Source organism: Streptomyces sp. NPDC050263 (assembly GCF_040655955.1).
In the GTDB taxonomy this organism is placed as follows: Bacteria; Actinomycetota; Actinomycetes; order Streptomycetales; family Streptomycetaceae; genus Streptomyces.
Map to the genome: position 1 here is coordinate 1 of NZ_JBFAKW010000069.1, position 50,093 is coordinate 50,093.

43 protein-coding genes are annotated in these 50,093 nt (G+C 72.4%); 21 read left to right on the plus strand and 22 right to left on the minus strand.

All coding sequences use genetic code 11. The features are described from left to right. Positions 1–90 precede the first annotated feature (90 nt). The 5 genes from AB0J04_RS27325 to AB0J04_RS27345 all read right to left on the minus strand — a co-directional run bounded on the left by AB0J04_RS27325 (position 91) and on the right by AB0J04_RS27345 (position 4,574). Complete coding sequence (locus tag AB0J04_RS27325; protein WP_363171200.1) at positions 91–1,080, minus strand: malate dehydrogenase; 990 nt, start codon at positions 1,078–1,080, stop codon at positions 91–93. A gap of 374 nt (positions 1,081–1,454) precedes the next feature. Then, complete coding sequence (locus tag AB0J04_RS27330; RefSeq protein WP_363171201.1) at positions 1,455–2,417, minus strand: DUF2690 domain-containing protein; 963 nt, start codon at positions 2,415–2,417, stop codon at positions 1,455–1,457. Positions 2,418–2,556: 139 nt separating this feature from the next. Then, entirely contained in the window at positions 2,557–3,015 is a 459-nt protein-coding gene (locus AB0J04_RS27335; protein ID WP_363171202.1) for a helix-turn-helix transcriptional regulator, read from the minus strand. Positions 3,016–3,241: 226 nt separating this feature from the next. Further along, a complete protein-coding gene (locus AB0J04_RS27340) occupies positions 3,242–3,730 on the minus strand; it encodes a DUF3017 domain-containing protein (RefSeq protein WP_363171203.1) in 489 nt (162 codons plus the stop codon). Next, on the minus strand, positions 3,720–4,574 hold the full coding sequence (locus AB0J04_RS27345; protein ID WP_363171204.1) for a bifunctional methylenetetrahydrofolate dehydrogenase/methenyltetrahydrofolate cyclohydrolase: 855 nt from the start codon (positions 4,572–4,574) through the stop codon (positions 3,720–3,722). The genes AB0J04_RS27340 and AB0J04_RS27345 overlap by 11 nt, the downstream gene beginning before the upstream one ends. A gap of 307 nt (positions 4,575–4,881) precedes the next feature. Here AB0J04_RS27345 and AB0J04_RS27350 point away from each other — a divergent pair, with 307 nt between their 5' ends. From AB0J04_RS27350 to AB0J04_RS27390, 9 genes are all read left to right on the plus strand, one after another. After that, entirely contained in the window at positions 4,882–5,508 is a 627-nt protein-coding gene (locus AB0J04_RS27350; RefSeq protein WP_363171205.1) for a hypothetical protein, read from the plus strand. A gap of 200 nt (positions 5,509–5,708) precedes the next feature. Further along, a complete protein-coding gene (locus tag AB0J04_RS27355; RefSeq protein ID WP_363171206.1) occupies positions 5,709–6,440 on the plus strand; it encodes an FHA domain-containing protein in 732 nt (243 codons plus the stop codon). After that, entirely contained in the window at positions 6,437–8,005 is a 1,569-nt protein-coding gene (locus tag AB0J04_RS27360; RefSeq protein WP_363171207.1) for a protein kinase, read from the plus strand. Before AB0J04_RS27355 ends, AB0J04_RS27360 begins: the two co-directional genes overlap by 4 nt. 109 nt (positions 8,006–8,114) lie before the next feature. Next, on the plus strand, positions 8,115–9,023 hold the full coding sequence (locus tag AB0J04_RS27365; RefSeq protein WP_363171208.1) for a hypothetical protein: 909 nt from the start codon (positions 8,115–8,117) through the stop codon (positions 9,021–9,023). A 70-nt stretch (positions 9,024–9,093) separates the two neighbouring features. Then, a complete protein-coding gene (locus AB0J04_RS27370) occupies positions 9,094–9,543 on the plus strand; it encodes a peptidase inhibitor family I36 protein (protein ID WP_363171209.1) in 450 nt (149 codons plus the stop codon). A gap of 197 nt (positions 9,544–9,740) precedes the next feature. Further along, the gene (locus AB0J04_RS27375; protein WP_363171210.1) at positions 9,741–10,502 is read left to right on the plus strand and encodes an FHA domain-containing protein; all 762 of its coding nucleotides are present in this window, start codon (positions 9,741–9,743) and stop codon (positions 10,500–10,502) included. Beyond that, positions 10,499–11,920, plus strand: a complete 1,422-nt coding sequence (locus tag AB0J04_RS27380) for a protein kinase (protein WP_363171211.1) — start codon at positions 10,499–10,501, stop codon at positions 11,918–11,920. The genes AB0J04_RS27375 and AB0J04_RS27380 overlap by 4 nt, the downstream gene beginning before the upstream one ends. A 162-nt stretch (positions 11,921–12,082) precedes the next feature. Further along, positions 12,083–12,484, plus strand: a complete 402-nt coding sequence (locus AB0J04_RS27385) for a hypothetical protein (protein ID WP_363171212.1) — start codon at positions 12,083–12,085, stop codon at positions 12,482–12,484. Between the two features lie 45 nt (positions 12,485–12,529). Next, the gene (locus tag AB0J04_RS27390) at positions 12,530–12,952 is read left to right on the plus strand and encodes a hypothetical protein (RefSeq protein ID WP_363171213.1); all 423 of its coding nucleotides are present in this window, start codon (positions 12,530–12,532) and stop codon (positions 12,950–12,952) included. Between the two features lie 51 nt (positions 12,953–13,003). Here AB0J04_RS27390 and purH read toward each other — a convergent pair whose 3' ends face one another. Further along, positions 13,004–14,587 (minus strand): bifunctional phosphoribosylaminoimidazolecarboxamide formyltransferase/IMP cyclohydrolase, encoded by a 1,584-nt coding sequence (gene purH / locus AB0J04_RS27395; RefSeq protein WP_363171214.1) that lies wholly within the window; start codon positions 14,585–14,587, stop codon positions 13,004–13,006. Then, positions 14,584–15,213, minus strand: coding sequence for a phosphoribosylglycinamide formyltransferase (purN, locus tag AB0J04_RS27400; RefSeq protein ID WP_363171215.1), 630 nt, complete (start codon positions 15,211–15,213; stop codon positions 14,584–14,586). Before purN ends, purH begins: the two co-directional genes overlap by 4 nt. A gap of 335 nt (positions 15,214–15,548) precedes the next feature. Here purN and AB0J04_RS27405 point away from each other — a divergent pair, with 335 nt between their 5' ends. Continuing rightward, a complete protein-coding gene (locus tag AB0J04_RS27405; RefSeq protein WP_363171216.1) occupies positions 15,549–16,322 on the plus strand; it encodes a hypothetical protein in 774 nt (257 codons plus the stop codon). 52 nt (positions 16,323–16,374) lie between these two features. On the opposite strand, the gene AB0J04_RS27410 is transcribed toward AB0J04_RS27405, so the two are convergent. Next, entirely contained in the window at positions 16,375–18,057 is a 1,683-nt protein-coding gene (locus AB0J04_RS27410) for a DUF6350 family protein (protein ID WP_363171242.1), read from the minus strand. Between the two features lie 113 nt (positions 18,058–18,170). Between AB0J04_RS27410 and AB0J04_RS27415 the strand changes: the two genes are divergently transcribed. Next, a complete protein-coding gene (locus AB0J04_RS27415; RefSeq protein ID WP_363171217.1) occupies positions 18,171–19,343 on the plus strand; it encodes a helix-turn-helix domain-containing protein in 1,173 nt (390 codons plus the stop codon). Positions 19,344–19,470: 127 nt separating this feature from the next. Here the strand turns inward: AB0J04_RS27415 and sucD are convergent, their stop codons facing one another. The 5 genes from sucD to AB0J04_RS27440 all read right to left on the minus strand — a co-directional run bounded on the left by sucD (position 19,471) and on the right by AB0J04_RS27440 (position 26,547). Further along, entirely contained in the window at positions 19,471–20,358 is an 888-nt protein-coding gene (gene sucD, locus AB0J04_RS27420; RefSeq protein WP_363171218.1) for a succinate--CoA ligase subunit alpha, read from the minus strand. A 21-nt stretch (positions 20,359–20,379) separates the two neighbouring features. Beyond that, positions 20,380–21,558, minus strand: coding sequence for an ADP-forming succinate--CoA ligase subunit beta (sucC, locus tag AB0J04_RS27425; protein ID WP_363171219.1), 1,179 nt, complete (start codon positions 21,556–21,558; stop codon positions 20,380–20,382). Positions 21,559–21,795: 237 nt separating this feature from the next. Then, positions 21,796–23,004: a VWA domain-containing protein gene (locus tag AB0J04_RS27430; protein ID WP_363171220.1), complete on the minus strand. Its 1,209-nt coding sequence runs from the start codon at positions 23,002–23,004 to the stop codon at positions 21,796–21,798. After that, complete coding sequence (locus AB0J04_RS27435) at positions 23,001–25,295, minus strand: DUF5682 family protein (RefSeq protein ID WP_363171221.1); 2,295 nt, start codon at positions 25,293–25,295, stop codon at positions 23,001–23,003. The genes AB0J04_RS27430 and AB0J04_RS27435 overlap by 4 nt, the downstream gene beginning before the upstream one ends. A 121-nt stretch (positions 25,296–25,416) precedes the next feature. Then, positions 25,417–26,547, minus strand: a complete 1,131-nt coding sequence (locus AB0J04_RS27440) for an AAA family ATPase (RefSeq protein WP_363171222.1) — start codon at positions 26,545–26,547, stop codon at positions 25,417–25,419. Positions 26,548–26,714: 167 nt separating this feature from the next. Here AB0J04_RS27440 and AB0J04_RS27445 point away from each other — a divergent pair, with 167 nt between their 5' ends. Then, positions 26,715–28,109 carry an SWIM zinc finger family protein gene (locus AB0J04_RS27445; protein WP_363171223.1) on the plus strand — a complete coding sequence of 465 codons (1,395 nt, stop codon included), beginning with the start codon at positions 26,715–26,717 and terminating at the stop codon, positions 28,107–28,109. Positions 28,110–28,189: 80 nt separating this feature from the next. Next, entirely contained in the window at positions 28,190–29,800 is a 1,611-nt protein-coding gene (locus tag AB0J04_RS27450; protein ID WP_363171224.1) for a DUF5691 domain-containing protein, read from the plus strand. A gap of 67 nt (positions 29,801–29,867) precedes the next feature. Here the strand turns inward: AB0J04_RS27450 and AB0J04_RS27455 are convergent, their stop codons facing one another. Continuing rightward, positions 29,868–30,284: a cobalamin B12-binding domain-containing protein gene (locus AB0J04_RS27455; protein ID WP_363171225.1), complete on the minus strand. Its 417-nt coding sequence runs from the start codon at positions 30,282–30,284 to the stop codon at positions 29,868–29,870. 459 nt (positions 30,285–30,743) lie between these two features. Between AB0J04_RS27455 and AB0J04_RS27460 the strand changes: the two genes are divergently transcribed. After that, positions 30,744–31,733 carry an alpha/beta fold hydrolase gene (locus tag AB0J04_RS27460; RefSeq protein WP_363171226.1) on the plus strand — a complete coding sequence of 330 codons (990 nt, stop codon included), beginning with the start codon at positions 30,744–30,746 and terminating at the stop codon, positions 31,731–31,733. A 218-nt stretch (positions 31,734–31,951) separates the two neighbouring features. Continuing rightward, positions 31,952–33,496, plus strand: a complete 1,545-nt coding sequence (locus AB0J04_RS27465) for a M23 family metallopeptidase (protein ID WP_363171227.1) — start codon at positions 31,952–31,954, stop codon at positions 33,494–33,496. Between the two features lie 78 nt (positions 33,497–33,574). On the opposite strand, the gene pcrA is transcribed toward AB0J04_RS27465, so the two are convergent. Then, positions 33,575–36,082, minus strand: coding sequence for a DNA helicase PcrA (gene pcrA / locus AB0J04_RS27470; RefSeq protein WP_363171228.1), 2,508 nt, complete (start codon positions 36,080–36,082; stop codon positions 33,575–33,577). 325 nt (positions 36,083–36,407) lie between these two features. On the opposite strand from pcrA, the gene AB0J04_RS27475 reads away from it, so the two are divergent. Next, positions 36,408–37,652 carry an NlpC/P60 family protein gene (locus AB0J04_RS27475; protein WP_363171229.1) on the plus strand — a complete coding sequence of 415 codons (1,245 nt, stop codon included), beginning with the start codon at positions 36,408–36,410 and terminating at the stop codon, positions 37,650–37,652. A 416-nt stretch (positions 37,653–38,068) separates the two neighbouring features. Then, a complete protein-coding gene (locus AB0J04_RS27480; protein ID WP_363171230.1) occupies positions 38,069–39,031 on the plus strand; it encodes a tellurite resistance/C4-dicarboxylate transporter family protein in 963 nt (320 codons plus the stop codon). On the opposite strand, the gene AB0J04_RS27485 is transcribed toward AB0J04_RS27480, so the two are convergent. Then, positions 39,009–39,362, minus strand: coding sequence for a hypothetical protein (locus tag AB0J04_RS27485; RefSeq protein ID WP_363171231.1), 354 nt, complete (start codon positions 39,360–39,362; stop codon positions 39,009–39,011). The genes AB0J04_RS27480 and AB0J04_RS27485 overlap by 23 nt on opposite strands. A 474-nt stretch (positions 39,363–39,836) precedes the next feature. Here AB0J04_RS27485 and AB0J04_RS27490 point away from each other — a divergent pair, with 474 nt between their 5' ends. Then, positions 39,837–40,922, plus strand: a complete 1,086-nt coding sequence (locus tag AB0J04_RS27490; RefSeq protein WP_363171232.1) for an NlpC/P60 family protein — start codon at positions 39,837–39,839, stop codon at positions 40,920–40,922. Between the two features lie 13 nt (positions 40,923–40,935). Here the strand turns inward: AB0J04_RS27490 and AB0J04_RS27495 are convergent, their stop codons facing one another. From AB0J04_RS27495 to AB0J04_RS27510, 4 genes are all read right to left on the minus strand, one after another. Continuing rightward, positions 40,936–41,985 carry a hypothetical protein gene (locus tag AB0J04_RS27495; protein ID WP_363171233.1) on the minus strand — a complete coding sequence of 350 codons (1,050 nt, stop codon included), beginning with the start codon at positions 41,983–41,985 and terminating at the stop codon, positions 40,936–40,938. Positions 41,986–42,122: 137 nt separating this feature from the next. Next, positions 42,123–42,647, minus strand: a complete 525-nt coding sequence (locus AB0J04_RS27500; protein ID WP_363171234.1) for a SigE family RNA polymerase sigma factor — start codon at positions 42,645–42,647, stop codon at positions 42,123–42,125. A gap of 100 nt (positions 42,648–42,747) precedes the next feature. After that, positions 42,748–43,494 carry a response regulator transcription factor gene (locus AB0J04_RS27505; RefSeq protein ID WP_363171235.1) on the minus strand — a complete coding sequence of 249 codons (747 nt, stop codon included), beginning with the start codon at positions 43,492–43,494 and terminating at the stop codon, positions 42,748–42,750. Then, positions 43,491–44,783 (minus strand): PspC domain-containing protein, encoded by a 1,293-nt coding sequence (locus tag AB0J04_RS27510; protein ID WP_363171236.1) that lies wholly within the window; start codon positions 44,781–44,783, stop codon positions 43,491–43,493. Before AB0J04_RS27510 ends, AB0J04_RS27505 begins: the two co-directional genes overlap by 4 nt. Before the next feature lie 179 nt (positions 44,784–44,962). Between AB0J04_RS27510 and AB0J04_RS27515 the strand changes: the two genes are divergently transcribed. Further along, positions 44,963–46,573 carry a PspC domain-containing protein gene (locus AB0J04_RS27515; RefSeq protein ID WP_363171237.1) on the plus strand — a complete coding sequence of 537 codons (1,611 nt, stop codon included), beginning with the start codon at positions 44,963–44,965 and terminating at the stop codon, positions 46,571–46,573. Beyond that, positions 46,560–46,808: a hypothetical protein gene (locus AB0J04_RS27520; protein ID WP_363171238.1), complete on the plus strand. Its 249-nt coding sequence runs from the start codon at positions 46,560–46,562 to the stop codon at positions 46,806–46,808. The genes AB0J04_RS27515 and AB0J04_RS27520 overlap by 14 nt, the downstream gene beginning before the upstream one ends. 96 nt (positions 46,809–46,904) lie before the next feature. On the opposite strand, the gene AB0J04_RS27525 is transcribed toward AB0J04_RS27520, so the two are convergent. Further along, positions 46,905–47,438, minus strand: a complete 534-nt coding sequence (locus AB0J04_RS27525; RefSeq protein WP_363171239.1) for a DoxX family protein — start codon at positions 47,436–47,438, stop codon at positions 46,905–46,907. A 150-nt stretch (positions 47,439–47,588) separates the two neighbouring features. Next, positions 47,589–48,878 carry a hypothetical protein gene (locus AB0J04_RS27530; RefSeq protein ID WP_363171240.1) on the minus strand — a complete coding sequence of 430 codons (1,290 nt, stop codon included), beginning with the start codon at positions 48,876–48,878 and terminating at the stop codon, positions 47,589–47,591. A gap of 200 nt (positions 48,879–49,078) precedes the next feature. Here AB0J04_RS27530 and AB0J04_RS27535 point away from each other — a divergent pair, with 200 nt between their 5' ends. Further along, positions 49,079–50,002: a DUF4429 domain-containing protein gene (locus AB0J04_RS27535; protein WP_363171241.1), complete on the plus strand. Its 924-nt coding sequence runs from the start codon at positions 49,079–49,081 to the stop codon at positions 50,000–50,002. Positions 50,003–50,093: the final 91 nt, after the last annotated feature.

Consider the following 50,093-nt stretch of genomic DNA (forward strand, 5'->3'; position numbering starts at 1 on the left):
TCCTCGTACTGGACGTACTTGGGCTTTCGGCCGGTGCGGCGAGAGTGCGTGCCGGGCGTCGCGACGGGGCGAACGTTGCCTGCCGCGGCACTAGATGAGGCCGAGCGCGCGGACCGCCTCGCGCTCCTCCGCCAGTTCGGCGACGGAGGCGTCGATGCGGGCGCGGGAGAACTCGTTGACGTCCAGGCCCTGGACGATCTCGTACTTGCCGTCCTTGGCGGTGACCGGGAAGGAGGAGATCAGGCCCTCCGGGACGCCGTAGGAGCCGTCCGACGGGATGCCCATGGAGGCCCAGTCGCCGTCCGCGGTGCCGTTGACCCACGTGTACACGTGGTCGATGGCCGCGTTGGCGGCGGAGGCGGCGGAGGACGCGCCACGCGCCTCGATGATGGCCGCACCGCGCTTGGCGACGGTCGGGATGAAGTCCTCGGCCAGCCACTTCTCGTCGCTCACGACCTCGGCGGCGTTCTTGCCGGCGATCGTCGCGTGGAAGATGTCCGGGTACTGCGTCGCGGAGTGGTTGCCCCAGATGGTCAGCCGCTTGATGTCGGCGACCGTCGAGCCCGTCTTCTTCGCGAGCTGGGTCAGCGCGCGGTTGTGGTCGAGGCGGGTCATCGCGGTGAAGCGCTCGGCCGGTACGTCCGGCGCGGCGGCCTGGGCGATCAGCGCGTTGGTGTTGGCCGGGTTGCCGACGACGAGGACCTTGATGTCGTCCGCGGCGTTGTCGTTGATGGCCTTGCCCTGCGGCTTGAAGATGCCGCCGTTGGCCTCCAGGAGGTCACCGCGCTCCATGCCCTTGGTGCGCGGGCGGGCGCCCACGAGGAGGGCGACGTTGGCGCCGTCGAAGGCGACGTTCGGGTCGTCGCTGATGTCGATGCCCTGGAGCAGCGGGAACGCGCAGTCGTCGAGCTCCATGGCGGTGCCCTCGGCCGCCTTGAGCGCCGGGGTGATCTCCAGCAGGCGCAGCTTGACCGGCACGTCCGCGCCGAGCAGCTGGCCGGAGGCGATGCGGAAGAGCAGGGCGTAACCGATCTGGCCGGCCGCGCCGGTGACGGTGACGTTCACGGGAGTGCGGGTCATGGCGTTCTCCGTATGACAGCTGTCGGTGGGGCGTCCCTGCCCCGGGTGGGACGTACAAATGATCGATCTCTTGGTATCAAGAGATCCATCCAGCGGTCAGGCTATCGCGCATCCGGGATCTCGGATGCGCGGGGTTGTGTGGCCCGGCCCACAGACCGACGGCACCGGCCGGTGGCACAGACCGGTGGCACAGACCGGCGGCCGCCGGTCCGGGAGAGGAGTGACCGACGGCCGCCGTGGTGGGGGCACCGGGTCGTGACCGGACTCCCGTGGGGGTACGGTTCGCGTTCCCGGAGCGGAGGGGGGTATTCCTGCGGACGCCGGTTTTCTCCGAGCCGCTTCCCCAGCCTCCTTCCGGGCCACCGGTCAGCGGGTCACCCCGTGCAGCCCTGCTGCCCCGACGCCAGCACCGCACACGCCCTCGCCTCCGCCGCGTCCCGCACCGCCACCATCGGGGTGTACGCGATCGTGTCGCCGGCGACGGTGATGCTGCCGGTCTGCCGGACCGAGCCGACGGTCACCCCGACCTCGTCCCCCTGCGCGGCCTGCGTGATCCTGCCCCAGGCCGCCCCGCAGGTCCTGCTGTAGCGGACCTCGACCAGGGTCGTCCCGACCGTCGCGGTCTTCGCCGTCGCCACGAGTTCGCCGCTGCACCCCATCTCCTCCGCGTCCCGCCCCGTGCAGCCGGAGCCGACGCACAGCACCCCGGAGGGCAGCACGGCCGGTGAACCGGCGGACGGCGACGGCGACCTGGCGGTGCCCACCGCCTGCTTCGGGTCCCCGCCCTCGGTCAGGAAGAACGCGCCCACCACGACGATCACGACCCCCACGACCCCGACGAGGAACAGCGCGGCCCGCGAACCGGCAGCAGCGGCGGGCGCGGACGGCGTCGTCGGGGACCCGCCCGCCGGACCCGCTGTGCCCGAAGTCGCCGCGACGCGCCCCGTAGCACCCTCCCGCGTCTCGGGCGTCTCCCGTGTCGCGAGCGGCGGTGGTCCGAACTCCCCCAGCGCGGCCCGCGCCTGGGCGATCTGGACGGCCTCCATGGTCCGGTCGTGCCGCGTCTGCGAGCGGCTCCAGGCCCGTTCGGCCAGTTCCCACATGGTGGTCAGATGGATGGGAGGCGTGCCCGTGACCTCAGCCAGCGCGACGATCGCCCCCTTGGGCGCGAGCAGCCGGCCGCTGAGATACCGCTCCCAGGACGTCTTGCTGTAGCCCGTACGGTCGGCCACCGCCGCGACGCTCAGTCCCGTGCGGTCCACGACCCTCCGCAACTGCTCGACGAACTCCCGTACCTGCGGGTCGAGTTCGTCCGGCAGGGCCCTCCAGCGAGGCATCGAACCCCCTCCCTCCGCCAAGTCCCCCATTGGCCACGTTAGACCCGATGCACAGACGATTCGGGACAGATCCCCGAACTGTCAACGTATCGACATGAACGTATCGACGTGAACGTATCCAGATGTATGCCGGCCTGCGTCAGCCGAAGGCGAGCGCTCCGCCGACGGCCGTGAGCAGCAGGGCGAGCAGAAGCAGGACCGCGTAGAGGAGGAGGCGTCCGGCCGGCCGGGACGTCGGCTGCGGCGCGGGCTCCTCCAGGCGGTCCCACCAGGGGACCGTCGGATCGTCCTCGTACGCGTCGGCCGGACTCGCCGCCGCCGGTCGCGGCCAGGCCTCGACCGCCAGCTCCCAGCGCACGACGTGCCGTTCGGCCTCCGTGCCGGCCAGCCCCGCGACCCTGCACAGCGCGGCGACGGCCTGCCGGGGCGGCGGCTGGACGCCGTTGAGGTACCGCTGCCAGGAGGACTTGCTGTACGCGGTACGCGCGCCGAGCGCGGCCAGGCTGAGGCCCGTACCGTCCTTGAGCTGCCGCAACTGTTCCACGAAGTGCCGTACCTCCGACGGCAGCCCGTCCGGCAGCGGCTGCCAGGCGCCCATCCCGCCCACCTCTCCTTCGATCCGTTGAGGGGACGATCCGGGGCGGCCGGACGGTTCCCGTGGCACGGACGGCTGTGGCGGGGAGCGCACACCGTAGCGGAACGGTCACTTCCGTGCCACAGCGTCCGGACAGCTGTTGAACAGGGCGTTCACCATGCAGGAGCGTGGAGCGCGTCGGCGGCCCGTCCTTCTCGGGGGATGAGGACGGGCCGCCGCACGCGTGCGTTCAGCTGCTCACCGTGTAGTGCAGGGTGTCCTTCAGGAACGGGATCTGCAGCCACGGGTCGGGCTGTGCCATCAGCGCCAGCAGGACGATCGCCGTGCCCAGCACACCGTAGGTCACGATGTCGGTGAAGCGGGAGCGCACGGCGAGCATGCCGACGCCCGGCAGCAGCCAGCGCAGCACCGCGCCGAGCAGCAGCCCGACGCCGATCAGGATGGTGCCGATCCGGAACACGTCGAGCGCGGTCACCAGCAGACCGACGGCGACGACGCCCAGGACCGCGATGATCGGCCACTGCCGGGCGGCCAGCGCGTCACCGGGCGCGGCCCGGCCGGCGCCCTCGGGGCGCGCGGTGTCGCGGGTGAACTTGGGGAAGCGCCGGGTGGTGCGACGCGGCACGCCGTCGGCGTCCGGGACGCTGACGGGGTCCCGGACCTCGATCTCGTCGCCCTCCGCGGGGACGCCCTCTGCGGGGGTGTTCTCAGCCGGCACTGCGCTCCGCCGCCTCGACCACGTTGACGAGCAGCTGGGCACGGGTCATCGGGCCGACGCCGCCGGGGTTCGGGGAGATCCAGCCGGCCACCTCGCGGACGTCCGGGTGGACGTCGCCCACGATCTTGCCGTCCGCGCCCCGCGAGACGCCGACGTCGAGGACGGCCGCGCCCGGCTTGACGTCCTCGGCCCGGACCAGGTGGGCGGAACCGGCGGCGGCGACGATGACGTCCGCCCGCTTCAGGTGCGCCGAGAGGTCCCGGGTGCCGGTGTGGCACTGGGTCACCGTGGCGTTCTCGCTGCGCCGGGTCAGCAGCAGCGGCATCGGGCGGCCGATGGTGACCCCGCGGCCGACGACGACGACCTCGGCGCCCTTGATCTCGACGCCGTACCGGCGCAGCAGCGTGAGCACGCCGTTGGGGGTGCAGGGCAGCGGCGCGGGCTCGCCCAGGACGAGCCGGCCGAGGTTCATCGGGTGCAGGCCGTCGGCGTCCTTGGCCGGGTCCATCAGCTCCAGGATCCGGTTCTCGTCGATGCCCTTGGGCAGCGGGAGCTGGACGATGTAGCCGGTGCAGGCGGGGTCGTCGTTCAACTCCCGGACGACCGCCTCGATCTCCTCCTGGGTGGCCGTGCCGGGCAGTTCGCGCTGGATGGACGCGATGCCGACCTCGGCGCAGTCACGGTGCTTGCCGGCGACGTACTTCTGGCTGCCGGGGTCGGTGCCGACGAGGATCGTGCCGAGTCCGGGCGTCACGCCCTTCGCCTTCAGCACCGCCACGCGGGCGGCCAGCTCGGACTTGATCTCGGCTGCGGTTGCCTTGCCATCGAGAATCTGGGCGGTCATGCGCCCATCCTCCCGGATGACGGCCCCCGGGTTCCAATCCGGGTGATCCCTCAAGACCTGTCCAGGTGACGCGGGCGCCGAGGCTGACGTGTGCGGATGCGATCGGCGATGTGATCGACGATGTTGCACTTGCACAACACATGGGGAATGCCGCGGAATGCGGCTGGACAACAAACCGGCCATTGCAGAACGATTGACGCCACAGTGCCGCGGGCAGTACCGGGGGGACGAACCGCATCTGTAGAACTTTCCTCCGAGCCAGACCGCGCGTCCCCGCACTCGAGTGCATCACGGAGGAAGGACCGCCATGAGTTTCGGCGACCCGAACAACCCCTACGGCCCGCCGCCCCAGCAGCCGCCGACCGCTCCCGGCTACGGCTACCCCCAGCAACCCCCGGCAGGACCCCCGCCGCAGGGGTACGGATTCCCGCAGCAGCCGGCCTACCCCGGTTACCCGGGGGGCAACATGCTCCCGCAGACCATGCCCGGTCTGATGGTCACCGCGCGGGTGCTGCTCTACATCGTCGCGGCCGTGCAGATCATCATCGGCATCATCGCCGTCTTCAGCGCCGCCACGCTCAACGACGTGTCCAACGCGGGCGAGGACACCTTCGGCAGCAACGACTTCTCCGACATCGGCCAGGCCGGAGCCGGCGTCATTCTCGTCCTCGCGCTGCTCTTCCTCGGCCTGGCCGGCCTGTCGATCACGCTGGGCGTCAAGTTCAGCCGCGGCGGCCAGGGCATCCGCATCACGACGATGATCTACGGCATCCTCGGCGCCCTCTTCGGCTTCCTCATCCTGATCGGCGCCGCCGACGCCGGCTCCTCCGCCGGGCTGGTGTGGGCGCTGCTGTGGATCGGCTTCGGCGGCATCATGGCGGCGGCGATGATCGCCCCGTCCGGTGCGGCCTGGTTCAGCCGTCCCCGGTACTGACCGCGCACTGTCGCAGCCAGGCCCTGATGCGTCCTCAAGGTGCCGAGCCGGTCGGGATCGGTCGGAACAGAGCAAGGGAAAGATCATCGGAGCGGCGTCTTCGCGCCATTCCTCGCAAGGGCCGTGTCACGCCGTGACACGGCCCTGTCCCGTCGCCCACCCTGATGCCGTAGGAGCAGGTGGGGACGGGGTGACACACCGTGTACAGCATCATCGTCGTACCTCCGGGAACGCATGAGCCCGGGCGGCTTCGGCTGGCCCCCGGTGAGCGGCTGGCCTTCGGACGGTCGGCGCACGACAACGACCTGGCGATCCGGCACGAGGGGGTCTCCCGGCGGGCCGGTGAGATCACCGCGCAGGGCGCGTTCTGGATACTCAGCAATTTCAGCCGCGAACAGACCTACGTGGTGGAGAACCCGGAGGGCGCCGGCGAGCACATCAAGGTCGGGCCCGGGCGCCTGGACGCGCCCGTCCCCTTCGAGTTCGCCCGGATCGTGCTGCCCGCGGCGGGCGACCTGCTCACCCTCGAGGTGTGGGCGCCGCGCCACGACTACCTGGGCACGTCGTCGGGCCTGGACGGCGCCACCACCGCGCCCGCGTTCTCCCTGGACCGCACCAAGCGCTACTTCGCGGTCCTGGCCGCCCTGTGCGAGCCCCGGCTGCGCGGCGAGCCGCACGCCCCGCTGCCCACCGTCGACCAGGTCGTCGCCCGGCTGCGTCCCGGCTGGCCCGCCGCCTCCCGCACCTCCGTGCAGTGGAACATCGACTACCTGGCCGTCAAGCTGCGCCTCAAGCCCGGCCCCGACACGGCCGATCCGGGCCCGCGGCTCAACGGCAAGAAGGAGTCCCTGGTGTCGCTGGCGCTCCGCTTCGACCTGGTGCGCGAGGACGACCTCGTCCTGCTGTCGACCGGCCGGGCGGCGGTGCGGTGACCGAGCCGTACGCGGTCCGGGTTCCCACGGGCTACCGGGTCGGCCGGTGGGAGGTGCGGGAGCCGATCGCGACCGGGGCGTTCGGCAGCGTCTACGCCGCCCGGCGACCCGCCGACGGCACGGCGACCCATGACGGCGATGTGCCGAAGTCCGCCGCGCTCAAGTTCCTGCCCACCGGCACCCACACCCCCCGCCAGCTCGCCCATCTGCGTGAACTGGCCGAGCGTGAGGTGGAGTTGCTGAGCCGGCTGAGCAGCCCGCGCCTCATCCGCCTCTACGAGACCCTCACCGTGGACGACCCGTCCCGCCCCGAACTCGACGGCGCGACCGTGCTGGTGCTGGAGAAGGCCGACGACTCGCTGGCCGCGCTGCTGAAGCGCGACCCGACGCCCGCCCCAGGCCCGGCTCTGCTCACCCAGATCTGCGCCGGGCTGGCCCAGTTGCACCGGGCGGGCTGGGTGCACGGCGATCTGAAACCGGCCAACGTCCTGCTGATGAAGGACGGTTCGGCCCGGCTCGCCGACTTCAACATGGCCGCCGAACTGGAGGGCACCCACGCCTACACCCCGGCTTTCTCCACCCCCGACTACACCCCGCCCGAGCTGCTGTGGGCCGAGATCGGCGAACGCGGCCGCCGGATCCGCCCCTCCGCCGACGTCTGGGCCTTCGGCGTCCTCGCCCATCTCGTCCTGACCGGCTCCTTCCCGCTGCCCGGCGGCACGCCGACGGCCCGCCGCGACGCGGCCGTCTCCTACGCGCGCGCCGCCGCCGAACTGCGGCTGTCCCCCGAACTCCCGGACGCCTGGCGGGAGATCGTCCGCGCCTGTCTGGCCCGCACGCACGCCGACCGCATCGGCACGGACGCCCTGCTGCGCCGCGTCGAGACGACCACCGCCACCCCACCCGGCGGCGGCCGGCCACGGCTGCTCACCCGCCGACCGTCCCGCCGTACGACGATCCTGGCCGGCCTCCTGGTGACCGTCGCGCTGGGCTACGGCGCCAGCGTGTGGGCCGACGACCTCCTCGACTCCGGCGACGGCAAGGGCGGTGGGAGCGCAACGGTGAGCGCCGCCGCGCAGTACGGCGCGGCGGACCTGCGCACCGACAAGGGCGTGCCGGCCGCGTACCGGCTGCTGATCGTCGAGACGGCGCACGACTGCGACCACGACTCCGTCAGCCCTTCCCTGATCGCCGCGATGCTGAAGGTGGAGAGCGACTTCGACCCGGACCTCGCCGACCCCGACAAGAACGAGTACGGGATCGCCCGCTGGACCCCGAGCGTGCTGCGCTGGTGGATGAACGCCGACGGCACCCCCGGGGAGGCCGTCCCCTCGCCTCCCTTCCCGCCGGCCGAGTCCGTCCCGGCCATGGGCCGCTACCTGTGCTGGATCGCCCCGCGTCTGGACGCCGACCTCGCCGGCGACCGGCGTGTCCTGGTCGCCGCCGCCTACCGCACCTCGTGGGACGTCGTGAACAAGGCGGACGGCGTCCCCCCGGAGCAGCGCGCCTACGCGGACCAGGTCGCCCACTACCTCAAGGAGTACACGCCCCCGGGCCGGAAGTGACCCTGAGAGTTCCGAGGTACCTCTCCCCCGTCGCGTGCCCGATGGTGTGAGTGCCGCACCGGGAACGGGCGGCGTCCGGGAAACCACGGGGGAAACGGGGGTACGTCCCATGAAGCGTGTTCTCGCTTCGCTGTGTGCGGTCGCGGCGGTGACGGGGGCCGTCGCGACCGGATGCGGCACCGGCTCGGACGCCGAACGGGGGACCCGGCCGGCGCCGCTGACCTGGCAGCAGGAGCTCCGGATCAGCGACGCGCAGCAGCGGCTGACCTCCCGGTGCATGAAGCGTCACGGCTTCACGTACTGGGAGGACCGCACCCTGACCCTGCGTGAGAGCAAACCGGTGCGGTACGTGCAGGACGACGTGGCCTGGGCACGGACCTACGGCTACGGCGGCCGGATCGACGCGGAGCAGGAGCGACTGCACCTGCGCAATCCCATCGCCGCGTACCGGCAGGGCCTGTCCGCCGCCCGCCGCACCGCCTTCGACGAGGCGCTCGACGGCGGCGCCGGCACCCGCGTGCTCACCGCGGCGCTGCCGGGCGGCGGGGAGATCCGCAAGCGCCTCGGCGGCTGCACGGGGGAGGCCGAACGCGAGCTCTACGGCGATCCGGCCGAATGGTTCCGCACCGGCAAGATCGCCACGGGCCTCAACTCGCTCTACGGCGAACAGCTCATGGAGGACCGTGAGCTCACGGCCGCGGTGGGGGCCTGGTCCCGGTGCATGAAGGCCGCGGGACAGCCCTACAAGGACCCCCAGGCGGCCCGTGACGCCGTCCGGACCGCCACCGCCCGGCTGGGCGCGGCCCGCGCCGACGAGGCGTTCGCCGCCGAGCGGAGAACCGCCGTCGCGGACGCGACCTGCGCCCGCGAGACCTCCCTGCGGGCCGTGGCCACGGCCCGGGAGACGTACTACCAGGACCGCCTGCGCGACCGGTACGGCAAGGACGTCGACGCGTATCGACGTCTCGGTCGGCAGGCCTACGACCGGGCGGTGCACGTCGTTCCGGAGCGCGGCTGACCACCGCGCCCCAGACGGGCGCCGCCCACGCACCACCCGCAAGGCACCACCACCTACGAGGGGAAACACCATGCGCAAGTTCACCGTCACGGCAGCGCTCGTCGCGCTCACCGCTCTGGGCGTCGTCGTGCCCACCGCGACCGCTCAGGCGGCCGAGTCCGCCGTCGCCGGCCCCGGCTGCGACAGCAAGTGGGGTCCGCGCAACGGCAACATGTACGCCTGGCAGGACCTGGACTGTCAGGGCGCCCTGCTCATCGAAACGCCCGGGAACAGCACCTACTGGGGCGCCTCCAGCGACAAGGCCACGTCCGTCATGAACCGCGGTTACACCGGCGGCCGGGACGTCGTCGCGTTCTACCAGGACATCAACTACGGCGGCGGCCACGCCTGCCTCAAGCCGGGCGAGCTGTACGCCGACAACCTGACCGACAACGCGTTCACCAACGGCGTCAACGTGAACGACGCGATCACCTCGCACCAGTGGGTCGTCGCCAGCGCCTGCGGAGCCTTCCTGATGTGACGTGACGTGACCTGATCTGACCCGATCAGGCCCACCGAACGAGAGGCGGGCGGCCCGGCACCATGCCGGACCGCCCGCCTCATGTCTCGCCCCGCCGAAGCCGGGGAGGCTTCGCTTTCTGCACGGACCCTCGCTTACCCTGCCCTTCGTCGGGCGTGGGGGCACGCCCCCACGCTGTCGGAGGAGGGGACGACTCCATGTACAGCCTCATCGTCGTACCGCCACCGTGCTCCGGCGCGGGCGGACAGAACAGCACGGGCGGGCAGATAAGACTCGGCGCCGGCGAACGACTGGCATTCGGCAGGGCCGGGACCGACTGCGGCGGCCTCGTCATCGCACACGAGGGCGTGCCCCGGGCCGCCGGTAAGATCACGGCACACCACACCTTCTGGCTGCTGAGCAACCACAGCGAGGACCAGACCTACGTGGTGGAGAACCCGGAGGGCGCGGGCGAACACGTCAAGGTGGCGCCGGGCCGGCAGGATGCGCCCGTGCCGTTCGAGTTCTCGCGCGTCGTCCTGCCCGCCGCGGGCGATCTGCTCGCCTTCGACGTCTGGGCGCCACGCCACTCCTTCCGCAGCGTCGCCCGCCACGGGCTGTCCGGAGACCGCACCGTTCCTGCGTTCTCCCTCGACCGCACCAAGCGGTACTTCGCGGTCCTGGCCGCCCTGTGCGAACCCCGCCTGCGCGGCGAACCGCACGCCCCGCTGCCCGCCGTGGAGCAGCTGGTGGACCGATTACGGCCCGTCTGGCCCACGGTCAGCCGCTCCGCCGTGTACTGGAACGTCGACTACCTCGTGGTCAAGCTGCGTCTGCGGCCCGGCCCGGACGCGGCAGAGCCCGGCCAGCGCCTCAACGGCAAGAAGGAGTCGCTGGTCTCCCTGGCGCTCCGGTTCGACCTCGTCCGCGAGGACGACCTTGTGGTGCTCACCCGGACCACGAGCGGTGCGGTCCGGTGACCGGGCGATCGCACAGCTCCCACGAGCCCTACGAGTCCCACGCCGTGCCCGTCCCGAAGGGCTACCGGGTCGGCCGCTGGGAGGTGCGCGAGCCCCTTGCGTCCGGCGCCTTCGCGACCGTGTACGCGGCCGGCAACGCCCTGCCCGGCACCGGACTGCCGCCGATCGCGGCACTGAAGTTCCTGCCCACCGGCACCCGCACCCCTCGCCAGCTCCACCACCTGCGTGAACTGGCCGAGCGTGAGGTCGAGTTACTCAAACGGCTGCGGGCGCCCCGGCTGATCCGCATGCACGAGACCCTCACCGTCGAGGACCCGGACCACCCCGAACTCGACGGCGCCACCGTCCTCGTACTGGAGCGGGCCGAAAGCTCCCTGGACGCCGTACTCGACCAGGATCCGTCCCCCGGTTCCGGCTCCGCGGTCCTCGCCCAGGTGTGTGAGGGCCTGAGCCAGTTGCACCGCGCCGGCTGGATCCACGGTGACCTCAAGCCGGGCAACGTCCTGCTGATGAAGGACGGTTCGGTACGCCTGGCCGACTTCAACACGGCCGCGGAGCTCGAAGGCACCCACGCCTACTCCTCCTCCTTCGCCACCTCGGACTACACCCCGCCCGAACTCCTGTGGCCCGAGGTCAGCGAACGCGGCACCCGTATCCGCCCCACCACCGACGTCTGGGCCTACGGGGTCCTGGCGCACGTGGTCCTCACCGGCTCGTACCCGTTGCCCGGCGCCACGGCCGAGGCCCGCAGCGACGCGGCGATGCGCTACGCCCGGGGCGCGGAGGAACTACGTCTCTCGCCCCGACTCCCCGCCGCCTGGCGGCAGATCGTCACCGACTGCCTGTCCCGCACCCACCAGGACCGGATCGCCCACGACACCGCCACGCTCCTGCGCCGCGTGGAGGAGGCGGCGGGCGTCACCCGCTCCGCCCGCCTGCCCCGGCTGCGCCCGCGCAGATGGCGCCGCCCCGTCCTGGTCACCGCGGTCGCCGCGGCACTCCTGGCCGGGGCGGTGACGGTGACGTACGCGACCCTGCGGGACGAGGGGCCGTCGTACGGCTATCACCGCTGCCCGTACCCGTCCGTCTGCTTCTTCAGCGAGCAGAACGGCAACGGCGAGATGTGCGCGTGGGAGGAGAGCGACCCCGACTGGCTGTCGGGCGAGAGGGTCTGCGGGTGGACCGCCGACCGCCCGGTCAGGTCGATCTTCTACAACGGCGACGAGTCGACGGGCATGGGCGGCGTCGCCTACTACCGGGGCCGCGACTACACCCCCGTCGGCGCGGACCTCACGCGCCCCAACAGCCGCCTGCGCACCGGCTGCACGTCCCAGCACGCCCAGGGCAACCTGGCGGGCACGTACGCCCCCTTGTCCCACCAGCTGATCCGACACTGCGGGGACGGGGCCACGAACTGAGCGCGGCCCTGCGCAAGGCGGCCGGCCGGTGGAACCGCTCGTGCGTCGCGGCACCGAGCCCCCCTGAAAAGTTACAGGGACCCCTCCGACGCCAGGCCGCCTAGTCTGAGCTCGGTCAACTGCACAGAGCGCAAGACTTCCGACAAACAGGGGGAAAACATCATGTCCGGACGCACGGTGCGCAAGGCGGCCGCCACCCTCACGGCGGCGTTCACGCTCGCGAGCGCGGGGGTGTTGGCCAGCAGCACCTCCGCGAGCGCCGCGACCTGCTACGACGGCGCGAGCTACTTCTCCGGCGAGAACTACTACTACCCCAGCTCCGGCACGTACGCCACGACCTCCCGCTGCAACGACATCAACGTCAAGATCGCCAACCTCCTCATCACCCCCAACCGCAAGGTCAAGGTGTGCTTCTACCCGAGCTCGGCGCCCGCGTACTGCCAGGGCAGCTACACGACGGTCGACAGCGACTGGACGGTCGTCGCCACCGACGTGCTGGACGGCACCCGGTACAGGCTCCTGTTCGAGAACAACTCGTGGGTGCAGGCCTACCGGGCCGCCTGAGCAGGCCGTCGGACCGTTCCACAATCGACCGGAGGGGAAGCAGACATGAGGACGACGGCGAAGCGACTGACCGCGGCCGCGGGTGGAATCGTCATGGCGGCCGGCGCGCTCACCATCGGCGGGGCGTCGCCCGCGGCGGCCGCGACCTGCTACGGGGGCGCGATCAGCCGGACCTTCGACCTGAAGCAGGACGAGGCTGAACACCGGTTCGGGCCGTACACCACCACTTCTCGGTGCAACGACATCAACCTGAGGATCACCCAGTGGGGCAACGCCAACCCGTTGTACGTGCGGGTGTGTTTCCACCCGTCCTCCGGTGGCACGTCGTGCAACTCCTGGAAGAGCTTCACGAGAGCGAATGACCTGAACCAGTGGCGCGTGATCGCCACCGATGTCCTGGACAGCACCAGTTACAGCGTCTCCATGGACTTCGGCAGCAACGTGTTCAAGGGCGACCTCGCCCACTGACCGGGCCAGGGCCCGCCGGTTCGTGACCGGCGGGCCCCAGCTCGGTACGGGTCAGTGGAAGAAGTGCCGCGTCCCCGTGAAGTACATCGTCACGCCCGCCTTCTTCGCGGCCTCGACGACCAGTTCGTCACGGACCGAACCGCCCGGCTGCACGACGGCCTTCACGCCCGCCTCGAGCAGGACCTCCAGCCCGTCCGGGAACGGGAAGAACGCGTCGGAGGCGGCGTACGAGCCGCGCGCCCGCTCCTCGCCCGCCCGCTCGACGGCCAGCTTCGCCGAGTCGACCCGGTTGACCTGCCCCATGCCGACGCCGACCGAGGCGCCGTCCTTGGCGAGCAGGATGGCGTTGGACTTCACGGCCCGGCACGCCTTCCAGGCGAAGGACAGCTCGCTCAGCTCCGCGGCGCTCAGCGCCTCGCCGGCCGCGAGGGTCCAGTGGGCCGCGTCGTCGCCGTCTGCCTGGAGCCGGTCGGTGACCTGGAGCAGCGCGCCGCCGCCGACGGGCTTGAGCTCGACCTGGCCGGACGGGCCCTGCGGCGCCTTCAGCACCCGGATGTTCTTCTTCTTGGCGAGGGCTTCGAGGGCGCCCTCCTCGTAGTCGGGCGCGACGATGACCTCGGTGAAGATCTCGGCGACCTGCTCCGCCATCTCCTTGCTGACCGGCCGGTTGACGGCGATCACGCCGCCGAACGCCGACAGCGGGTCACACGCGTGTGCCTTGCGGTGCGCCTCGGCGACGTCCGCGCCGACGGCGATCCCGCACGGGTTGGCGTGCTTGATGATCGCGACGGCCGGCTCGGCGTGGTCGTACGCGGCACGGTGCGCGGCGTCCGTGTCCGTGTAGTTGTTGTACGACATCTCCTTGCCGTGCAGCTGCTCGGCCTCGGCGAGACCGGCGCCGCTGCCGTCGACGTAGAGCGCGGCGGGCTGGTGCGGGTTCTCGCCGTAGCGCAGGGTGCTCCTGCGCTCCCAGGTGGCGCCGAGGAAGTCGGGGAACTGCGACTCGTCCACGGGCGCGTAGGAGGAGGCGAACCAGGAGGCGACGGCCACGTCGTAGGCGGCGGTGTGCTGGAAGGCCTGGGCGGCGAGCCGCTTGCGGGCGGCGAGGTCGAACCCGCCGTCCTGCACGGCCACGAGGACGTCGGCGTACCGCGCCGGGCTGGTGACGACGGCCACCGACGGGTGGTTCTTGGCGGCGGCGCGCACCATGGACGGCCCACCGATGTCGATCTGCTCGACGCAACTGTCGGGCGAGGCGCCCGAGGCGACGGTCTCGCGGAACGGGTAGAGGTTGACGACGACCAGGTCGAACGGCTCGACGCCCAGCTCGGCGAGCTGCTCGCGGTGGCTCTCCAGCCGCAGGTCGGCGAGGATGCCGGCGTGCACCTTGGGGTGCAGGGTCTTGACCCGGCCGTCCAGGCACTCGGGGAAGCCGGTGAGCTCCTCGACCTTGGTGACGGGGACGCCGGCGGCGGCGATGCGGGAGGCGGTGGACCCGGTGGAGACGAGCTCCACGCCCGCCTCGTGCAGCCCGCGCGCGAGCTCTTCCAGACCGGTCTTGTCGTAGACGCTGACGAGCGCGCGACGGATGCCCCGCTTGCTGCTCTCGGCCGTGACAGTGCTGTCGGCGGTCACTGGATAACTACCTTTCGTCCCTCAATGCGATAGCCGTTGCGGGCGAGCCGCCCCACGACCTCGACGAGCAGCCTTCGCTCGACTTCCTTGATGCGCTCGTGCAGAGCGCTCTCGTCGTCCTCGTCCCGGATCTCGACCACGCCCTGGGCGATGATCGGCCCGGTGTCGACGCCGTCGTCGACGAAGTGGACGGTGCAGCCGGTGACCCGCGCGCCGTACGCGAGCGCGTCACGCACGCCGTGGGTCCCGGGAAAACTCGGCAGCAGCGCGGGATGCGTGTTGACGATCCGCCCCCCGAACCGCGCCAGGAACCGCTTCCCCACGATCTTCATGAACCCGGCGGACACGACGAGGTCGGGCTCGTGCTCGGCCACCGCCTCGGCAAGAGCGGCGTCCCACTCCTCCCGGCTCCCGTAGTCCTTGACGCGGCGCACGAAGGTGGGAATCCCGGCCCGCTCGGCACGGGCCAGTCCCTCGATGCCGTCACGATCGGCCCCGACGGCCACGATCTCGGCTCCGTAGGCCTCGACGCCGGCGGCTCCGACGGCGTCCAGCAGTGCCTGAAGGTTCGTACCGGATCCGGAGACCAGCACGACGAGGCGCTTGGCCACGGGCTTGGCGGCCACGGCGGGGGCCCTTTCTCGGGGAAACGTGTGTGCAATGCCGGTCCGCCCCGCGTCACTCACAGCTGACCCGTCGACCGTTGACACGTTGCCACTCGCACGTTCGCCACTTGTACGTTCATACGAATGCATCGCGCCCCCGGATACGGGGAAGCCTACGAAGCAGCCGACCGTCAGCAACGATACCGGCACACGAGGCAGCCCCCACGGGACGGGGGCGTGGCCGGAAGGTAGCGTCTGCGGCGAGCCGGATCGGGAACGCGGTGGCAGTGCGGTGCGTTTCCGAAGTGACAGCTCACTCCAGACAGTCGTACCTCCTAAGGGAAGACGCTCATTTGATGCCGGACCGCAGTCTGCGACTCCTCACGCTCCCCCCGCAGTCACCGCAGGGAGGGGAGCGCGGCGCCGTGCTGCTGCGGGAGCGCCCAACCTCTCCGCCGGACGCCCCGTCGGGCGACAGCACGGGGGACGGCACGCCCCCCACGCCTCCCGAGGACGACAACCCCTTCGCCCCGCCGCCGGAGGGCGCCCCGGACCGCCCGTGGCAGCCCCGGCGCCCGGCGGGCGGCTCCCCCGAGGGCGGGCGTTCCCCGTGGGGCAGCCACTGGAGCAACCAGCAGCCCGGCCGCTCCCCCGACGGCTTCGGCGAGCGCCCCGGCGGCGGCAGCCCCGAGGGCGGCGGCCCCGGCAACACCGACCCCGGCAAGCGCTGGGACCCCACGGACCCCGCCCAGCGCCGCGCGCGCTACGCCCTGCTCTGCGGCATGTGGGCGTTCTTCTTCGCCCTCTTCGGCTGGCCGTACGTGGCTCTGCTGCTGGGCGCGCTGGCCCTGAACTGGGGTATCGGCGCCCTGCGCGCCAAGCCCCGCACGCCGGACCCGGACAACGCGCCCACCCCCGAGACCGGCGGCCGCCCCCAGCGGACCGCCGCCGTCAGCGGCCTGGTCACCGCGTCCCTGGCCCTGGCCCTGGTCGCCGCGAGCTTCACCGCGCAGCTGGTCTACAGCGACTACTACACCTGCACGAACGACGCCCTGACGAACGAGGCGAAGCAGTCGTGCGACGACCTGCTGCCGAAGGAGCTGAAGGGCATCCTGGGCGCGAACGCCTGATCTTCCAGCCCGTCCGGGGTTCCGCCTGAGGGGGGTTCGAGGACGGGGCCCTTCAGCCCGGCCCGTCCTCCCCCGCCTCCCGCAGCGCGGCCCACCGAGCCTCCCGGCCCGCATCCCCGTGCCGCACCGGGTCCACGGGGAGCGCGGGGAGCACGGGGTCCGCAGGCTCGGCAGGCGCTTCAGGCAATGCGGGTACCGCGGGCGCGGGCGCGGACAGGGGCCCGGGTACGGGAGCAGGTGCGGGCCCGGGTGCGGGTGCGGGCCCGGGTGCGGGTGCGGGCCCGGGTGCGGGTGCGGGCCCGGGTGCGGGTGCGGGCTCTGCGGCGAAGGGCTCAAGGGGAGCGAAGTCATACAGCTCCGACTCCGGCTCCGACTCCACCGCCATCGCCGGCACCCCCTGCTCCTCCTTCGCCCCGCGCCTCCACCAGCCCCTCCACCCCTTCCGAGCCCCACGCCCTCCACGCCTTCCACGCCCCCGCCACCCCCGCACCCCCGCAGCCACCGGCACCCCCACCCCCACGATCCACAACAGCACCGCACCCCCCACCTGCCACCACACCGGCCCGAACCGGGCCAACGCGGCAACCCCCAGCGGCCCGCCGGCCAACCCCGCGAGCCCTGCCATCAGCGCCCCGCACACCACCCCCGCCACCGCGACGGCCTCCGCAGTCCTCCTCCCCGACCAGCCCCCCGCCGCTCCCTCCGCCCGGGCCACGAACAGCCCGACCGTCACCCCGGCGACCAGCGGCACCGCCCCCGCCGCCCAGTTCAACGCGGTCCCGCCCCCCGCTTCCGGCACCGCCGCCAGCAGCGGAAACGGCGGCAGCAGCGGCGCCAGGTCGGCGGACAGCGGCGCCACGACATGCCCGGCCCCGAGGACGAACCCCGGCCCGAGCGCGTACGCCGCACCCCACACCGCCGCGTTGGGCACCAGCGCCACGCACAGCAACAGCACCGCGAACCGTCCCGACCACCCCTCCGTCAGCCGGAGGAACGCCTCCCGTGCCGCGTCCGCGTGCCACACCGAGGAGGCCGCCACCAGCAACGCCCCGCCCCCGACGAGCACCGCCGCCCCGGCCCCCGACGCCCGCCCGGCGACCCCGAGCCGCGCACGGCCGTCCTCCTCGAGAAGCAGCCGCCGCATCCCGCGCGGCAGCACCAGCAGCGCGCTGTCCACAGGCCCGCGCGGACCGCCGTAGGCCGACCAGACCCCCGCCCCGGCCGCCAGCACGGCAACCGCGGGCACCGACACCGCCGTCCACGCCCATGAGGGCCGCAGCGCACCACCGGCGGCCGCGTAGCAGGCGACGCCCGAGCCGACGGCGAGGTAGCCGAGCACGACGCCCGCCCACGCCGTGCGGGCGCTCACGAGCAGCCCGCACGCGCCGCCCCCGTCCACCGCGTCCCGTGCGGCGCGGCGCACCAGCCACACCGGCAGCGCGAGCAGCAGCAGCGGTGGGACGCCGACGGGGGCCGGGGCCCCGTACAGCGTGTCGACGCGCACCAGTTCCGCGCCGTGGGCCAGCAGCCAGAGCGCGGCGGCGACGTGCAGCGCACCGCCGGGGCCGCTGTCCGGATACGGGGAGCTGATCCACAGCACCATCACGAGCACGGCGAACGCGCCGAGCCCCAGCCCGGCCGCGAGCACCCCGCCCAGGAGGCCGGCGGCGAGTCCGGGCGAGCGGTCGCGCATCCGGGTGAGCAGGGGCGACAGCGACAGTCGGCGAGCGGTCATCTGGATCACGAAGTCATGGTCCCAACGACACGCGCTTTCCCGTCGTAACAGGCGAACTTCCGCTGTGTCGCTCAATATACGCTTATGCACTTTTTCGCGCGAAGGGACATCCTGTGACGCAGCCGCGCCCGGTCCCCCCGCTTCCGTCGCCCAAGGAACGCCGACGCCTGCGCGAGGCAGCCTCGTTGACGCAGGCTCAGGTCGCCGCGCGGGTGGGCGTCGCCCGGGAGACGGTGCGCGCGTGGGAGTCCGGCCGCACGGCACCGCGCGGCCCCGAGCGGGAGGCGTACGCGAAACTGCTGGCATCGCTGAACAAGGCGGACAAGGTGACGAACAACCAGGCCCTCACCTCCACCCTCGAACTGCAACCCGTCACACCCCTCGCACCCGCCACACCCCCCGTACCTGTCCCACCTGTCCCACCCGTCGCATCCCTCGCGCCCCTCGCACCCCGGGCCGACGCCCCCGCGCCCCCTCCCTCCGGCGCTCCCCTGACACCCGCTCAGGCCTTCGACGCGCTCTACGCCTTCTGCGCCCCCGCCCTCGTCCGGCAGGCCTATCTGCTCTCCGGCCGCCGCGAACTGGCGCGCGAGTCGGTCGAATGGGCCTTCCAGCTGGCCTGGCAGCGCTGGCCCGAGGTGGCCGTCGACCGCGACCCGGCGGGCTGGGTGCGGGCGACCGCATACGAGTTCGCCCTCTCCCCCTGGCACCGGTTCCGCCCCCGCTACCGCCACCCGGAACCGCCCCCGGCCGACGCCTCCGACCGCGCGCTGCTCGACGTGCTGCTGACCCTGCCCGCGCCGCAGCGCCGCACCCTCCTCCTCTACGACGGTGTCGGCCTCGACCTGCCGGAGACCGCGGCCGAGACGGAGGCGAGCACGCCGGCGGCGGCGAACCGGCTGCTGCACGCGCGCGAGGTGGTCGCCTCGCGGCTGCCCGACCTGGCGGACCCCGTCGAGCTCCACCGGCGGCTGGCGGAGGTGGCGTCCGCCGAGCGGCTGCGGGCGGCCAAGTCGACCGTCGTGCGGCTGGGCAGCGAACGGCGGGCCCGCTTCTGGACCAGGGCGGCGATCGCGTTCACGATCGCGATCATCGGCGCGACGGCGCTGACCGCGCGCACGGCCCCCACCCGGTACGAGCCCCCGGTGCCGCCCGGCGAGACCGTGCAGGGAGTCCCGCCCCGAGCGGCCCCGGGCACCCTTTCGAACGCGGAACTGAACCTCCGCGCGAAGCTGCGGGCCGAGACCCAGCCCGGCCCCGAACGGCTCCTCCCAGAAGGCCGCTGAAACTGAACCTGAAGCTGCCGCTGAAGCTGACGCTGGCCCGCGAAAACACCGTTGGGCCCGCCCCGCTCGCTGCGGGGTCGGGCCCAACGGTGTTCAGCCGGGCGACCGGCTGGGAAATCCGGGAAGGTCAGCCGGCCGCGAGGATCTCGCGCGCCAGCTTCGCCGTCTCGGTCGGCGTCTTGCCGACCTTGACGCCGGCGGCCTCGAGGGCCTCCTTCTTCGCGGCGGCCGTGCCGGAGGAGCCGGAGACGATGGCGCCGGCGTGGCCCATGGTCTTGCCCTCGGGCGCGGTGAAGCCCGCGACGTAGCCGACGACCGGCTTCTTCACGTTGTCCTTGATGAAGGCCGCGGCCCGCTCCTCGGCGTCGCCGCCGATCTCACCGATCATCACGATGAGGTCGGTGTCGGGGTCGGCCTCGAACGCGGCGAGCGCGTCGATGTGCGTGGTGCCGATGATCGGGTCGCCACCGATGCCGACGGCCGACGAGAAGCCGATGTCACGCAGCTCGTACATCATCTGGTACGTGAGCGTGCCGGACTTCGAGACCAGGCCGATGCGGCCCGGCTTGGTGATGTCGCCCGGGATGATGCCGGCGTTCGACTGGCCCGGGGTGATGAGACCGGGGCAGTTCGGGCCGATGATCCGGGTCTTGTCGCCCTGCGACACGGCGTACGCGTAGAACGCGGCCGAGTCGTGGACGGCGATGCCCTCGGTGATGACGACCGCGAGCGGGATCTCGGCGTCGATCGCCTCGACCACGGCGGCCTTGGCGAAGGCCGGCGGCACGAAGAGGACGGACACGTTCGCGCCCGTCTTCTCGATCGCCTCGGCGACCGTGCCGAAGACCGGGATCTCGGTGCCGTCGACGTCGACGGACGTGCCCGCCTTGCGCGGGTTCACGCCACCGACGATGTTGGTGCCGTCGGCGAGCATGAGCTTGGTGTGCTTCATGCCCGTGGAGCCGGTCATGCCCTGGACGATGACCTTGGAGTCCTTGTTGAGGAAGATAGCCATGGCTGTCTGAGTCCCTCTTCCTTACTTCGCAGCCGCGAGCTCGGCGGCCTTGTCGGCCGCGCCGTCCATGGTGTCCACGCGCTGGACCAGCGGGTGGTTGGCGTCGGAGAGGATCTTGCGACCCAGCTCGGCGTTGTTGCCGTCCAGTCGGACGACCAGCGGCTTGGTGACTTCCTCGCCCTTGGACTTGAGAAGCTCCAGGGCCTGGACGATGCCGTTGGCGACCTCGTCACAGGCGGTGATGCCGCCGAAGACGTTGACGAACACGGACTTGACGTCCGGGTCGCCGAGGATGATCTCCAGGCCGTTCGCCATCACCTGGGCGGACGCGCCGCCGCCGATGTCGAGGAAGTTGGCCGGCTTCACGCCGCCGTGGTTCTCACCGGCGTACGCGACGACGTCCAGGGTGCTCATGACGAGACCCGCGCCGTTGCCGATGATGCCGACCTCGCCGTCGAGCTTGACGTAGTTGAGGTTCTTCTCCTTGGCGGCGGCCTCGAGGGGGTTCGCCGACGCGTGGTCGACGAGCGCCTCGTGGTCCGGCTGGCGGAACTCGGCGTTCTCGTCCAGCGAGACCTTGCCGTCGAGGGCGATGACCTCGCCGGAGGCGACCTTGGCCAGCGGGTTGACCTCGACGAGGAGCGCGTCCTCTTCGATGAAGGTCTTCCACAGGGTGACCAGGACGTTCTCAACCTTGTCGGCGACCTCGGCCGGGAAGTTCGCGGCCTGGACGATCTGGCGCGCGACCTCGGGGGTCACGCCCACGTTCGCGTCGATCGGCGTCTTGGCGACGGCCTCCGGACGGGTGGCCGCCACCTCCTCGATCTCCATGCCGCCCTCGACGGACGCGATGGAGAGGAAGGTGCGGTTGGCACGGTCGAGGAGGAAGGAGACGTAGTACTCCTCCAGGATCTCCGGGGCCGTCTCGGCGATCATCACCTTGTGGACCGTGTGGCCCTTGATGTCCATGCCGAGGATGTCCGTCGCGCGGGCGACGGCCTCGTCCGGGGTGGCGGCGAGCTTCACGCCACCGGCCTTGCCACGGCCGCCGACCTTCACCTGGGCCTTGACGACGGACTTGCCACCAAGACGCTCGGTGGCTGCGCGGGCCGCCTCAGGCGTGTCGATGACTTCACCGGCCAGCACCGGTACATCGTGCTTGGCGAAGAGGTCCCTCGCCTGGTACTCGAACAGGTCCACGCGCTTCCGTCCCTATCAGTGATCTCGCGGTTCGTTGGATGCGTGGGCGTGCCGCGAAGGGCAACGTGACGTCCGCTGTCACAAGGGTGGCGCACACGGTGTCCGAGCGCGCGGCATGTCCGTCTCGCAGGTTATCGCTGCTTTAAGGGGGCCCCTAAATCGAGGGTCACACCTGAGCGGTGATACCTGTCACATGATGCCGCGATCACTGGCACCCCGTGCCGATCGAGAGGGTCCTCACGGGGTCGGGATCACCCCCGTGAGCCCCCGTTTCTCGATCGCCGCCGCCATGACCTCCGGGAACAGTTCGGGGGTGCAGGCGAACGCCGGGACCCCCAGCTCGGCGAGCGCGGCCGCGTGCTCCCGGTCGTAGGCGGGCGCGCCTTCGTCCGACAGGGCGAGCAGCGCGACGAACTGCACGCCCGACGCCTTCATCGCCGCGACCCGCTTGAGCATCTCGTGGCGGATGCCTCCCTCGTAGAGGTCGCTGATCAGCACCACGACCGTGTCCGCCGGCCGGGTGATCTGCGCCTGGCAGTAGGCGAGCGCCCGGTTGATGTCCGTGCCGCCGCCGAGCTGGGTGCCGAACAAGACGTCCACCGGGTCCTCGAGCAGTTCGGTGAGGTCGGCGACCGCCGTGTCGAAGACGACGAGCCGGGTGCCGATCGACCGCATCGACGCCAGCACCGCCCCGAACACCGACGCGTAGACGACCGAGGCCGCCATCGAGCCCGACTGGTCGATGCAGAGGATCACCTCCTTCTTCATCGACTGCGAGGCCCGCCCGTACCCGACGAGCCGCTCCGGCACGACCGTCCCGTACTCGGGCTGGTAGTGCTTGAGGTTGGCGGCGATCGTGCGGTTCCAGTCGATGTCACGGTGGCGCGGCCGGCTGACGCGCGCGCCGCGGTCCAGCGCCCCGGTCAGCGCGGCCCGGGTGCGGGTGGCGAGCCTCTTCTCCAGGCCCTCGACGACCTTGCGCACGACGGCCCGCGCCGTCTCCTTCGTCGTCTCCGGCATCGCCTTGTTGAGGGAGAGCAGCGTGCCGACGAGGTGCACGTCGGCCTCCACCGCCTCGAGCATCTCGGGCTCGAGCAGCAGCGCGGACAGCCCGAGCCGGTCGATGGCGTCGCGCTGCATGACCTGCACCACGGAGGAGGGGAAGTACGTCCGGATGTCCCCGAGCCAGCGGGCCACGGACGGCGCCGACGCCCCGAGCCCCGCCGAACGCTCTCGACCGGTCCGCGCGCCGTCCCGTGACCCGTAGAGCGCGCTGAGCGCCCGGTCCATCGCGGCGTCCCGCCCGGAGAGCCCGTGGCCGGTCCCGTCCGCCGCGTCGCCGTCGCCGCCACCCCCGAGCACGAGCCGCCAGCGCCGCAGTCGCTCCCGCCCCATCTCGGTCGCGGTCTCAGTCACGGTCGCGGTCTCGATCTCGGTTCCCGTCATCCGCCGACCACCGTCTCCCTGTCCCTGTCCCTGTCCCTGTCCCTGTCCAGTCCGAGCAGCAGCCGCACCACCGGCAGGACGGCGTCCGCGCGCCCCGCGTCGAGCCCGGGTGCGAAGCCCGGCGTCCCGGTCTCCACCGCGCTCGTCCTCTCCCCCCGCCGGATCAGCTCGCCGAGCGTTCTGCGCGCTCCCGGCTCGTAGGCCGAGAACGTTCGCCGCAGCAGCGGCAGGACGTCGGTGAACGCCTCCGCCGGGACCGCCGTGAGCCATCCGTCGACCAGAGCGAGCAGCCGTTCGTCGTGCACGAGGAGCAGTCCGCCCCCGGAGCCTCCGCCGACGAAGCCCTCGATCCAGGCGGCCGCGTCGCCCGGCGGCGTGCCCGGCGACAGGGCGAGCCCCATCAGCCGTGCCGCCTCGTCCGGGGCCAGCTCCCCTTCGTCCAGGAGGAGGCGCACGGCCCGCCCCCGGACGACGCCCGGCACGCTGTCCCGCCCGGACAGCACCCGCAGCACGGCACGCCAGCGGATGCGCGGACCCTCCCCGAGCATCGCCACCGCCCCGTGCACCGCGTCCACATGGCGCCGCATCTCGTCCGCCGCGTCCGCGTCCAGCGAGGCGCAGGCCGCCGGGAGGCCGACGAAGATCCGTTCGGCGAGGCCCGCGGCCACCTCCGCCAGCGCGCCGGTGTCGGTGCCGCGCACGTCTCCGTAGCGCAGGGAGCGGACCAGGGCCGGCAGGGCCTGGGCAAGGTGGCCGACATCCGTGTCGAGGGCCGCCCGGTCGGCGAGGACCCGCATCACCGTCGGCAGCGCGTCCGGCAGCCCGGCCAGGAGGCAGCGCTCGGCGAGCGCGGTCACCTCGGCCAGGGCGCGGGCGGCGACGGCGTCCGTCTCCGCCTTCGCGGTGGCCGCGGCGGGCACAGTGGTCCCCCAGACCCCGGCCTCGGCGACCCGCACGGACAGCTCAGGCTCCCACCGCAGCCGCCATCTCTCCCGGAACGTCCCCGTGCCGCCGGGCGATGCGGCCGGCTCGCCCCAGGCGACGTGCAGCAGCCGCAGCCGGTGCAGCAGTCTGCTGCGTTCGGCGTCGGTCTCCTTGCGCAGGTCGAGCGCCAGCTCCCGGTCCTCCGCCTCCGGTTTGAGGCGCAGCCGACGCTGCGACCGGTCGAGGTCGCGCTGCAACGGCACCGCGGGCGCGCCGGCCGGCACCTCGCCCAGCACGTCCCCGACCACGAGCCGGTCCCGCACCAGCGCCAGCGGAACGTCCGAGCCCTCGCACAGCACCGCGCGCACGGCGTCGGTGGTCTCGCCCAGGCCGGGCAGCGGCCGGCCGCGCACAGCGGCGAGCGTCTCGGCGAGCCGTACCGCCTCGATGACATGTGCCGGAGAGACCATCCGGTCCTCGGCGCGCAGCAGGACGGCCACCTTCGTCAGCCAGCGCTCGAGCGGCCGGTCCGGGGCGCCGAAGAGATGCGCGTACCAGCCCGGCGAGTCGATGCCGGCGCCGTACCCCCCGGCCCGTGCCAGCCTGCGATGGGTCCACGGCACCCAGGTCAGGTCGGCCTTGACCTTGGGCAGCCCCTTGAGCAGCGCCCGGTCCGCGGCGGCGGCGGCCTTCCGGCGCAGCGCGGGCACATGCCACGCCCCGCACACCACGGCGACCCCGGCCGCCCCGAACTCCCGTTGCGCAAGCCTCACTTGGAGGCGCATGTAGGCCTCCCGCACGAGGTCCCGCTCCGCACCGTCGTACGTCTCGCGCAGCGCCCCCATGGCCTCTTCGAGCGCGGCGAACGGCGCGAACGGATCCCCCGAGGTCCGGTGCTCGACGACGTCCTCCCACCATCGCTCGACGTCGTCGTACCCTGCGGCCTCGGCGAGCGCCGCGAGGGGATCCCCCCGCAGCTCGTCGGCATCGCTTCTCTCCCGCTCCCCCCAGGCCAGCGTGTGGGTGGCGGGGAGGTCGATGAAGCGGGCGGGGACGCCGTGTTCCAGGGCCCAGCGCAGGGCTACCCACTCGGGTGAGAACTCGGCCATGGGCCAGAAGGCCGACCGGCCCGGTTCGTCGACGGCGTGGGCGAGCAGGGCGACCGGCGGTCGCATCGCGTCGTCGGCGGCGAGCGGGATCAGCGCGTCGGCCTCGGGCGGCCCCTCGATCAGCACGGTCCGCGGGCGGGCGGCCGCCAGGGCCGCCCGCACCGCCCGGGCCGAACCCGGCCCGTGGTGACGCACTCCGAGGAGCAGCGGCCGGCCCGCGTGCGCGTCCCGGCCGCCGCCTCCGTCGGCGCTCGTCATCCCGTCCCTCCGCGCCTGCGGGGCCACTTCGTGTCGTCGTTCACAGCCACCCTCCGCGCTCCGTGGGCATACGCCCAGGTCATCTGGTTCTGGTTGATCCCGTTGCTTTCCTCGCTGACGTTCACTCGCTCACCTCCCTGCAGGCGCGATAAAAGTCCGTCCAGCCGGCGCGTTCGCGCACGACCGCCTCCAAGTACTCCTGCCACACGACCCGGTCGGCGGCCGGGTCGCGGACGACTGCGCCGAGGACGCCCGCGGCGACGTCCCCCGGCCGCAGCACTCCGTCGCCGAAGTGCGCGGACAGGGCAAGCCCGCCCGTGACGACGGAGATGGCTTCGGCCGTCGACAAGGTGCCGCTCGGTGATTTCACTTTGGTCCGGCCGTCGGAGGTGACGCCGTCGCGCAGTTCGCGGAAGACGGTCACCACGCGGCGGATCTCGTCGATACCGTCGGGTGCGGTCGGCAGATCGAGGGAGCGCCCGATCTGGCCCACGCGCCGTGCGACGATGTCGACCTCGGCCTCGACACTGTCCGGCAGCGGCAGCACCACCGTGTTGAAACGGCGGCGCAGGGCGCTGGACAGCTCGTTGACCCCGCGGTCGCGGTCATTGGCCGTGGCAATCAGGTTGAAGCCACGGACCGCCTGTACTTCCTGCCCCAACTCCGGTACCGGGAGCGTCTTCTCCGACAGGATCGTGATGAGTGTGTCCTGTACGTCGGCCGGAACGCGAGTCAATTCCTCGACCCGGACGGTCATTCCGTCCGCCATGGCCCGCATGACGGGACTGGGCACCAGCGCGTCCCGGCTCGGCCCGTGCGCGAGCAGCTGCGCGTAGTTCCAGCCGTAGCGGATCGCCTCCTCCGGTGTGCCCGCGGTGCCCTGCACCAGCAGCGTCGAGTCGCCGCTGACGGCCGCGGCCAGGTGTTCGGAGACCCAGGTCTTGGCGGTGCCGGGCACGCCGAGCAGCAGCAGGGCGCGGTCGGTGGCGAGGGTGGAGACGGCGACCTCGACGATCCGGCGCGGGCCCACGTACTTCGGCGAGATCACCGTGCCGTCCGGCAGGGCGCCGCCGAGGAGGTAGGTGGCGACGGCCCACGGCGACAGTTTCCAGCGGGCCGGGCGCGGGCGGTCGTCCTGGGCGGCCAGCGCGGCGAGTTCACCCGCGAAAGCGGCCTCGGCGTGCGGACGCAATGCCTCCGGCGGCTCGTTCCCAGTCGATTCGGCGGACGTCGGATCTACGGACACGGACATGGCTGAGGCCCCCTCCGGCTCGGCCGGTTCTGATCTGGTGTCCACCGTGCACCACGCCACTGACAACGCGATCTGACCTGCGAAAACGTCCTGACGACCCGGCTCGTCGGATGCTCGCCGGATGCTCGTCGGACCGATTGTCAGTGGCGGGGTCTACCTTCGACGACATGACTCAGCAGGGGGTGCGCTGGACCGCGGATCAGGTGCTGGCACTGGCGCCTGACTCCGCGTCACGCAAAGCGGGGAGCAAACTCGGCGCGGCCGGGCCGTGGTCCGGGACGGGCAGTTCGCGGGAGGGGGCGGTGTGGGGTCTGTGCAAGGGCAGCGGCGGCACGCCGTACCGCACGGTCGTCGATGTCACCGACACGCCGTCCACGGCCGCCACGGCCACTGCGGCCGGCCCGGCGTACCAATGCAGTTGTCCGAGCCGCAAGTTCCCGTGCAAGCACGCGCTGGGGCTGTTGCTGCTCTGGTCGGACGGCGAGGGATCGGTGCCGGCGGGGCGGGCGCCGGACTGGGCCGAGCAGTGGATCGCGGGGCGCAGAGGTGGGCGGGAGAGCGATACGCAGGAGGAACGGGCGGCGGACCCGGCGGGTTCCGCGTCCGGGCCCGCCGATCCGGAGGGGGTGCGCCGCCGGGCGGAGCGCCGCGCCGAGCGGATCACCGCGGGGGCGACGGAACTCGAGGAGCGGCTCGCCGACCTCCTGCGCTCCGGTCTGGCCGCGGCCGAACAGGCGGGGTACGGGTTGTGGGAGGAGACGGCGGCCCGCATGGTCGACGCGCAGGCCCCCGGACTCGCCTCGCGGGTACGGGAGTTGGGGGGACTCCCGGCGTCCGGTCCGGGCTGGCCGGTGCGGCTGCTGGAGGAGTGCGCGCTGCTGCACCTCCTCGACCAGGGCTGGCTGCACCGCGACCGGCTGCCGGAGGCCCTGGCGGCGACGGTCCGTACGCGCGTGGGCCTGCCCTCGTCCCCGGCGGGCCCGCCGGTCCGGGATCAGTGGCTGGTTCTCGCCCAGTACGACACGCCGGACCCGAAACTGACGACCCGCCGCATCTGGCTCTACGGCACCGCTTCGGGCCGCACCGCGCTCCTCCTCTCCTACGGCGCCGCGGGCCGCGCTCCTGAGCTCTCGCTGCCCGTCGGCCTCGCCCTGGACGCCGAGCTGTCCGCGCATCCCGGCACCGGACAGCAACGCGCGTCTCTCGGGGAGCAGTTCGCGCCCCCCACCCTCACCGGAACCCGGCCCCCGGGCACGACGACGACGGAGGCGACCGCGCGCTACGGCGAGACCCTGCGCCACGACCCCTGGCAGGACTCCGTCCCCGTGACCCTGAACGGCGTCATACCGACCCCGGACGGCGACTCGTGGCAACTGGCGGACGCCGACGGCGACACGGCCCTGCCGCTCACCCCCGCGGCTGTCTCCCACCCCGGTCTGTGGCGCCTGGTCGCCCTGTCGGGCGGCGGCCCCGTCAGGGTCTTCGGCGAGTGCGGCCACCGCGGCTTCACCCCCCTGACGGCCTGGCCGACGGACCCGGGAGAGGCGGTACGCCTGCGCTGAACGCGCCCTGGCGGGAAACGTCGGCCCGAGCACATGCACCAGCGCCACCAGCACCAGCACCAGCACCTGAAGGGAGCCTCATGACCGCCGCCTCGCCCCTCCCCACGCCACCCGTCTGGGAGGACCTGGTCACCACGGCCCTCCTAGGCACCGACCGCCGTAGGCCCCCGGGCACGGCCCCCGGGCGGAACGCGCCTACGGCACTGCTGGACGCCGCGGCCGCCGAGACCGTCCGCCGACGCGCCGGCCTGCGCCCGGGCCGGGCGGCTCCTCGCCCGGAGCCGGCTGCCGAGGACCCCCGCCCGGCGCTGCCCGCAGCCGCGGCCCGCAGACTCGCCCTGCTCCTGGCCGACCGCCCCGGCACCGGCTCGGGCGGCCGCCGAGGCACGGCACCGGATCTCATGGAACTGCTGCCCCAGTGGCTGGCGGCGGTGAACGCCCGCGGGTTCGCCGCGCCCCCCGAGGCTCTCCCCGCGCTGCTCGACGCGGCACGCGCGCGTACGGACCTGCGCCCGGCGGCACTGCGCTTCGCGGGTTCGCGCGCGCTGTGGCTGGCCCGGCTGAACCCGGACTGGCGGTTCGCCCTGCGCGGCGCGCCGGGCGGCGGCACCGCCCTGCCGGGCCCGGCGGAGGCCCGGCGCATCGAGACGCTCTGGCAGGAGGGCCTGTTCGCCGAGCGGGTCGCCCTGCTGGCGTCGATCCGCTCCCGCGACCCCGACGCGGCCCGTGCACTGCTCATGGCCACCTGGCCGACGGAGCGAGCCGAGGACCGGCTGATGTTCCTCGACTCGCTGCGCACCGGCCTCGGGACACGGGACGAGCCGTTCCTGGAGCAGGCGCTGACCGACCGCAGCCGCAATGTGCGGGCGACGGCCGCGGAGTTGCTGTCGGCCCTGCCGGGCTCGGCGCTCGCCGCGCGGATGGCCGTCCGGGCGGGGACGTGCGTGGCCGTCGACCACACCGGGGACACGCCGACCCTCGTCGTGGAGGCGCCGCACGAGTGCGACGCGGGCATGGAACGGGACGGCGTGTCGCCCAAGGCGCCGTCCGGCCGCGGCGAACGGTCCTGGTGGTTCGGCCAGCTGATCGAGGCGGCCCCGCTGGCCTCCTGGCCGGCGCGACTGGGCGGCCGTACGCCGGAGCAGATCGTGGCGTTGCCGGTGGCCGACGACTGGCTGGGCGAACTGCACGGGGCGTGGTGCCGGGCGGCCGTGCGGCAGCGGGACCCCGGCTGGTCGCGGGCGTTGCTGGGCGTGCCGTCGGCGCCCGACGCGGGCGGGCCGGGCGCGGTCTCGCTCGCCGAGCGGGCGAAGCTGCTGGGCACGCTGCCGGTGCCCGACCGGGCCGAATGGGTCGCCGGTTTCATCGCGGCGCACGGTCTGTCGGAGGCGTTCCAACTGCTCGGCGTCTGCGCCGTGCCGTGGGCGGAACCGCTGGGCCGGTCCGTGGTCGACGCGCTCAACATCGCACGGGACGCGGGCAGTTACCCCTGGAGCTTCAGCGGCGTGATGGGCCTGGCCGAACGCTGCCTGGACCCCTCGGAGGCAACCCGCCTCGACGCCCTCCTGGCGGTACCGGACGAACCGGAGGACGCGTCACCGGGAGCGGGCGGCTACTGGGCGGAGGCGTTCCAACGGCTGGGGAGGACCCTGCGGCTGAGAGCGGTGATGGCGGAGGAACTGGGGCCGTGAGGCGGGCGCGACGAGGACGTGAGGTGGGCGCGAAAGGGTGCTTTCAGCGCGGAACGGGAAGGGGCGCTCAGGCCCCCGCAGGCTGCTGGACATTGGCTCGAACCCACTCCACGACCGACGCGGTGGTCGCCCCGGGCGTGAAGATCTCGGCGACCCCCTTCCCCTTCAAGGGCGCGATGTCGGCCTCGGGAATGATCCCGCCGCCGAAGACCAGGATGTCGTCGGCCTCCCGCTCCTTCAGCAACTCGATCACCGCGGCGAAGAGCGTGTTGTGGGCCCCGGACAGGATGGACAGTCCGATCGCGTCGGCGTCCTCCTGGATCGCGGTGTCCACGATCTGCTCGGGCGTCTGGTGGAGACCGGTGTAGATGACCTCCATGCCGGCGTCGCGCAGCGCCCTCGCGATCACCTTGGCGCCGCGATCGTGGCCGTCGAGCCCCGGCTTGGCCACCACCACGCGGATCGGACCGGCTGCCACACCCATCACTGCCTCCATGAAGCGACCGAGTGAACGAACGTTATCGCCAGCATCCCGCAACCGGCAGTTTCACCGTGCCGGCCGAGGGGGAAATCACACGCAGGGACACGTTCATCGCGCGCTGTTCACCCACGCCTACGGGGGAGCAGCCGCATCGGGAGCCGCGGCGAGGTCGCCGTACCGCCGCGCAGCAGGCCGCGCTGCGTGGCGGTACGGCGCATCGGCAGGCACGATGGTCACGTAGGGCAGGTAAGGCACGACAGCGGGGAGCCTCGTCGCCACACCGGACAGGGATCCTCGTCGCGTCATCGGTGCAACGGGTGCCACACAAGCCGTACACACCCCGCACCACAGGCCACACCCGCTCCACACCCTGTCGTGCCCGCTCGACCTCCTCGACAGCGACTTCCACGAGGGCACACGGGGGACAGAGAAGTCCTCAGCGTGCCGACAGGAGGTCGGCCAATGAAGGTCACCCGGGCTTTGCAGCCCTTTCTCCCGTTGTACCGGCGTCTGCTGGCGGACATGCCGGGCCTTCCGAGCCTGTCGGGCCTCCCGAACATCACGTGCATCACGAGCCTTCCGAACGTTCCCAGCCTGCCGGGCAGACTGGCCGGCCTCTCCCTGACCCTTCTCAAGGCGACCGCCCTGGACCTCGCGATCCTCGCGGGACATCTCCTCCTCTACCCCTCCGGCATCGCCCAGGAGCGCCGTGGCGCGGCCCGCCCCGCACTCCCCGGACCGACCGGCGAAGAGCCCGCACAGCTGCCCACGCAGGCCCCGCCCCCGGTCGTGCTGCTGCACGGCTTCATCGACAACCGTTCCGTGTTCGTCCTGCTGCGCCGCAGCCTCGCCCAGCACGGCAGGCATCGGGTGGAGTCGCTCAACTACTCCCCCCTGACCTGCGACATCCGGACCGCGGCCGAGCTGCTCGGCCGGCACATAGAGGAGATATGCGAGCGCACCGGCAGCCCGCAGGTCGATGTGGTCGGGCACAGCCTGGGCGGTCTCATCGCCCGTTACTACGTGCAGCGGCTGGGCGGTGACATCCGCGTCCGGACGCTGGTCACGCTGGGCACCCCGCACTCCGGCACCCGGGTGGCGCCGCTGGCGAACGCGCACCCGATCGTGCGCCAGATGCGCCCCGGCTCGCAGGTCATCGAGGAGCTCTCGCGGCCCGCGCCGGGCTGCCGTACGCACTTCGTCAGCTTCTGGAGCGACCTCGATCATCTGATGGACCCGCTGGAGACCGCCTGCGTCGACCATCCCGACCTGCTGGCGCAGAACGTCCGGGTGACCGGGATCGGCCACCTCGCCCTGCCCGTGCATCCGGCCGTCGCGACCGGCATCCGACAGGCCCTCGACTCCGTGCACACGGGAGCGGCCACAGCGGGCGCGACAGCGGCCACCGGCACCCGCACCGGCCCCCGGTCCGACGGCCTCACCGTGGCCTGACGTCGTCCCGAGACCCGCCCGGCGCCCCTCCCGCACCCCTCCCACCTCGAACGTCATTCGAACATACGGCCAAACCCGCGCCCGCCGTCCCCCGAAACACCGCCGAATGCCCCTTTCCTGCGGGCAGGAAACCTGCAGAAGATTGTCGTGCCCGCGTACTGCCGGGTACAGTCGCCGCACTGCTCTGGCAGCCCCTGTCGTCGGCGAAAGAGAAGTTGGTGAACGACCGTCACCCGTCGGGGATCATGACCACCCCGGCCCCGGCTTCCGACCCCGCTGCGTCGCACTACGCGTCGTACGGCACCCAGGAAGCCCAGTACGACGGCTTCACCACGTACCCCGGCCACGAGACCGGCTCCTACGACGCCGGCACGCACGCCACCGGACACTTCACTGCGGCCGACCCCCTCTTCGGCGACCTCCCCGGCGACGGCACGAGCTCCGTGACCGGCACGTACGACACCGGCGCGCAGTGGGGCGCCGACGGTCACCACCAGGGCCATCACAGCCACCAGTCCCCGGACACGGGCAGTCACCAGACCCTGAACTACGACACGTACGCGGCCCAGCACCACGCGGTCTACGACTCGGGTGCGTACGACGTGACGACCTGGTCCACCGGCCAGCACCAGCACCTGTCCGCGATCCCGCAGCAGGCGGCGGCACCCGATGCCAGCGGGCAGTGGGACGCGAGCGCGTGGCTGCAGCCCGACCAGGCCGGCAGCCCCGCCGACCAGACCCAGCACTGGGAATGGGGCACGCAGGCCTTCGACACCGGCGCGTACGACGCCACGCAGTGGAACTCCGACGGCGGCGAGTCCGACCGGGCCGCCGACGAGTACGAGCAGCCGGCCGAGGTCCCGTTCGACCAGCAGGCCACCTCCACCTTCGAACAGCTCGGGCACGACGAACTCGCCCCGGCCGAGGGCGAGTCGTCCGACGGCGCTCCGCTCCCGCTCCTCGACGAGCAGGAGGAGCCCGCCCCCGCACCGGTCGGCCGGGCGGCCACCCGCAACGCGAACCGTTCCCGGCGCCGGATGCCCGCGAAGCGCTCCGCGCTGCTGACCGTGGCCGTGCCCTCGGCCTGTGTGATGGGGGTCGCCGGCATCGCCGCCGCCTCCGTCGGCACGCTGACCGGCGGCGACGGCGGCAAGGACACCACGGCGTCCGCCTCGGACGCGCAGCCGGTGAAACCGTCCGCCGCCAACAACAAGCTGGACGCCCAGCTCGAGACCCTCAGCGCCGGGGCCGACGACTTCGCCGACCGGGCCAGCCGGACGCAGGAACGTATCGACCTCAAGACGCAGCAGGAAGCGGAGAAGAAGAAGGCGGCGGCCGAGGCGGCCCGCAAGGAGCGGCTGCGCCCCAAGTACGCCCTTCCGGTCGCGCAGCACGGCCTCAGTGCCTACTTCGGCCAGGCCGGCATCAACTGGATGTCCCAGCACACCGGCATCGACTTCCCCGTCTCCTACGGCACGACGGTGATGGCGGCGACCGACGGCACCGCACGGACACAGTGGAACAGCGCCTACGGCAACATGATGATCGTGACGGCGAAGGACGGCACGGAGACCTGGTACTGCCACCTCTCCAGCTACCGCGTCGCCTCCGGTACGACGGTCAAGGCCGGCGACCCGATCGCGTACTCCGGCAACTCCGGCAACTCCACCGGCCCGCACCTGCACTTCGAGGTCCGGCCGGCCGGCGGCTCCGCGATCGACCCGCTGCCGTGGCTGCGCAGCCACGGCCTCAACCCGACGTAGGCCAGGCCAGTCGCTCTTCGCGCTCAGAGCCCCCGCCGTCGCAGCGGGGGCTCAGTCATGTGCGGCGACAGCTTGCCGCTACAGCTTCTCCACCGGCGCGTACCGCAGCAGCAGCCGCTTCGGCTTGGTGTCGCCGAAGTCGACCGTGGCCTCCGCGTTCGCGCCCGTGCCCTTCACTCCGACGACCGTGCCGAGCCCGAACTGGTCGTGCGTCACGCGGTCGCCGACGGTCAGCGCGACCACCGGCTTGTCCACAGCGCCCCGGCGCGTCGCGAAACCGGACGCGCCCGCGGCCGACGAGCGCGAGCGGGACGAGGACAGCGACGCCGCGACGCCGGACACCGGGCCGGAGGACACGGGCGCGGTGGCTCCCGTCCGCTTCCAGTCCACATGCGTCGGCGGGATCTCCTCGAGGAACCGGGACGGCGGGTTGTACGACGGCTGCCCCCAGGCGCTGCGCAGCGCGGACCGGGTGAGGTAGAGCCGCTCCCGCGCGCGCGTGATGCCGACGTAGGCCAGCCGGCGCTCCTCCTCGAGCTCCTTGGCCTGGCCGAGGGCGCGCATGTGCGGGAAGACGCCGTCCTCCATGCCGGTGAGGAAGACGACCGGGAACTCGAGGCCCTTGGCGGTGTGCAGGGTCATCAGGGTGATGACGCCGGAGCCGTCCTCCTCCTCGTCGGGGATCTGGTCGGAGTCGGCGACGAGCGCGACCCGCTCCAGGAAGGCGGCGAGCCCGGCAGGCGCCGCAGTGGCCCCCTCGCCCTCGGCTTCCCCGGACTCCTGCTCGAACTCCAGGGCCACGGCGGCGAGTTCCTGAAGGTTCTCGATGCGGGTCTCGTCCTGCGGGTCGGTGGAGGCCTGCAACTCCGCGAGGTAGCCGGTGCGTTCGAGCACCGCCTCCAGGACGGTCGCCGGACCGGCGCCCGACTCGACGATCGTGCGGAGGTCGTCCATCAGCGCGTTGAACCGCTTCACGGCGTTCGTCGACCGCGAGGCCATGCCGTACGCCTCGTCGACGCGCTGCAGCGCCTGCGGGAAGCTGATCTTCTCCCGCTGGGAGAGGGCGTCGATCATCGCTTCCGCGCGGTCGCCGATGCCGCGCTTGGGCACGTTGAGGATCCGGCGCAGCGGCACCGAGTCCTCCGGGTTGGCGAGCACGCGCAGGTAGGCCAGGACGTCCCGGACCTCCTTGCGCTCGTAGAAGCGGACGCCGCCGACGACCTTGTAGGGCAGACCCACCCGGATGAAGATCTCTTCGAAGACCCGGGACTGGGCGTTGGTGCGGTAGAAGACCGCGACGTCCCCCGCCTTCGCGTCGCCCGCGTCCGTCAGCCGGTCTATCTCGTCGGCTACGAACTGCGCCTCGTCGTGCTCGGTGTCGGCGACGTAGCCGGTGATGCGCGCGCCCGCGCCCGCGTTGGTCCACAGGTTCTTGGGGCGGCGGGACTCGTTGCGCTCGATGACCGCGTTGGCCGCGGACAGGATCGTCTGCGTGGAGCGGTAGTTCTGCTCCAGCAGGATCGTCGTCGCGTTCGGGTAGTCCTCCTCGAACTGGAGGATGTTGCGGATCGTCGCGCCCCGGAAGGCGTAGATCGACTGGTCCGCGTCACCGACGACGCAGAGCTCGGCGGGCGGCAGGTCGTGCTCGGCGGGCGGCACGTCGACGGGGTGCTCGGAGGTGCCGACCAGTTCGCGTACGAGGGAGTACTGGGCGTGGTTGGTGTCCTGGTACTCGTCGACCAGGACGTGCCGGAAGCGGCGGCGGTAGTGCTCCGCGACGTCCGGGAAGGCGCGCAGCAGGTTGACCGTGGTCATGATCAGGTCGTCGAAGTCGAGCGCGTTGGCCTCGCGGAGCCGGGACTGGTACATCGCGTAGGCCTGGGCGAGGGTCTTCTCGAACCCGTCGGCAGCCTCGGCGGCGAAGTCCTCCTCGTCGATCAGCTCGTTCTTCAGGTTGCTGATCTTGGCGCTGAAGGACTTGGGCGGATAGCGCTTGGGGTCAAGGTCCAGATCCCGGCAGACCAGGGCCATCAGGCGCTTGGAGTCGGCGGCGTCGTAGATCGAGAACGACGACGTGAAGCCGAGGCGCTTGCTCTCCCGGCGCAGGATCCGCACGCACGCGCTGTGGAACGTCATCACCCACATCGCGTTCGCGCGCGGGCCGACGAGGTGCTCGACGCGCTCCTTCATCTCGCCCGCGGCCTTGTTGGTGAAGGTGATCGCGAGGATCTGGCCCGGGTGCACGTTCCGCTCGGCGAGCAGGTGGGCGATGCGGTGGGTGAGCACGCGCGTCTTGCCGGAGCCGGCGCCGGCCACGATGAGCAGCGGGGTGCCGGCGTGGGCGACGGCGGCGCGCTGGTTGTCGTTCAGCCCCTCCAGGAGTGCGGCCGCGTCCAGGACCGGGCGGGGGGCGCCGCCTCGGTAGTGGGCGTCGCGGTCCGGGGGCACGTCGAACTTCCCGCCGAACAGATCGTCCGGGACCGGCTCCGGTCCGTGATCGTCCTCGGGCGGCGGCGGGGGCTCCTCCTCGTGGGCACGGGGGCCCTGGAGGTCCGCCAGGAAGCTGTCGTCAAAGAGGCTGCTCATCGCTCTCCGAGTCTAGGGGTCACCACTGACAACCCGCCGCCGCCCCGGAAACATCGCCGCTCTCACCCTCCGGCGCAACGCTGTCACCACACGTGACCTCACATGCGGGCATCACCGAAGGTCACGAAAATGTATCGGGCATATCACCCATCAACCTTCACAGGAGCAGCACGAGTTGGCTACCGTTTCGGCAGGCCACACGGATCCCCGCCGGCGAAACCTCGCCGGGCCGCACGGCCTCCGCCGAGTCCGGTGCGCCCCCGAACCATTACGCCCGAGCCCGACAGCCGACCGGCAGGCGGACGCTTGGAAGGAGTCGCCTCCCTTGGCGTCGCAGCACCGCAAGTCGCGCTCCGCGGGCACGCGCGCGGCAGGCATACGTACGCCCGCTCTCGCCACCGCCGCCCTCACCTCCGTGGCCCTGCTCTCCCAGACGGCGAACGCCGCTCCGCAGGAGGACGGCAAGCCGAGCCTGGAGGAGGTCGAGAAGAAGGTCGGCGACTTCTACCGCCAGGCGGAGTCGGCGACCGAGAAGTACAACTTCGCCGACGAGAAGTACAACTTCGCCAAGGAGAAGACGACCAAGCAGCGCGGACAGGCCGACGGCCTCCTGGACGACGTCGCCCAGCGCACCCAGAAGCTCAACGAGGCGCGGGAGGAGCCGGGTTCCCACGCCGCGGCCCAGTACCGCACCGGCGCCGCCGCACCCGACACCGGGACGTTCCTGCTCGCGGACTCCCCGCAGGAGCACTTCGACCAGAACCAGCCGACGAGCCGGCTGACCGATCGCCAGAAGGGCGCGGTGGACGACTACGTCACCGAGCAGTCGGCGACGATGAAGGAGCGCCAGGAGGCCACCGAGAGCCTCGCGACGCTCACCGACTCGCAGGACGAACTGAAGACCGCCAAGGCCGCCGTCCAGAAGAAGCTCGGCGACGCGCGCGAGCTGCTGTCCCAGCTGACGGCCCAGGAGAAGGCGCGCCTCGCCGCGATCGCGAAGCAGAAGCAGGACGAGGCCGCGCGCAAGGCGGCGGAGCTGGCCCAGCAGCAGGCGGCGGACCAGGCCGCGGCGCAGGCCGCCGCTCAGCAGGCGAGCGGCGGCGGCTCGTCGAGCACGGGTTCCTCGTACGTCTCCACCGCCGCGGACTCCTCGTCCGCCTCCACCACCGCGAGTTCCCCGTCCGCCTCCACCACCGCGGACTCCTCGTACGCCACCAAGGCCACGAAGGCGATCGCCTTCGCCCGCGCGCAGATCGGCAAGCCGTACGTCTGGGGTGCGACGGGCCCCGACTCCTACGACTGCTCCGGCCTCACCCAGGCCGTCTGGAAGGCCGCCTGCGTCGCCCTGCCGCGCACCGCCTACGACCAGATGAACGCCGGCACCATGGTCTCCCTGGCCGACGCCCGGCCCGGCGACCTGATCTTCTTCTACGACGACGTCAGCCACGTCGGCGTCTATATCGGCAAAGGCATGATGATCCACGCCCCGAAGCCGGGCGCCTACGTGCGCGAGGAGTCGGTCCACTACGACGGCGAGACGATCATCCCCAGCGTGGTCCGCCCGGCCTGAGAACAGGCACACGCGCGTGGGCCTCGTTTCTCGGGCACACGCGCGTGGGCCTCTTGTTACCCAGGCACCCGCGCGTGGGCCGCACGCCCCTCCCCGCGCCCTGCACCCGCGCGTAATTCGGGCCGCCCGCGCGCGTGCCCCGTGCCCACGGCGCACCGTGCTCCCCAGGGCCTGCCCGGCGGATCATGCCGCAGACGCGGGGTCTGGCACGCCCTCCCCCGGAGGGGGGACCCCAGCGGCGTTGTCGTCGGTTGCCGACTCCCCCGCTCTCGGCTTCGCTCGAGCGGGAAACCCCCATCGCGTCGACGCCCGCCTCCGCCTTGCGGCTGGACGCGCCAGACCCCGCTCACCTGGGCTGATCAGCAGCCGCTGCTTTCCTGCGGCTTGATCCGCCGGACAGGCCCTAGCATCGCCGCATGTCCGGCTCCCCCGCTCGCCCGTCCTCCGCCCCCCGCTCCCCTTTGGGCCTCTGGTGGGCGGGGCGGCAGCCGGCCGCCGGGGCCGCCGTGATGGCGACCGGGATCCTGTCGGTCGGCCTGCATCTGACGGACTACGAGACGCTGTCCCGCGTCGCCCTGGCGCTCGCGGGCGCCGCCTGGGTGGCGCTGGCGGCGGCGGGGACGCCGGGGGCGCTGACCGCCGTGGCGGCGACGACCGTGCTCGGCACGCGCGTGTGCATGCTCGGCCGGCACACCCTGGCCGAGGCGCTGCTCGCACTGGCGGCGGTGCTGTGGCCGGTGCTGCTGGCGACCGTCGTACGGCGGTGGCGGCGGCGGATGCCTGGAGCGGTGTTCCTGGCCTGCGTGGCCACGCAGGGGCTCGCACTGCTCGGCGCGGTCGTGGCGAAGGCGGAGGAGGCGGCCTGGCTCGCGCACTCCGCGCTCGTGCTGTTCTGGCTCGGGCTCGTGCTCTACTGCGTCGCCCTGGTCCTGTTCGACCCGCGGCAGGTGGCCGAGGGCGCCGGGGACCAGTGGGTGGCGGGCGGCGCGCTGGCGATCTCGGCGCTCGCGGGGGCGAATCTCCTCACGGCCGACGCCGGGGACGTGGGGGGCCTGTACCTGTGGAACGACGACGACACCGACGTCCTGCGCACGGTGACCGTCGCGCTGCTGGTGCTGGACCTGGCCTGGTACGCCGTCCTGCTCGTCGCCGAAGTGCGCCGGCCGCGACCCCGCTACGACGTCTGCCGCTGGGCGACGGTGTTCCCGATGGGGATGTCGGCCGCGGCGACCCTGTCCGTGGCCGCCGCGGTCGACGTCCCGTGGCTGAGGGGGCCGGGGGAGGTGCTGCTGTGGGTCGCGGTGGCGGCGTGGCTGGTCGTCGCCGCGGCGGCCGTGACCGTGGCCCGTGCCGCGCTCAGGTCCAGAGCACCGCGATGAAGATGTTCGTCACGGTCAGCAGTCCGACCAGGCCGAACAGCGGCTTCTCCACCGTCTCGTCGTCCCGCTTCACATAGACGAGGCCGAGGATCACGATCAGCAGGGCCAGCTTCACACCGATCTTGATGTTGTCGACGGGCTGGTCGTCCGCCTGGTTGAGGCCGACCAGGATCACGCCGGTGACCAGCATCGTCCCCGCGCCGTGCAGCATCGCGGGGACGAAGCGGGCCGCGCCCTGGCCCATCGCCTTCAGCTGCGTGAGGAAGCCGCCCAGCAGCGCGGCGATGCCGATGATGTGCAGGCCGACGAAAAGATGGATGAGTACGTCCATGAGGTCGGATGCTAATCAGCCGCGGTCAGGCCCTCGGACACCGGCCCTCCCCACCCGACCGGATGTGCATATATGCGCCCCATAGCAGCCTGTCGCTCCGACCTGTCCCGAAATCGCCGTTTCGGTCAGCGCACCACATGAATCCGACGGCCACGGTCCGGCATTTCGGACAGGTGCGGTCACCCGGCAGTCCGCTCGAGTCACTTCCGCACATCGCGTTACCCGACCGACACCACCGGGCCTAGCGTCCTCCCCCAGGTGACCGGCTCCCCACCGCCGCCCGGGCCAGGGGCGGCAGTCGGCCACCACCGCCGAGAAGGTCCGGCGGCGGCCCCGCTCCCCGTGCGGGCCGTCGCCGGACGCGTCAGCCGCTTCCCGGGCCGTTCGTCCGCTCCCCCACGACGGCCCACAGGTCACCCGGCGGCGGCTGTCCGAACGGACGAGGCGGTCGTACGAAAGGACGTGCAGTCCCACGTGGCAGCGCACCGCAGGCCCCGACAACGCTCGCTCGGCGGCCAGACGGCCCGTACGGCGTTCACCCTCGCCCTCGCGGGCGCGGCGACGGCGACGGCCTTCGACGGGACCGGACAGGCCGAGCCGAACCTGACTCAGGCCGAGGTCAAGGCGAAGGTGGCCAAGCTGTACCAGGAGGCGGAGGTCGCCACCGAGAAGTACAACGGCGCGCAGGAGAAGGCGACCGCGGCCGAGCAACGGCTGGAGACCATCCGGGACGAGGCGGCGCGCAAGGAGGAGAAGCTCAACTCGGCGCGGGAGGCGCTGGGTTCGATGGCGGCGGCGCAGTACCGCAGCACCGGACTCGACCCCGCCGTGCAGCTGGCCCTCTCCGACGATCCCGACGGCTATCTCGACGGCGCCGCCTTCGCCGAGCGGGCCGGCGACCGCCAGTCGGCCGCCGTCACCCGGGTCCGCAGACAGCTGCGGGAGATCGAGCAGCTGCGCGGCGCCGCGCGCGTCGAACTGACCTCCCTCAAGGCGCGTCAGGCCGAGCTGAAGACGCAGAAGGAGACCGTCACCGGCAAGCTGGACGCGGCCCGCCGCCTGCTGTCCCAGCTGTCGGCGGCGGAGCGGGCCCGGATCGCGGAGGGGACGAGCGGGGGAACGGGCGGCGCCGGCGACCGCGCCTCACGCACCGCCACGGGCGGCCGCGCCGACCTCCAGGCGCCCGGCTCCGCCACCGCCCAAGCCCCCAACTCCCGTGCGGCCGCCGCCGTTTCCTACGCCTACTCCAAGCTCGGCAGCCCGTACGTATGGGGTGCGACCGGACCCAACGCCTTCGACTGCTCGGGTCTCGTCCTCGCCTCGTACCGCTCCGCCGGCGTCTCCCTGCCCCGCACCACATACGCCCAGATCGGTGCCGGGCAGCGCGTCTCCCGCTCCGAACTCCTCCCGGGCGACCTGGTGTTCTTCTACTCCGGCATCACCCACGTCGGTCTCTACATCGGCGACGGCCGGATGATCCACGCCCCGAACCCGTCGGCACCGGTGCGCGTCGCCCCCATCGACGAGATGCCGTTCGCGGGGGCGACGCGCGTGGTGTGAGCGGGCGGTCACCCTACTTGATGCTGTCCCACGCGGCGTCGGCCGCCATGTCCTTCAACTGCTCCATGGTGAGCGGCAGGGTGGCACGGGTGGGCTTGCCGAACACGTGCTCGGCGTTGTACACGGCGATGACAACCCCGAAGCCGTTGGGCCGCACGGCCCCGACGGCCCGGCGCAGCGTGCCCTCGTCGCTCCACGGATCGACACCCTCCCGTTCATCGAACCGCATGCGGCCGGTCTTGTTCTCCTTACCCCCATAGCCGATGTTGACCTCGAGCAGCGCCCTGCCCTTGCCGTCATCGACACCCACCTCGATGATGCCGGCCGGGCCGGTCGGGGAGACGGTCACCTTCACGCCCGGCGGGGCAACCTGCGCCACCGTGGCCCGGATCTTGTCGCTCCTCGACGCGCCATCCTCGACTTCCGCGCCCCGCCGGGGCAGGGAGTCAAGGGTTGCCTGCCACTTCTTCGACGTCACCATTTCGATCAACTTCTTTTTCGTCAGCGGCGGTTCGTCGCGTGTGGGCTCGGCGCCCTGCTCCCCAGGCGCGTTCCACTCGCGGACGGTGAGAAGCGATCCGTCCGGCTTGATGAGTTCAACCTCCCACATCTTCGGGTCCTGGTCGCGATAGGGCGCCACATACGACTCCGTGAGCGTCAGTTGGGAACCGTCCGCCAGTTCCTGTACCGTGCACGTGCCCCTGGGCCCCGAGCTGCCGACGCCGGCGACACCGACCCAGCAGGCGGCCCTGCTCGCCATGTTCCACCACGTCGCGTCAAGCCTGTCCAACGTGACCGAGACAGCCGCCGAACCCTTGCCGTCGTCGAAGACGAGGGAACCACCGAGATACGCCCGGAAGGAGTCGCTGGGCCTGATCTCCCGTTCCTTGCTCACCTTCCCTTCCGGAAGGAGGTCTTTGAGGATGGAGACCGCCTGCCTGGTGCTGCCGCTGTGCGCCGCGAGGTTGTCGCCGTCCCCCTTCCCCGAGGCGAACACTCCTCCGTACACGCCGCCCGCCCCCAGCACACCGACCAGTGCGACGCTCGCGGTGATGGCGGCCATGCGCCTGCGTCGCAGAACACTGCGCCCCCGTGCCATCAGGACGGTGGGCTGCGGCGGTCCGTCGGCAGACGCGTCCGCCTCCGCCAGTTCGTGCAGGCCCCGCCTGAGCAGTTCCTCTTCCGAATGGGCCGTCTCGCTCATCGCGTTCCCCTTCCCGCGTACCCGGCCAGCGCACCCATGGCACGCAGCCGTTCCAAGGCCCTGTTGGTACGGCTCTTGACCGTCCCGGGCGAACAGCCGAGCAGATCGGCCGTCTCCTGCACCGACAGGTCCTCGTAGAACCGGAGCACCACCACGACGCGCTGGGCACGGGGCAGTGCGGCGAGAGCGCGGTCCAGCTCCAGACGCGTCTCCGCCTCCCCTGCCATGTCACCGGCACCCGGGGTGTGGTCCGCCTCGGGGCGTACCACCTCCGTGTGCCAGCGGCGCCTGCGCCAGGTCGCGTAGAGGTTGACGACGACCTTGCGGGCGTAGGCGTGCGGCGAGTCCCAGGACGCCGAACGGGACCAGCGCACATAGACCCGCACCAGAGCCGCCTGCAGCAGATCCTCGGCGGTGTGCCGATCCCCTGTCAGCAGACGCGCCGTCCGCAGCAGCGACGGGTATGCCCCCGCCGCGAACTCCCCGAACTCTGTGTCGCGATCCGAACCGCGCTCACGCACGGATGCTCCCCCCAGAAGTGTGAGGTCCGAGGACCCTGTCACCCACTCGACAACCTGGGGTCTCCGGGGGGTTCCATCGAAGGGCGCGGGCGCCCTTCGGTCACACCAGCCTTCGTGCCGTGGCCCACCGGGTCAGCTCGTGACGGTTGGACAGCTGGAGCTTGCGCAGCACCGCCGAGACATGGGACTCGACCGTCTTGACGGAGATGAAGAGCTGTTTGGCGATCTCCTTGTAGGCGTAGCCGCGGGCGATGAGCCGCAGAACCTCGCGCTCACGCTGGGTGAGCCGGTCGAGGTCCTCGTCGACCGGCGGGGCGTCGGTCGAGGCGAAGGCGTCGAGGACGAACCCGGCGAGGCGGGGCGAGAAGACGGCATCGCCCTCCTGCACCCGGAATACGGAGTTCACCAGGTCGACCCCGGTGATCGTCTTGGTGACGTAGCCGCGGGCGCCGCCGCGGATCACCCCGATCACGTCCTCCGCCGCGTCGGACACGGACAGGGCGAGGAAGCGCACCGGCTGCTCGGCGTCGGCCATCAACGGGGCGCAGCGGCGCAGCACTTCGACCCCGCCGCCGCCCGGCAGATGGACGTCCAGCAGGACCACCTCGGGCCGGGTCGCGGTGATGACCGTGACCGCCTGGTCGACGTCAGCGGCCTCCCCGACGACCTCGACACCGGTCTCCTCGGTCCGGCCGATCTCGGCCTGCACGCCGGTACGGAACATACGGTGGTCGTCGACGAGGACCACGCGCACATGGCGCCCGCTCGTCGTCTCGCCGGAGGTCTTCGCCGGCTCGGCCGACTCCGCCGCTCCCGCCGTGCCGTTCGTCTCGGTCGGGTCGCTCATGACGTGTTCTCCGCCCTCTCCATCTCCAGCTCGACCTCCGTGCCGCCGCCCGGGACCGCCCGCAGCCGCGCCGTGCCGCCGTGGCGCTCCATGCGGCCGATGATCGATTCTCTGACGCCCATGCGGTCGGCGGGTATCGAGTCGAGGTCGAAGCCGGGTCCGCGGTCCCGGACGGACACGAAGACCGTCCTTCCCTCGACTTCGGCGTAGACCTGTACGGCGCCGCCCTCGCCACCGTACTTGGCCGCGTTCACCATCGCCTCGCGCGCGGCCTGCATCTGTGCGCCCACCCCTTCGTCGAGCGGGCAGTCCCCGACGACCACGACCTCGATGGGGACGCCGTGCTTGTCCTCGACCTCGGCGGCGTTGCGGCGCACCGCGTCGGCGACCGTGGTCGGCTCGTCGGCCTCCTCCTTTCCCGTGCCCTCGGGTTTGTAGAGCCAGGTGCGCAGGTCGCGCTCCTGGGCGCGGGCGAGGCGGCGCACCTCGCCGGCGTTCTCCGCGTTGCGCTGGATCAGGGTCAGGGTGTGCAGCACCGAGTCGTGGACATGGGCGGCGACCTCCGCCCGCTCCTGGGCGCGGATGCGCATCAGGCGCTCCTCGGAGAGGTCCTGAGTCATCCGGACCAGGTAGGGACCGGCGAGGAGCGTGATGCCGACGAGGACCGCGAGGGCGGCCTGGAGCACGGAGCCGAGGTGGGCGGCCGAGCCTTGCAGGACGAAGACGCCGGAGACGCCGGCCGTGACCAGCAGGACGCCGGCGCCCGCGCGCAGGAGTGTGAGCGTGCGACGTCTGCGGCCGACCTCGACCCAGCGGGCCCGGCGGGCGTTGTCCGCCTGTCGCCAGACGAGGGCGACGCCCGCGCCGGCGAGGACGGCGGGCAGCAGATACGCCTTGGCTCCGGTGCCCAGATTCACGTTGCCGACGAAGACCAGGGCGACGACGACCATGAGGAGCAGGGCGACCATCTGCCCCTTGTCCGGCTTGCGGGCGACGAGCCTGCGGCGGCCGTCGGGCGCGGTCTCGGTGGCGACCAGCGCCGGGGGTTTCTGGTCGCCGACACCGCCGACGCCGAGCGGCACGAAGAACCAGAAGGCCGCGTAGAGCAGGGCGCCGAGGCCGTCCGCCATGAAGAGGCCGGCGAAGACGAGCCGCACCCACACGACGGGCAGCCCGAGATGCCCGGCGAGCCCCCGCGCCACGCCACCCAGCCAGCGTCCGTCACTGCTGCGGTAGAGCTTGCGCGGCGGCCGCGGTTCGACGAGTGGCGCAGTTGCGGCTTCCGGCATGCCAACGATGGTCACACGGGCGGTCGGCCCGGGCATCAGGGTTCGTCCCCGAGACGCCCCTGATCTTCCGGGCCCCCGCACGTCGAACGCCTCCCCTGCCCCGGATCAGGGCCGATATCAGGGTCCGACCAGGGTCATTCCGACTGCCGCGAGGGCGGCTCGCCCGCCACCATGGACTCATGACAGATCACCAGCACGCCGCAGACGCCGAGCCGGACGGGGGCACCGCGCCCGACGCGGCCGTCCCGTCCCCCGGCGCCTCGGGCACGGCCGGTGAAAAGCCTCGCGCGCACGGAGAACAGGGAGAGCCCGGAAAGCCGGAAGTCGGCGAAGGACACGGCCACGGACCCGGACGCGGACAGGGCCCGGCCGAGGGGGCGGACGACCGAACCGCGGTCGAGGCCGCCACCGAGGCCGCGACAGCCGCCGCGATCGCCGCCCGGGCACCGGGCCCAGGGACACCGAACTCGGGGGCACCGGGCGCACCCGGAACGCCGGAAGGCACCGACGTGACCGGCCCCCCGCCCGGATTCCGGCGGGACCGCGAGCACAAGATGCTCGCCGGCGTGTGCTCGGGCCTCGGGCGGCAGTGCGACATGGACCCGGTGATCTTCCGGATCACGCTCGCCGTGCTCTCCGCGACCGGTGGCATCGGTCTCATCTTCTACGGCTTCGCCTGGCTCTTCGTCCCGTACGCCGACAACGAGCAGAACGAGGTGCGCAAGCTCCTGACCGGCCGGGTCGACGGCCAGGCCCTCGCGGCGGTGCTGTTCGCGCTGGTCGGCTGCGGGGTGTTCCTGTCGATGCTGAACAACGGCAGCGTGCTGACCTTCGCCGTCGTCCTCTCCCTGCTCCTCGCGGGCGCCGGGTACTGGTCCCGGCAGCGGGACTCCTCCGACCCCGACCCGCTGGCCGCCCAGGCGGTGGCCGACGCGCCGCCGGAGGCCCAGGCGCCGCCGGTGCCCGCCGCCTACCTCTCCTGGTGGCGCGACCCCATCGTCAAGGACGGCACCCACGACGGCGGCACGGGCTATCTGTGGGGCCCCTGGGACGCCCACGGCCGGGACATCACGGCGACCGTCAGAGTCGACCCCACGGGCCACAAGCGCCGCCCCGATGACATACGCACCGCGCGCCAGGCGTACGCCGGACCGCGCGACCCCCGCTGGATCGGCGGCTGGCTCTTCCTGCTCGCGGTGCTGGCGGGCGGCCTCGTCGCCCGGCTCGCCTGGGACGACCATCCGCTCGGCACCAGCCTGGAGGCGGGCCTGGCAGCCGCGCTCATCGTGCTCGGCGGAGGCATCGCGATCAGCTCGTTCCTGGGGCGGACGGGCGCGGGGTCGGTGTTCCTGGCGATCGTCACGGCGGGCCTGCTGGCGGGCGCGGCCGTCCTGCCGAAGGACATCGGCACGCACTGGAGGGACACGACCTGGCGGCCCACGGCGGCGGCGCAGGTGCGGACGGCCTACGACCTGGGCACCGGCGAGGGCACCCTGGACCTGTCCCGGCTGGACCTGGCCAAGGGGCAGACGGTGAGCACCAACGCCGAGGTGGGGGCGGGCCGACTGCGGGTGATCGTGCCGCCGGACGTGATCGTGAAGGCGCGGATCGACGTGGGGCTGGGAGACATCCAGCTGCCCGGCGACGACGAGAAGGATGTGGACGTGCAGCCGGGCAAGCACAAGGAGGTGACCCTGCAACCGGTCACGGGCAAGGCGGACGCGGGGACCATCGAACTCGACCTCGAGGTCGGAGTGGGACAGGCGGAGGTGGCCCGTGCTGCGTCATGAGTTCCGGCCCGGCAGGCTGGTCGCCGGCGCCTTCTTCACCCTCGCCGGCGTCATCTACGTGGGTGACGCGGGCGGCGCCTGGGAGACGCCGTGGTTCGTGGTCATCCCGGTGGTCATGGCCGGCCTCTTCCTGGCGGGCGCGACGGGCGTCGTGGCCCGGAGCATACGCAGACGGCGCGGCCCGTCCCGCGCGACCGCCCGGGCGTCGACCGGCACGAGCACGACACCGCCCTGACGGTGATCCCTGACCGCGACGCCGGCCACGCCCGGCCCGCCGCCCGCCTCACCAGGGCGGCACCAGGCAGTACCAGACGGTAACCAGGCAGTACGGCTAGCTCAGGCCGCCCGCCCGTTGCCGTCGCCTGGAGCGCCAGAGCGCGTCGAGGGAGAGGAGCGGAGCGCCCGCGAGGATGAAGGGCAGCCAGGCCATGAGGTAGGGGAGGTCGTTGCCGTAGTAGTAGGGATCCGAGGCCCAGCTCACCGTCAGCCACAGGCTGAGCGAGATCAGCGCGCCGCCGAGCGCGGCGAGCCGGGTGAGGATGCCCAGCAGGGCGCCGATGCCGACGGCGAGTTCACCGAAGGCCATGGCGTAGCCGAAGGCGACGGGATTGTTCAGGGCCATGTCGACCAGCGCCGGGATGGCCGAGGAGTCACGGACGGCGCGCATGGTCTCGCCGATCGAGCCCGCGCCGCTGTCCTTCAGGAAGGCGCTGTCGGTGAGTTTGTCGAGGCCGGCGTAGATGAACGTGACGCCGAGGAAGACGCGCAGGGGAAGGAGGGCGTACCGGGCGGCGGTGTCCCGCCAGTCGCGGCCGCCGCCGTCGAGATTGGGGGGATAGGTGTCCGCCCGCATGCCGTGAGTCATCGCCCGTAGCCGCCTCTCGCCCGGAGTGGTGGGACCCCTCAACAGACCATACGTACGAAATGGGGGGCGCGCTCAACTGTCTGCACGGCTCCTCCGCCCCACTGGTTCACCCGGCCCCGTCGGTTCACACCGCCGCGCCGACCGCCCGGTTCACTCCGTGACGTCGATCGCGTAGCGGTTCGTCTCCGCTCCCGCCGCTGTGACGACCTGGACGTCCACCCGGCCCGGTTCCACATCGGCCGGGACGGGGACGGTGAGGACGGCGTCGGCGGGGTTGCTGAAGCCCCCCGTGACCGGGACGAGGGGGACGTGGACGTGGACCGGGCCGATACGGACGACCATGCGGGACAGGCGGTCGGCGGTCTGGGCGCCGGGCGGGACGAAACCGGCGCCGCGGATCTCGATGTCGTCGCCGGTGCGGATCGGGGCGTCGAGGTCGCCGGCCTCGCGGGAGCGGACCACGGAGAGGATGACGGGTCGGCCGCCCTCGGCGTACTTGCCGGCCAGGTAGGTCGCGGCGGAGACCAGGACCACGACCGCCAGACCCCAAGGCAGGTCGGGCAGCTGGTCGGGCCGGCGGGCCAGCCGGACCGCGGCGAAGACGAGGGCGACGGCGCCGATCACCACGTACTGGATGTCGGCGAAGGTGCCGCGGCCGACGTCGTCGGTGAGCAGGTCGGCGGCCCGGGGCCGGTGGGCGCGGACCTTCTGGAGCCGCTGCGAGAGGACGCGCAGGCCGACCACCCGGCGGACCAGCACCGCGATCCCGCAGACCACGGCGAGGACGGTCACCATGCCGGCGCCCCGGGCGAGGTCGAGCCCGGCGATCAGCGCGTCGCGTTCGGCGTGGCCGGAGGCGGCGGCGAGGCGGCCCACCAGGACCAGGACCGCGTAGGCCACGAGCAGCACCCAGGCGGCGGCGATCGCGCGGGAGGTGGAGAGGCGGTTGTCCTCGCCGATCACGGGTGCGAGCGCCCCGCCGCGCGCCCGGTGGAACCAGGAGGCGGCGGTCAGCGCGCCGGCGACGACGAACGCGGCGAGGAGTCCGGCCGTGCGGGCGGTGGTCCAGCCCGCGCCGATGGCGGTCAGCGACTGGACCAGCAACAGCGCGACGACGGCCGCCCACACGGTGACCGCCGTGCGGAGCCAGAGCCGGGCCAGCCAGGCCTCGCCCTCGGCGCGGCCGCGTTCGGCGACGAGTTCCGCGGACTGCGCCAGCTCCTCGGAGACCCACTGGCGCGAGGCGGAGGCCGAGTGCGCGACGGCGGCGGGCAGGCCTTGTCCGGCCGCGAACTCCTCCCGTTTCACCACGAACGCGGCGACCGCGCGCCGATGCCCCTCGCGCGCCCCGTGCGGGCAGTCCCCGCAGGCACAGCCACCGTCGTGCGCGCCCGCTCCCGGGCCGGGATGCACGCCCTGTCTCGCCTCCTGCACCGCCACGTCCGACGCCTGCCTTCCCCGCTACCCGATCGGATGGCGGCCCTTGGGAACCCCGTGAGGACCCCTGCCGCCACCCTGTGAACAACTCCCCTGCGATGACAGCGAATTGTGCCCTACGCCACACCCTCCGTTTCCGCCAGGTCTGGTCAGGGCGGGTGAAGCCGTGCGGGCAGTGTTGACCCGGCTGCGAGAATTTCCGTATGGCCGAGATCATCCAGCGTGACGGGACCTGGGCCTTCGACGGCACGACGGTCAGGATCACGCCGGGGCTGCACCGCTCCGTGCCGCTGTTCCGGCAGACGTACGGGGAGATCGCCGTGCCCCTGGAGGCGGTCGCCGGGATCGTCTACGAGCCCGAACGCAAGCGCGGCCGGCTGCGGATGCGGCTGCGCGAAGGGGCCGATCCGCTGTTGCAGGCGACCGGCGGACGGCTGCCCGACGCCGCCGACCCCTACCGGCTGACCGTGGACATCGACCGCTCCGGGGTCGCGGAGTACCTCGCCGAGGAGATCCGGCACGCGCTGCTGCTGGACCAGGTCCCGGGCGAGCCGACCAAGGCCTACCTCCTGCCGGGTCCGCCGGTCCCGGTGTCCGTGCGCTCCTCCGACGGGATCGTCTCCTTCGACGGCGTCCAGGTGCGGGTCGACTGGGCGGACACCTCGGACCGGGTGAAGCGGGCGACCGGGCCACGGGTGATCAACGTCCGCGACGTCGTACAGGTCGAGTGGCTGCCCAACTCCGGCTACGAGGACGGCTTCCTGCGCTTCGTGACCCGCGAGACGGTGTTCTCGAAACTGCCCGCGGAGAAGGACCCGTACGCGCTCGACCTGTGGGGCAACGTGAGCCGGGACCTGCTGACCGCGCTGGTGGCGACCGCGGTCACCGCCCGTCTCCCGCACCCCTCGGCACGCACGCGCGCCGACGACGAGGACGAACTCCGGCAGGCGGACGAGAACCGGGACGCGGACCGCGGGCGTCGGCTCACCGCCTCCGTCCCGCCCCCGGCCGACCACCACGACGTACTGCTGCGTCGCCTGCGCGAGTTGGGCGAGCTGCACCGGGACGGGGTGCTCACGGACGAGGAGTTCGCCCGCACGAAGGCGGTCGTGCTCCGCGGCTTCTAGTGCCGCGGCAGGCAACGTTCGCCCGTCAAGGAGCGGCGTCCGGTGCGTGCTCTCGGTGTGCCGGCCGGAAGTCCTCGTACTGGACGTACTT

Excerpts from the sequence above, each read along its gene's own strand:
- AB0J04_RS27325 (WP_363171200.1), bottom strand. The coding sequence starts at position 1,080 with ATGACCCGCACTCCCGTGAACGTCACCGTCACCGGCGCGGCCGGCCAG.
- AB0J04_RS27330 (WP_363171201.1), bottom strand. The coding sequence starts at position 2,417 with ATGCCTCGCTGGAGGGCCCTGCCGGACGAACTCGACCCGCAGGTACGG.
- AB0J04_RS27335 (WP_363171202.1), bottom strand. The coding sequence starts at position 3,015 with ATGGGCGCCTGGCAGCCGCTGCCGGACGGGCTGCCGTCGGAGGTACGG.
- AB0J04_RS27345 (WP_363171204.1), bottom strand. The coding sequence starts at position 4,574 with ATGACCGCCCAGATTCTCGATGGCAAGGCAACCGCAGCCGAGATCAAG.
- AB0J04_RS27350 (WP_363171205.1), top strand. The coding sequence starts at position 4,882 with ATGAGTTTCGGCGACCCGAACAACCCCTACGGCCCGCCGCCCCAGCAG.
- AB0J04_RS27365 (WP_363171208.1), top strand. The coding sequence starts at position 8,115 with ATGAAGCGTGTTCTCGCTTCGCTGTGTGCGGTCGCGGCGGTGACGGGG.
- AB0J04_RS27370 (WP_363171209.1), top strand. The coding sequence starts at position 9,094 with ATGCGCAAGTTCACCGTCACGGCAGCGCTCGTCGCGCTCACCGCTCTG.
- AB0J04_RS27375 (WP_363171210.1), top strand. The coding sequence starts at position 9,741 with ATGTACAGCCTCATCGTCGTACCGCCACCGTGCTCCGGCGCGGGCGGA.
- AB0J04_RS27385 (WP_363171212.1), top strand. The coding sequence starts at position 12,083 with ATGTCCGGACGCACGGTGCGCAAGGCGGCCGCCACCCTCACGGCGGCG.
- AB0J04_RS27390 (WP_363171213.1), top strand. The coding sequence starts at position 12,530 with ATGAGGACGACGGCGAAGCGACTGACCGCGGCCGCGGGTGGAATCGTC.
- AB0J04_RS27405 (WP_363171216.1), top strand. The coding sequence starts at position 15,549 with ATGCCGGACCGCAGTCTGCGACTCCTCACGCTCCCCCCGCAGTCACCG.
- AB0J04_RS27410 (WP_363171242.1), bottom strand. The coding sequence starts at position 18,057 with ATGACCGCTCGCCGACTGTCGCTGTCGCCCCTGCTCACCCGGATGCGC.
- sucD (WP_363171218.1), bottom strand. The coding sequence starts at position 20,358 with ATGGCTATCTTCCTCAACAAGGACTCCAAGGTCATCGTCCAGGGCATG.
- AB0J04_RS27430 (WP_363171220.1), bottom strand. The coding sequence starts at position 23,004 with ATGACGGGAACCGAGATCGAGACCGCGACCGTGACTGAGACCGCGACC.
- AB0J04_RS27435 (WP_363171221.1), bottom strand. The coding sequence starts at position 25,295 with ATGACGAGCGCCGACGGAGGCGGCGGCCGGGACGCGCACGCGGGCCGG.
- AB0J04_RS27440 (WP_363171222.1), bottom strand. The coding sequence starts at position 26,547 with ATGTCCGTGTCCGTAGATCCGACGTCCGCCGAATCGACTGGGAACGAG.
- AB0J04_RS27445 (WP_363171223.1), top strand. The coding sequence starts at position 26,715 with ATGACTCAGCAGGGGGTGCGCTGGACCGCGGATCAGGTGCTGGCACTG.
- AB0J04_RS27450 (WP_363171224.1), top strand. The coding sequence starts at position 28,190 with ATGACCGCCGCCTCGCCCCTCCCCACGCCACCCGTCTGGGAGGACCTG.
- AB0J04_RS27455 (WP_363171225.1), bottom strand. The coding sequence starts at position 30,284 with ATGGGTGTGGCAGCCGGTCCGATCCGCGTGGTGGTGGCCAAGCCGGGG.
- AB0J04_RS27460 (WP_363171226.1), top strand. The coding sequence starts at position 30,744 with ATGAAGGTCACCCGGGCTTTGCAGCCCTTTCTCCCGTTGTACCGGCGT.
- pcrA (WP_363171228.1), bottom strand. The coding sequence starts at position 36,082 with ATGAGCAGCCTCTTTGACGACAGCTTCCTGGCGGACCTCCAGGGCCCC.
- AB0J04_RS27480 (WP_363171230.1), top strand. The coding sequence starts at position 38,069 with ATGTCCGGCTCCCCCGCTCGCCCGTCCTCCGCCCCCCGCTCCCCTTTG.
- AB0J04_RS27485 (WP_363171231.1), bottom strand. The coding sequence starts at position 39,362 with ATGGACGTACTCATCCATCTTTTCGTCGGCCTGCACATCATCGGCATC.
- AB0J04_RS27495 (WP_363171233.1), bottom strand. The coding sequence starts at position 41,985 with ATGGCCGCCATCACCGCGAGCGTCGCACTGGTCGGTGTGCTGGGGGCG.
- AB0J04_RS27505 (WP_363171235.1), bottom strand. The coding sequence starts at position 43,494 with ATGAGCGACCCGACCGAGACGAACGGCACGGCGGGAGCGGCGGAGTCG.
- AB0J04_RS27510 (WP_363171236.1), bottom strand. The coding sequence starts at position 44,783 with ATGCCGGAAGCCGCAACTGCGCCACTCGTCGAACCGCGGCCGCCGCGC.
- AB0J04_RS27515 (WP_363171237.1), top strand. The coding sequence starts at position 44,963 with ATGACAGATCACCAGCACGCCGCAGACGCCGAGCCGGACGGGGGCACC.
- AB0J04_RS27525 (WP_363171239.1), bottom strand. The coding sequence starts at position 47,438 with ATGACTCACGGCATGCGGGCGGACACCTATCCCCCCAATCTCGACGGC.
- AB0J04_RS27535 (WP_363171241.1), top strand. The coding sequence starts at position 49,079 with ATGGCCGAGATCATCCAGCGTGACGGGACCTGGGCCTTCGACGGCACG.